At 35.0% G+C, this 47876-nt stretch carries 29 protein-coding genes and 3 pseudogenes; 29 read left to right on the top strand and 3 right to left on the bottom strand.

The window, feature by feature from the left end:
• Positions 1-342 precede the first annotated feature (342 nt).
• The 20 genes and pseudogenes from HMPREF9333_RS10730 to HMPREF9333_RS10645 all read left to right on the top strand — a co-directional run.
• Positions 343-1761 (top strand): annotated as a pseudogene (locus tag HMPREF9333_RS10730) (DNA topoisomerase); the annotation flags it as partial.
• Between the two features lie 50 nt (positions 1762-1811).
• On the top strand, positions 1812-3602 hold the full coding sequence (locus HMPREF9333_RS10725; RefSeq protein ID WP_005541987.1) for a recombinase family protein: 1791 nt from the start codon (positions 1812-1814) through the stop codon (positions 3600-3602).
• Positions 3603-3706: 104 nt separating this feature from the next.
• On the top strand, positions 3707-4687 hold the full coding sequence (locus HMPREF9333_RS10720) for a class I SAM-dependent methyltransferase (RefSeq protein WP_005541985.1): 981 nt from the start codon (positions 3707-3709) through the stop codon (positions 4685-4687).
• Positions 4684-5142 carry a MarR family winged helix-turn-helix transcriptional regulator gene (locus HMPREF9333_RS10715; protein WP_005541984.1) on the top strand — a complete coding sequence of 153 codons (459 nt, stop codon included), beginning with the start codon at positions 4684-4686 and terminating at the stop codon, positions 5140-5142. The genes HMPREF9333_RS10720 and HMPREF9333_RS10715 overlap by 4 nt, the downstream gene beginning before the upstream one ends.
• A gap of 16 nt (positions 5143-5158) precedes the next feature.
• The gene (locus HMPREF9333_RS10710; protein ID WP_005541980.1) at positions 5159-6259 is read left to right on the top strand and encodes an ABC transporter substrate-binding protein; all 1101 of its coding nucleotides are present in this window, start codon (positions 5159-5161) and stop codon (positions 6257-6259) included.
• Positions 6260-6261: 2 nt separating this feature from the next.
• Positions 6262-7284, top strand: a complete 1023-nt coding sequence (locus HMPREF9333_RS10705; RefSeq protein WP_005541979.1) for a FecCD family ABC transporter permease — start codon at positions 6262-6264, stop codon at positions 7282-7284.
• Positions 7277-8074: an ABC transporter ATP-binding protein gene (locus HMPREF9333_RS10700; protein WP_005541978.1), complete on the top strand. Its 798-nt coding sequence runs from the start codon at positions 7277-7279 to the stop codon at positions 8072-8074. Before HMPREF9333_RS10705 ends, HMPREF9333_RS10700 begins: the two co-directional genes overlap by 8 nt.
• Positions 8075-8278: 204 nt before the next feature.
• The gene (locus HMPREF9333_RS10695; RefSeq protein WP_005541977.1) at positions 8279-8695 is read left to right on the top strand and encodes a sigma factor-like helix-turn-helix DNA-binding protein; all 417 of its coding nucleotides are present in this window, start codon (positions 8279-8281) and stop codon (positions 8693-8695) included.
• An 86-nt stretch (positions 8696-8781) separates the two neighbouring features.
• Positions 8782-9156 carry a hypothetical protein gene (locus tag HMPREF9333_RS10690; protein WP_005541976.1) on the top strand — a complete coding sequence of 125 codons (375 nt, stop codon included), beginning with the start codon at positions 8782-8784 and terminating at the stop codon, positions 9154-9156.
• Between the two features lie 315 nt (positions 9157-9471).
• Positions 9472-11112, top strand: a complete 1641-nt coding sequence (gene mobQ, locus HMPREF9333_RS10685) for a MobQ family relaxase (protein WP_005541975.1) — start codon at positions 9472-9474, stop codon at positions 11110-11112.
• A gap of 233 nt (positions 11113-11345) precedes the next feature.
• Positions 11346-11903, top strand: a complete 558-nt coding sequence (locus HMPREF9333_RS10680) for a type III toxin-antitoxin system ToxN/AbiQ family toxin (RefSeq protein WP_005541974.1) — start codon at positions 11346-11348, stop codon at positions 11901-11903.
• Positions 11904-12166: 263 nt separating this feature from the next.
• The gene (locus HMPREF9333_RS10675) at positions 12167-12346 is read left to right on the top strand and encodes a transposon-encoded TnpW family protein (protein WP_005541972.1); all 180 of its coding nucleotides are present in this window, start codon (positions 12167-12169) and stop codon (positions 12344-12346) included.
• Positions 12347-12365: 19 nt separating this feature from the next.
• Positions 12366-12713: pseudogene (locus HMPREF9333_RS10670) on the top strand (DNA topoisomerase); the annotation flags it as partial.
• Between the two features lie 3 nt (positions 12714-12716).
• A complete protein-coding gene (locus HMPREF9333_RS10665; protein ID WP_005541969.1) occupies positions 12717-13268 on the top strand; it encodes a hypothetical protein in 552 nt (183 codons plus the stop codon).
• A gap of 13 nt (positions 13269-13281) precedes the next feature.
• Positions 13282-14067: a hypothetical protein gene (locus HMPREF9333_RS10660; protein ID WP_005541967.1), complete on the top strand. Its 786-nt coding sequence runs from the start codon at positions 13282-13284 to the stop codon at positions 14065-14067.
• A gap of 14 nt (positions 14068-14081) precedes the next feature.
• A pseudogene (locus HMPREF9333_RS13770) lies at positions 14082-14966 on the top strand (phage NrS-1 polymerase family protein); the annotation flags it as partial.
• 952 nt (positions 14967-15918) lie between these two features.
• Positions 15919-16377, top strand: coding sequence for a TnpV protein (locus HMPREF9333_RS13765; RefSeq protein WP_408611231.1), 459 nt, complete (start codon positions 15919-15921; stop codon positions 16375-16377).
• 128 nt (positions 16378-16505) lie between these two features.
• Positions 16506-25217, top strand: a complete 8712-nt coding sequence (locus tag HMPREF9333_RS10655) for a helicase-related protein (protein ID WP_408611230.1) — start codon at positions 16506-16508, stop codon at positions 25215-25217.
• Positions 25218-25352: 135 nt separating this feature from the next.
• A complete protein-coding gene (locus tag HMPREF9333_RS10650) occupies positions 25353-26312 on the top strand; it encodes a single-stranded DNA-binding protein (protein ID WP_005541964.1) in 960 nt (319 codons plus the stop codon).
• A gap of 183 nt (positions 26313-26495) precedes the next feature.
• The gene (locus HMPREF9333_RS10645; protein ID WP_005541962.1) at positions 26496-27014 is read left to right on the top strand and encodes a hypothetical protein; all 519 of its coding nucleotides are present in this window, start codon (positions 26496-26498) and stop codon (positions 27012-27014) included.
• Between the two features lie 77 nt (positions 27015-27091).
• On the opposite strand, the gene HMPREF9333_RS10640 is transcribed toward HMPREF9333_RS10645, so the two are convergent.
• Both HMPREF9333_RS10640 and HMPREF9333_RS10635 read right to left on the bottom strand, forming a co-directional pair.
• Entirely contained in the window at positions 27092-28465 is a 1374-nt protein-coding gene (locus tag HMPREF9333_RS10640; RefSeq protein WP_005541960.1) for a relaxase/mobilization nuclease domain-containing protein, read from the bottom strand.
• Positions 28465-28833 carry a plasmid mobilization protein gene (locus HMPREF9333_RS10635; RefSeq protein WP_005541958.1) on the bottom strand — a complete coding sequence of 123 codons (369 nt, stop codon included), beginning with the start codon at positions 28831-28833 and terminating at the stop codon, positions 28465-28467. The genes HMPREF9333_RS10640 and HMPREF9333_RS10635 overlap by 1 nt, the downstream gene beginning before the upstream one ends.
• Positions 28834-29523: 690 nt before the next feature.
• On the opposite strand from HMPREF9333_RS10635, the gene HMPREF9333_RS10630 reads away from it, so the two are divergent.
• The 9 genes from HMPREF9333_RS10630 (at position 29524) to HMPREF9333_RS10580 (ending at position 47527) form a co-directional block, all read left to right on the top strand.
• Positions 29524-30276, top strand: coding sequence for a LytR/AlgR family response regulator transcription factor (locus tag HMPREF9333_RS10630; protein ID WP_005541956.1), 753 nt, complete (start codon positions 29524-29526; stop codon positions 30274-30276).
• Positions 30273-31595, top strand: coding sequence for a sensor histidine kinase (locus HMPREF9333_RS10625; protein ID WP_005541955.1), 1323 nt, complete (start codon positions 30273-30275; stop codon positions 31593-31595). The genes HMPREF9333_RS10630 and HMPREF9333_RS10625 overlap by 4 nt, the downstream gene beginning before the upstream one ends.
• A 436-nt stretch (positions 31596-32031) precedes the next feature.
• Complete coding sequence (locus tag HMPREF9333_RS10615) at positions 32032-40290, top strand: S-layer homology domain-containing protein (protein WP_005541953.1); 8259 nt, start codon at positions 32032-32034, stop codon at positions 40288-40290.
• A 435-nt stretch (positions 40291-40725) separates the two neighbouring features.
• On the top strand, positions 40726-41127 hold the full coding sequence (locus HMPREF9333_RS10605; protein WP_005541950.1) for a sigma-70 family RNA polymerase sigma factor: 402 nt from the start codon (positions 40726-40728) through the stop codon (positions 41125-41127).
• 522 nt (positions 41128-41649) lie between these two features.
• Entirely contained in the window at positions 41650-41838 is a 189-nt protein-coding gene (locus tag HMPREF9333_RS10600; protein ID WP_005541949.1) for a hypothetical protein, read from the top strand.
• Between the two features lie 141 nt (positions 41839-41979).
• The gene (locus tag HMPREF9333_RS10595) at positions 41980-43647 is read left to right on the top strand and encodes a recombinase family protein (RefSeq protein ID WP_005541948.1); all 1668 of its coding nucleotides are present in this window, start codon (positions 41980-41982) and stop codon (positions 43645-43647) included.
• Positions 43640-45343, top strand: a complete 1704-nt coding sequence (locus HMPREF9333_RS10590; RefSeq protein WP_005541947.1) for a recombinase family protein — start codon at positions 43640-43642, stop codon at positions 45341-45343. The genes HMPREF9333_RS10595 and HMPREF9333_RS10590 overlap by 8 nt, the downstream gene beginning before the upstream one ends.
• Positions 45336-46856: a recombinase family protein gene (locus tag HMPREF9333_RS10585; protein ID WP_005541946.1), complete on the top strand. Its 1521-nt coding sequence runs from the start codon at positions 45336-45338 to the stop codon at positions 46854-46856. The genes HMPREF9333_RS10590 and HMPREF9333_RS10585 overlap by 8 nt, the downstream gene beginning before the upstream one ends.
• A 62-nt stretch (positions 46857-46918) precedes the next feature.
• Complete coding sequence (locus HMPREF9333_RS10580; protein WP_005541944.1) at positions 46919-47527, top strand: VapE domain-containing protein; 609 nt, start codon at positions 46919-46921, stop codon at positions 47525-47527.
• On the opposite strand, the gene HMPREF9333_RS13760 is transcribed toward HMPREF9333_RS10580, so the two are convergent.
• A complete protein-coding gene (locus HMPREF9333_RS13760; RefSeq protein WP_005541942.1) occupies positions 47498-47860 on the bottom strand; it encodes an integrase core domain-containing protein in 363 nt (120 codons plus the stop codon). The genes HMPREF9333_RS10580 and HMPREF9333_RS13760 overlap by 30 nt on opposite strands.
• Between the last annotated feature and the right edge of the window lie 16 nt (positions 47861-47876).

Genomic DNA, 47876 nt, shown 5'->3' with positions numbered 1-47876 from the left:
ACATTGTTTAAGGTCATTCAAAAGACAATAGCACTTACTTCAATCGGGTGTAAATCTCATATACATCAGAGATTTTCTAGGGCATGCTGATGTAAAAACAACACAGATTTATGCACGTGCTGATGTTACGCTTAAAAGGAAAGCTATTGAATCTGCAAGTTTAATTGATGTTAGCAAAAATATGAAATCATGGACAGAGGATGAAGATCTAATGACATGGCTTAATAGTTTAGGAAAACAAACTAATTAAAGTTTTTAAATGAATGGAATATGCTAAATCTGTAAAAAGCATATTCCATTTACATTTAAACATTTTTTATGTTAAGAAAGGATGATTAAAATATGATTAAAACAAACACTTTATCAAACAACTTTACATTTAATTCTACTCCGCATAAGTTAGTGATAGCAGAAAAACCGAGTGTTGCCCTTTCAATTTCAAAGATTATAGGAGCAAACGGCAAAAGAGACGGATATTATGAGGGAAACGGATACAGAGTTTCTTGGTGTGTAGGACACTTAATTCAGATGGCAAATCCCGATACTTACGATGAAAAGTATGCAAAATGGAATATAGAGGACTTACCTATTATCCCAAGCGAATATAAATATGAGGTGGCAAAGGCAACGAAGAAGCAGTTTACTGTACTTAAAAAGCTGATGAATGATAAGGATATTGATACTGTCATAAATGCTTGTGATGCAGGACGAGAGGGGGAAAGTATTTTTAGATTGGTATATCTTCAGGCAAATTGTAAAAAGAAGATGAAGAGACTTTGGATTTCTTCAATGGAAGACAGTGCCATTAAAGAGGGCTTTGATAATCTAAAAGACGGAAAGGACTATGATAATCTCTTTGAATCGGCACAGGCAAGAGCGATAGCAGATTGGCTTATAGGTATGAATATCAGCAGGCTTTATTCCCTGCTGTATCAACAAAATTATTCTGTTGGTAGAGTGCAGACACCGACTCTTGCCATGATTGTAAAAAGAGATGATGAGATAGCAAATTTTAAGAAAGAAAAATATTACACCGTAGAACTTTCTATAAATGATTTTACGCTTTTTACAGATAGAATTGATAATTTAGAGATAGCAGAGCAGCTTAAAAATTTAATCGGAGAAAAAATTGAAATCACCAATGTGATCACAAAAGAAAAAATCACTAAACCTGACTTGCCTTTTGACCTGACAACACTTCAAAGAGAGTGTAATAAGTATTTTGGATACTCAGCAAAACAGACTCTTGATTATGCTCAGAGTTTATACGAAAAGAAACTGATTACTTATCCGAGAACAGATAGCAGATACCTTACAACAGATATGATTACAAGCACAATAAACAATATATTGGGACAAAATGACTTTGATACACAGCGTATTAAGGTCATTTTTAATTCAAGCAAGGTAACCGATCATCATGCTATTATACCGACAGTAAGTTCAATGAGTGAAGATTTATCGAGTATTCCGGAGAGTGAAGCAAAAGTGTATCGACTGATTTTTAATAAGCTACACGCAAGTGTAGGTTATCCTTTAATCGAGAATACTACTAAGATTGTAGCAATTTTTGACGGCTTTGAATTTACAAGTTCAGGAAAAGTCATTATAGATGAAGGCTTTACAAAATATCTTAAAGAATACAAATCCAAGAAGAATGAGGATATGGAGCTTCCTGATGTAAACATTGGAGATGTTATTATCATTGAAAATAAAGAGATTAAAGAAAAACTTACCCAACCTCCGAAACACTTTACTGAGGTTATATTCTATGAAGTGTAGATTAGAAAATTAAAAAGGGGGAAAAGTCAATGGCTACAAACAAAAAAATAACTGCCCTCTACGAAAGACTTTCTCGTGATGATGAAATGGTAGGGGACAGTAATTCAATTATAAATCAAAAGAAAATGCTTGAAGATTATGCTGATAAGCATGGATATACCAATATTATGCACTTTACAGATGACGGATATTCAGGAGGTTCATTTGAAAGACCGGCTTGGAAGAAGCTTATTGAAGGAGTAGAAAACAACATCATAGATACTGTGATAGTAAAGGATATGAGTCGTGTTGGTCGTGATTATCTTCAAGTAGGTTTTTATACAGAAGTGATGTTTAGAGAAAAGGGAGTACACTTTATAGCTGTCGCAAATAGTGTTGATAGCAATAAAACAGAAAGTGCCGAATTTGCACCATTTCTAAATATTATGAATGAATGGTACATCAGAGATACCAGTAAAAAGATAAAGAGCGTATTAAAGTCAAGAGGATTGGAGGGAGGACATCATACATCAAACCATGCTATCTATGGCTATCGTAAAGATAAAGACAATCCAAGCAAATGGATTATTGATGAAGAAGCTGCTGAAGTAGTAAGACGCATATTTCAGATGAGTTTAGAGGGAAACGGTCCGTATCAAATAGCCAAGATTCTAACAGAAGAAAAAGTTGAAAGACCGTCATATTATCTTGCTCAAAGAGGAATGGGAAACCATATATCTAACTATAACTCAACAGAGCCATATCTTTGGAGAGGAACAACCATAAGCAATATTCTAAGTAGACCTGAGTATATGGGACATACTGTGAACTTTCGTACCTACAAAGAGTCCTATAAAAGCCATAGAAACAAGAAAACACCAAAAGAAGATTGGGTAATCTTTGAAAATACACAAGAAGCCATTATTGATGAAGAAACCTTTAATACAGTTCAAAAACTAAGAAAAACAATTAGAAGAACGGATAGCGTAGGCATAGCCAATCCATTAACAGGACTTGTGTATTGTGCAGACTGCGGAGCCAAAATGTATAACCATCGTGGAAAAGCAGGATTTAAGAGGGATTGGTTAGGAAGAAAAACAGATAAAAGGCGTCCTCTAAAAGATGAATATATTTGTTCAACCTATAACTTGGCAAGAGGAAATTTTGAAGAAAAATGTTCATCACACTATATCCGAAGTGAAGTTATCAATAAATTAGTTTTAGATACCATAAAGGAAGTAAGTGAATATGTAAAATTGAATGAAGAAGAATTTATTAAAAAAGTATATCGGGCATCAAAGGAGCAACAGGAAAAAACATCAAAGCTATTAAAGAAAAGATTAGCAAAAGAAGAAAAAAGAATATCTGAAATAAATAGTTTAATCCGAAAGCTATATGAAGATAATGTAAGCGGAAAACTATCAAACAAGCATTTTGATATGATGTTAAAAGATTTTGAAAAAGAACAGGCGGTATTAGAAAAATCAATAGAACAAGCAGAAGAAACCTTAAGAGATTTTGAGGAAGACAGTATCAGAGCCGACAAGTTTATCGCACTTGTAAAGAAATATACTGACTTTAGCGAACTCACAACCCAAATGATCAATGAATTTGTCGATAAGATAGTAGTTCACGAGGGGAAATGGGAGAATTGTGAGAGGATACAGGAAGTTGAAATATACCTAAATTTTATTGGTAAGTTTGAAATGCCGAAGAAAGAGCCTACAAAGGAAGAACTTGAGGAACTTGAAAAACTAAGGAAAAAGAGAGAAAAGAAGCGTGAGTATAATTATAGGTATATGAAAAAGGTAAAGGATAGAATGGAAGCAGAGGGAATATAAGGATAGGTATAAGACAAAGAGAATGGTTTAATTGTATGCTTGACATACAATTAAATTTATAGTATACTAGGCATACAAAATTTTTAAGAATAAGGAGTTTTAATATGGAGTTAAAACCAAATATTTACTATAAAACTATTTTGCAATATCGAGAAGCGGAACTTCTTTTTGAAGCTCTTAAATTAGATATTTTTTCTTATTTAGATGAACCAACAACACTAGAAGAATTCCTAAAATCGACAAACTATGACAAAGAAAATACAAAATATTTTTTATCAGCATTATTATCGTGCGGTTATATAGAAAAAAATAATTTAACATATTGCAATACAAAATGTAGCAAATTATACCTTTCAAAAAACAGCTCAAAGTATATAGGAAAAGCAATTTTATTTAGAGAAAAGTTGGGTTCAATATCAAATATAGGTGATAAGGTAAAAGATAATTCGTTAGGACAAAATGATAAATTAGATTTTTCAGAACTTGCTGAAATCGTTCATGATGAAATGTATGTTACCGGTCGAGTAGATGACTTTAATAGGGAAATTAAACAATTATTTTCTGACAAATATAGAAATTATAAGGTCTTAGATTTAGGAGGTGGTAGTGGAGTATTGTCTATTGAGTTTATTAGAAATTTTCCAAATAGTACAGCTTGTGTATTTGAAACATCTGAGGTTGCCTGCATAAGTAAAAAGATAATTGAGAAAAATGATATGCAAGACAAAATTTTTGTTTTAGAAGGTGATTTTAATGTAGATGCTATAGGTGATGGCTATGATTTAATTATTGCTTCAGGAATTTTCAATTTTGTTAATATGGATATTACGGAGTTTATTTGCAAACTATCTGATGCATTAGTATTAAATGGACATTTACTGATAATTGGTTCATTTTTTGAAAATGAAGAATATCATAAAGAGCATATATTAAATTGGCTTAAAGGATATATAAATGGGATGAAACCGGCACCAAAAAAATCTGAAATTGAGCAATCAATGCGAAAAGCGAATTTATCACTGGAAAAGCGAATAAAAGTTGGATTGTTTGCAGGTGAATTACGTAGAAAGGATGGTGAGATATGAAGTTGACATCTATACAAAATGAAGTTATAGACTCATTTATTAAACTTACAGAGAAAATTTCTAATGGAAAGACAAATATTTTAGATTTTGGAAGTAATGATATGGTTTTTTATAGAGGAGAAATTCATATTATAAAGATGATTGGCGATTATCCCGGAATATACAGTTCTGAAATCGCACGTAATTTTGGAATAACTAGAGCAGTAGTTCACAAAACTTTATTGAAGCTAGAAAAAAGGAATTTAGTTGAAAAAAAACAGGATTCAGAGGATAAAAAAAGGCAAAAATTATTTTTAACTCAAAAAGGGAAACTAGCTTACAAATATCATGAAGAATATCATGATGAACATGATAAGGCTTTATTTGATTTTATTAAAAATCTTTCAGAAGAAGAATTAAACACAATATTAAGATTTTTGAATTATGCAGACCAATTAGTTCAAAATCATTTTTAAATTGGAGGTTAGGATAATGAAAAAACAAATTATAATTTTGCTTGCAATTATAGTACTAGGATGTGTTTTTGTAGGTTGCAGTAAGCAATCTGTTGAAAATGATGTTAACAATAAAGAAGTTAAAGAAAGAGTGATACAGGATATAAGCGGGGAAGATGTTAAGATTCCGCCAGTAAAAGATATAAAGAGAGTGGTAATTGTCGCTCCTCCTATTACCTCAGTTGTCATTAAGTTAATACCTGATCAAAAGATGATAGTTGGACTTAATGAGAAAGCCTTTATTCAATCTGATGATGGTATTATGGAAAAAGTGTTTCCGAAATATAAAAATATTGACACTAAATTTGTTGGTGAAGATTTTTCTATTAATAAAGAATCGCTCTTAGCTCTTAAACCTGACATAATTTTATATTATGGAGAAGCACAAAAGAAAAATCTTGAGAACATAGGTGTCCCTATTATAAATTTTTTCTCTCCTAAATTAACAGACCCTAAAGATGTAACTATTGCATGGAATAACCTATTGTGTGAAATTTTTGATATAGAAAAGAAAAGTCTACTGTCTGATGAGTGGCAACATTCCGAGAAATTATCAAAAAAAATCCTACCACAATCAAATTTAGAAAAAGTAAAGGCGTTGTGGATATTTAGAAATGTTAAAGGAAAATTAATGGTTGCAGGAAAAAGTTCTTTTGATGCTTATGCTGAAAGTTATTTCGAAAAAGCTGGAATAATTAATGTTGCTAATGAAATTCAAGGTACAGCAGAAGTAAACATGGAACAAATTCAGGCATGGAATCCAGATATGATTTTTGTTTTTCAAGGAGTACCGGCTGGAGCATATTTGAAAAATAATATAGAAGGGCAAGATTGGTCTATGATAAAGGCGTTCCAAGAAAAGAAAATTTATGATATTCCAAAAACAACATATTCATGGGCAGCCCCTTGTATGGATTCACCACTTATGCCTTTATGGTTAGGATCGAAAGCATACCCTGAGAAATTCACTAATGAAGATTTTATTAAGGAATTTAAAGACTACTATACGAGAGTATATAGCATTTCATTGACCGATCAAGATATTAAGGCAATACTAGGTTTAAGCGGGAATAAATAGTTATGTTGAAGTCAGGAAAACATAGTGAGAAAAGTGTGATTTTAAGTTTGATAGGACTTCTGTTGTGTGTTTGTATATTTTCAATGATGTTGGGGAAATACTCTATTCAACTAGGAGATATCTTAACTGTATTTAAAAATAGAGTATTCAATAGCTATAATGAAGAACTAAAAGTTGTAGATCATATTATTATTAACATAAGATTACCAAGAGTTATACTTGCAGGAATTGTTGGAGCTGGATTATCTATTTCCGGCTCTTCCTTGCAAGGAACTTTTCAAAACTCTCTTGTAAGTCCGGATATCCTAGGAGTATGTTCAGGTGCTGGGCTCGGAGCGGCATTAGGAATTTTGTTTTTTGACAATAATATAGTTGTCATTACAGTGCTTCCATTCTTGTTTGGAATTTTAAGTATTATTTTAGTATTTTTTTTATCTGGTTCTAAAAAGAAAAGTGATAATATGACTTTGGTTTTATCTGGAATTATTGTTTCATCAATTTTTAATGCCTTAACTTCATTGGTGAAATATGTTGCAGATACTAAAGACAAGTTACCAACAATAACATTTTGGTTAATGGGAAGTTTTTCTAATACAACGTATAGAGAAATACTAATTTCTGCATTACCTATATTTATCGGGTTATTGGGTTTGCTTATGTTCAGATGGAAACTCAACTTGCTTTCTTTAGGCGATGAAGATGCTTATACATTGGGGGTAAATCCGAAACAAACTCGTTGGTTAATCATTTTATTTTCTACCCTAATAACAGCGGCTTGTGTAGCGGTATCAGGTATTGTTGGTTGGGTAGGACTAGTAATCCCTCATATTTGTAGAAAAATTATAGGAAATAATCATGATAAATTACTTTTTATTTCCTGTTTAGTAGGAGCAATTTTTATGATTGTGGTTGATACAATTGCAAGAAACATTGTAACTTCTGAAATTCCAATTGGCATTTTGACGGCACTTATAGGAGCTCCTTTCTTCGCAATAATATATAGAAGGTCTCGTGGAGGTGAGTAATATTATTTTAGAAATCAAAGATGGAAGTTTTTATTATAGCAAAGAAAAATTTATTTTTGACCATATTAATTTTGAACTTGGAGAGGGAGAAATTATGGCAGTTATGGGGAAAAATGGTATTGGAAAAACTACATTGCTAAAATGTATCATTGGATTGCTTCAATGGACGGACGGGTATTCTGCGATAAATGGTAAAATAATAGATTTTAAGTCTTTGAATCAAGTGGGGTATGTTCCACAAGCACATAAAACATCCTTTTCATATACAGTATTTGAAATGATTTTATTTGGAAAAATAGGACATAATTCTTATTTCGCTAATCCAAAAACTCAAGATTATGAAGAAGTAGAAAAAGTACTCGTTCGTATGGGAATAAGTGAATTAAGAAATAAACCATGTAACGAACTTAGTGGAGGACAATTACAACTCGTTTTTATAGCAAGAGCTTTAGTAAATTCTCCTAAACTTTTAATTTTAGATGAACCTGAATCACATTTAGATTTTCGCAATCAATTACGACTTATGAAAATTATTAAAGAATATGTAAGCGAATATAAAATATCTTGCATTATAAATACACATTATCCTAATTATGCAATTCTTTTTGCAGATAAGTGTTTACTTTTAGGAGATGATTATTATCAAGTGGGTGAAATTACTGAAATTCTAAATGAGAAAAGCATTTCAGAATATTTTTCGGTCATTTCAAAAAAAATTGTAGCTTCATACAAAGAAAAAGATTTTACTGCATTTGTGTTTATTGATGAAGTATCTGATTTAACTGTTTGATTATTGAGGGAAAAATATGATTAGAAAAGTAGAAATAATTTCAAAACATTCTAAGTGATGATAAACAACAATTAAATATATCTTATACGATAGATAGTTTTTTTATTTATGTATTCAGAGGACATTTTACGCCAAAGTGTAGAGGTCCTCCTTTTTTTATTCTCAAAAAGCAAAAACAGAGAGCAGAAAAAGGAGGATAGCACGATGGGTAAAAAAGAATATCACATCTATGTTAGAGGGAAAGCTGTACCTGTAAGTGAAGAAGTCTACAAAGCCTATTGGAAGATAACAGAGCATGAAAAATATCTTCAGAGAAAGGATTGGAAGTATGACGTGATTCCATTTTCAGCAATGGATTATGACGGACACTTTGTAGATAACATCATAGATGAAAGAGTAGACTTAGAAAAAATTGTAGAGGTCAAAATGCAGATTGAAGAATTAAACAAGGCATTAGCTACACTCACAAAAAAAGAAAGAGAACTGATAGAAGCCATTTTCTACAAAGAAGAAAGTCTAAGGTCTATCAGTAAAAAAGAAAAAGTAAGCTATCAAGCAATCGGAAAAAGGAGGGATAAGATTTTAGAAAAACTAAGAAAACTTTTAGAAGATAAATTCTAAAAAATGCTGAAAGGTTAAGTATCAAAGAAAGATGCTTAGCCTTTCTTTGTTTGGAACACAACAATATTGAAACGGAGGAATGAAAAATGAAAGAGTTAGAAAATGTAATGAGCCAGTTGGAAAAAGAAACTAAGAAAAAAGAACAGGCGGAAAACAAAATCAAGCAACTAAGACAAAAGAAATCACAGCTAAAAAGAAAGGCGGACACGAAACGAAAAGTAGAAAAAGGAGGCGTGTTTGAGAAATTTGAAAAACAGATAACCGGAGTAGAAGAAAATACAGATAATGATTTAATCTATGCCTTTTTAGATTATGTACTTTCCGATAATCGAAATAGAGAAAAGCTAAAAGAACTTACAGAAATTCATTTAAAAGAAAAAGAAATCTCCTTAGAAGAAAATCCAAATCTTAAAGAGGAAAATGCAAATGATGATTTTGAAGAACCGGCTGATGAAGAATAAGAAAAACAGAAAATGTATTAGGGATTGAGATGGAGCAAAGTGAGAAACATTTTAACACTTTGCTTTTTTGTGGATTTGAAAAATCTGCAAAAAGCAAAGTTCACAGGGGTCTAAGGGGGAGTAGCCCCCTTGAACAAATAAAAATGCTTTAGCGTTTTTGTTTACTTAGCGGAGCTAATAGCTTTCCGCAGGAACGCAAAGCACCGTAGTCAAACGGTGTATCTTTGCGCCCTTTGAAAAAGGGAGCGAAGATACCACCTGAACATTAGGATAGTAAAATCTCAAAATTGAAAGCAGATAAAGGAGAAAAAGACAATGGAAATCAAAAGTTTGCATACCCATGTAGATATTGTTACAAGGTCAAAGGGACATAGCGTGATTGCAAAAGCTGCATATAATGCAAGAGATAAATTACAAGATGAATACTATGGAAAAACACATGACTATTCTAAAAAAACAGACCTTGTATTCTCAAAAATATTTCTGCCGGAACATATCCCAAAAGAGTTTTCAAACAGAGAATACCTATGGAATAGTGTTGAAAAAATAGAGAAAAGTAAAAACTCACAACTTGCAAGAAATCTACTCTTTGAATTACCAAGAGAATTAAATGAACAGAACAGAATAAAGTTAATCAGCGAATTTATAGAAGAAAACTTTACTTCGAAAGGTATGATAGCAGACTGTAGTATTCATAATCCACCGGCAAGCGATCATGAAGAACAACCACACGCCCATATCTTACTTACCTTAAGAGAAATTGATAGTGAGGGAAAATGGAAACCGAAATGCAGAAAAGAATATATCCTTGATGAAAACGGAGAAAAGATAAAACTGAAAAGCGGAAACTATAAATCAAGAAAAGTAAATCTGAACGATTGGAACGAACCTGACAAAGCAAAAGAGTGGAGAGAAAACTTTTCAAAAAAAGCAAACGAATACTTGGCAAGGAACAACATAGATAAAAGAATTGATCCACGCACCTTTGAAGAACAAGGCAGAGAAGAACTCCCGCAAATCCATTTAGGCACAAGCAGTTATCAGATGGAGAAAAAAGGCATACAGACAGAAAGAGGAAACCAAAACAGAAAAATCATCGCCTTGAATTTAGAGTTTAGAAAATTAAAAGAGGAGCTATCCAAACTTACATCTTGGATAGGCTCATTACTTGGAAGTCTGCAAGTAAAATATGATGAATACAAGCAAGAGAAGAAAGAAGAATATGAGAATAAGGCGGAACTCTTTAATCTCTATGAGTACATCAGTATTTATTATGACTTACAGGGAGAAAAAGCAAGAAAGTTAAATCCCTATGCAAGCAACAAAAAGATAGGAGCAGACCTAAGACGATTTTCAAAAGCAAGGATATATTTATCAGATAACGGATTAAAGACCATAGCAGACCTACAAGAAAAGATAAGCACATTACAAGCAAAAAATAAGAAGATTAGTCAAGACATTAAGGCAAAAACCGCAAGGATAGAAAGCTTAAATAAATGCTTCACCTATGCGGACATCATCAAAGATAACAAACAAGTCTTTGAGGAATGGAACAGTAAATCCCTATTCAAAGATAGTTTTTACAATTCCCATAAAGACGAGATTGACAAGTACAAAAGAGCAAGGGCAATCCTTGAAAAAATAACAGGCTCATCGGCTATCAAGATAAAGGACTGGAAAAAGGAAATTCAAAGCCTTGAAAGTGAAATATCAAAACTCAACAGACAATCTCAAAAAATCAAAGAAGAATACGAAAGTATCAATCATATCAAGTATGCCGTAAAAACGGTCAATGAGGATTATGGCATAGACCTATCTATTGAGATTGACAAGGCAATTAAGAGAGGAGAAAAACCAAGTGTCATTGCACAGATTAAGAAGTATCAAGAGCAACAAGAAGCTTATGAAAAACGAAAAGAAAAGACAAAAGACTATTACAGGAATGAGGAAAGATAGTGATTTTTTGGAGAAATAGGGTATAATATAAATGACAAGAAAGTGGCGTTTAGGGAATTTACTAATTTGACATTTCTAAAAATATCTGTTATACTTTCAGTAAATAAAGAGGGTGTCCCACTACCATTAAAGGTGGAGCATTAAAGAAGGTGTCTCACTACCTATATCCCAAAGGTGAAGCATTAAAGTGAACAGAGAGGATGAAACCTCTCTGTTTTTTTTAGGAGAAGGCAATGGCAGAAGCGATTAAATATGGATTTTATACTGTAAATCCTGATTATCTTGAATATCTAAATCAAATAGATTCAGAAGTTTATTACAACCCATCGTATAGAAACAGTATTAAACCATTTGTTGGAATTATTGTTGGGATAGAAAACTATAATTATTTTATTCCAATATCTTCTGCAAAGGAAAAACACAAAAGATGGAAGAATGTTTCTGATGAGCATTTTTTGATTTATGAAGTAATTGATAATAACATTACTATAAATGGAGATATATACAAATATTACTCTGATGAAGAAAAAATGCACATATTATCTATATTGGATATTAAGAAAATGATACCTGTACCGAATGGTTGTTATGAAAGAATTGAGTTTGACGAGCTTGATGACATCAGATACAAAGACTTATTTGAAAAAGAATATGCTTTTTGCCTTAAGGTAAAAACAAAGGTTTTGAAAAAGGTGGAAAAATTATATCAGAAGCAAAAGGAAACAGGAACTATCAGAAGAGCAAATTGTAATTTTTCAGAGTTAGAAAAAGCCATGTTGGATTGGAAGTAAAATATAAATTACTTATGAATAATCAAGGAAGTGGAATAATATTCTGCTTCTCTTTTTTGCGAGGGAAAGTATTTATAAGTATGATACAAGACAACGGAGAGGTGTTTTTAGAGCATTGCAGCTAAAAGAGGCATTCAGAGTATGCCTAAGATAAAAGCAAGTCTTAAAACGCATTCCATCACTTAATACAACAAAACAGTTAGAGCGATTAGAAAAGTAAAAAATCTAATCGCTTTTTTTATTGCGATGAAAGGAGGAGGCAAATGACAGATGAAGAAAACAAAGTTGAAAACACATTTAGCAAAAAAATTGGAAAAACAAACTATAAAGTTACAGTGCATTTCAGCGAAACCAGTGATGAAACAATCACAGATAAAATAAATAGACTTATTCAGAAAGAATGTGAAGATGTGAGTTACAAAAAAGACGAAGAAATTTCTTAAATACCCTTGACAAAAGCTATCAGAGGATACGCTCTTAAAGGCGATGGAGATAGCCGGAAATGATAGTTTAGATAAGAATGTGGAAGTTGAGAGAAAAGGACTGGGAACTCCTGCAACAAGAGCAGGAATCATTGAACACTTAATTTTCAAAGGTTTTATTGAAAGAGATAAGAAAAACCTTATTGCTACACATAAGGGAATCAGTCTTGTAACGATTGTAGCTGATACCTTTAAATCAGCAGAAACAACTGCAAAGTGGGAAATGGAGTTAGCGAATATTTCACAGGGAAAATCTTCAAAAGAAGAATTTTTAAATACAATAGAACATGAGATAAGAAATGAACTAACTCATTACAAAAAGGAGTAGTCTATGTTTGATACTCTAATAAAATTCAGTAAAGACAGAGAGAAAATGGATTTTTATGCTACAGATAAAAGAGCAACCCATGAACTTTTGAAAAGAGAACAGTTTACATCTTTAGTCTACGAGCCTGCTTGCGGAATGGGACATATCGGAAAAATTTTAGAAGAATACGGTTATACGGTAAAAGCGACAGATATTTGTTATAGAGGCTATGGAGAAGAAAGAGAAGTTGATTTTTTTACAGTAACAGAAAATAAAATGGATATAGTAACGAATCCACCCTATTTTTGTGCAAATGAGTTTTTAAAGCATGCCCTTGAGATTTCAAAAGAAAAGGTAAAGATTGCGATGCTCTTTCGACTGGCATTTTTAGAAGGTCAAAAAAGATATGAGTTATTTAGAAAGTATCCACCAAAAAGAGTATATGTATTTTCCAAAAGATTAAATTGCGCTAAGAACGGAGAGTTTTGGAAATCCAAAAGTAGCGGGATTGCCTTTGCTTGGTTTCTATGGGAGGTGGGATATACCGGAAGTACGGAGCTAAGATGGATTAGGTAAAGGGAGGAATAAAATGATTGAAAAAACGAAGGAGGACAGTATGGATAAGAACGAAGTATTACAATCACAGGGAAACCAGACAAAAAATGTTATGCAGGAGATTAAAGAGGAATATACCAAAACAGCCGACTTTTTAGAAGAACATACAGGCATACAGCTTAATATAGCAGAGGAACTCAAAGATGAGATGAAAAATAAGGACTTTGATGCAAATATTGAAGAGTTAAAAGCACTCAAGGAAGAAATCACTGGATTAAAAGCCGAGATCAAACGATTAAATGAAATGGAAAATATAGGGTTAAGTTCACTGATTGTGCGAGATATTAAGACTGTAGGCAATACCCTCATTAATTTACAGGAAAAAGCCGTTGGAAGTATCAAACATTTGTATGACAATATGAAACATCAGCTTTCCTATAACCTTACGAAAGCACAGGAAAAATTTATGCAGATGAAAATAGGAATTGTAAAAGGATTGGTAAACTCCATGCAGGATTTTATCAAGGCTCAACAAAGAAAACTCGATACTTGCCTTGAAAAGCTTGATAATCTATCCGTGGAAATCCAAAAAGATGAAGAAAAACTGGAAAAAGACAGTGCAAATAAAGAGCAAACCCCGATAGAAAAAAAGGAGCAAAATACAAAAGAAAAAGAAAACCAAGAGGAAAATGTGGAGGAAAAGTCAGAGAAAAAACCGTCTGTACTTAAAAAATTAAAAGAAAATCAGCAAAAAATCAAGAAAGAAGAAAAAGTTAGGGATGTAAAAGCACATAAAAAAGATAAGGGAATGGAAATGTAGTAGAGGTAACAGCTATGAATGGCATCATAAAAAATTATGAAGATATTCCTGATGAACTAAAAAGAGAGAAACACTGGTGTTTGTATAAAATAATTCAAAGAGACGGGAGGAATACAAAACTACCCTTGATGCCAAACGGAAAACCTGCCAAGTCCAATGATAAAACGACATGGTTTTCATATGAAGCTTGTATAGCTGCACTTAACCGAAATATCGGAGATGGTCTTGGATTTATGCTTGGAGATGGATATATCGGTATAGATATCGATAAGGTAAGTGATGATATTATGGAATATAGTATGGATTATCATGCAAATTCTATGACAGCTGATTTTTTAAGAGAAATTTCCACCTATGCTGAAATATCTCCATCAAAAACAGGATTACATTTTATCGGAAAAGGTGAAGTTCCGGGAGAAAGGAAAAGATACAAAAATCTTGAAATTTATGACAAAGATAGATTTTTTACAGTTACCGGTAATGTTATAAAAGACAGAGACAGGAATAAAGTAATAAATATTGACAGTGAGTTAAAACCCTTATATGAAAAATATATGCCCAAGATAAATAAAATTAGTGCTGAAAATAAAACAAGTCCAACTCTTACTTTTTACAAAGGGGAGCAGGACATATTAGAAAAGCTATTTGACAGAGGATATTTTTCATATACCGGAGAAGATCTAAGAAGGGTATATTATGGGAATTATGAAAGCTATTTTAACAGTAGGTCAGAGGCTGATTTTTTTATGCTTCAAAGACTGCTTTATTATACCGCTGATGTAGAACAATCCATATCCTTCATGGAAAATAGCGGACTGAAAAGAGAAAAATGGTATAAAAGACGAGGCAATACCGACTATATCCACTATATTGCAGATAAGGCGATAGGCTCTATCAATCAATTTTACGATTGGGGAAAAGAGAAACCATTAAAGGATAAAGCAGAAGAAAAAAGACATGAAAATAAAAGAAAAAAGGAGGGAGATACAGTGCCAAGATATGAATTTGATGAAGTAAAACAAATTCTTGATTTTGCAAAAGAAGAATTTAGGGAGAATATAGACAGGTATGAAACCTATTTAAAAGTAATGGGAAATAACTATAAATATCCATATTTTAATCAGCTTAGCATATATGCGGTAAATGAAAAAGCAACCGCCTGTGCGGAATATGACTATTGGAAAAGCATCGGAAGAAATGTAAGCAGGGGAGAAAAAGGAATACCTGTTTTAGACATTGAAAGAGAAAAGATAAAATACATTTTTGATGTAAGTCAAACAGTGAGCTTAAATCATAATATTTCTGAGGTAAAGTTATGGAAGTATCATAATGAAAAGCATATAGCTGCCTTAGATACTCTGATTGATGCCTTTAAAGAAAAAAACAGTAACCTTATATTTTCTACAGAAGATAAGTTAAATACACTTGTTTTGCTATATACAAGGCAGATATTAAATAAAGCACTTGATTCTTTAAGTGATGAAACCTTAAAAGACAACAGTAAGGTCGATATACTCCATTTTTTAGAAGAATCCGCAAAGGTGTCGGTATATGAAAGAATGGGACTGCATTTTTTAGGGGATAGGGAAAAATTAGAAATGCTATCAAGAGTTTCAAGTACGCAAGATATTGACAGATTACTTGCCTATACTTCAAACAATGTGAAAAGAATACTTATGGATATAGGTAGAGAAATTTCAAAAGTGGAAGAAAGAGAAAAATTTTCAGAAATTCAAAAAAGGGAGCAGACAAAAAACTATAAGGAGCGTTATAATAATGTTGCAGATGAAATTAACAGAACTACTGAAATTATAGAAAATGAAAAAGAAATAAAAGAAGGAGGCTTAGAAGATGAAAGAAACGGTAGTATTGGCGAAAAAGGAATACATTCTGGAAAGCGAGATTTATACGCCAATCGTGAAAGAGAGTCCATTCGAGAGACAGGGAGGGACTTACAGATTGGAGAAGATGGAAGATGGATCGGAAGTGTTAATTCCGAATATGAAAATGCCGGAGAAATTGAACTTAAGCAAACTGAATCAATTTGGCAAAGCGAGACTGAAATATCTCAAAGAGGAAAGAGGGGAAGAGTATCAGATTATGCTGATGGAAGAAAGCCTAATGAATCATCTGTTGGATATTCAGGAACAGGTGGAGAATTTCTTGGATATAGAGGAACCGAGAATGAAAGAAGCTTGGGAAATGACAACCAAGATGCAGGATCAGGACTTTCTGAAGTACGCAGGACTGAAGAAGAATCTGGACATGACACTTACAAAAATGGCGATGGAACAGATCGTTTGGGCATAGATGAGTATCATGAAGAGAATATACAGAAAATAGAACAAGATCATATAAGAAATAAAGGGAAAGAAGTCGATAGGGCTTCTTTTTCTTTTGCTCAAAACGTAGGAATTCAGGGAAGATTTGAATTAGCAATGCAGCAAGAAGAAATTGATACTGTTTTGATTCATGGAGGAAATGAGGACAATTTACGCTTAAAGGTTTTAGCCGAATACTCTAAGGGGAAAAGTATGGAAGAATTGGCTGATTTTCTTCAAACTACTTTTAAAGGCGGAAATGGATATGAAGTAAGAGGAAATAATGTTTGTGCATGGTATGAAAATGACGGAATACATTTGTCTAATGATGTTTCCTCAAGCGAAAATCCTATGCAGATTTTTCAGTGGCAAGATGCAGCAAGACGTATCGGAGAATTGATTGATAAGGGAGAATATGCCACAAATGTGGAGGTGGCAGAAGCTTTTTCCTTTGAGAGAAAAGAACTTGCAGAAAAGTTATGGTTTTTAAAAGGCGATTTTGCAGATGAAGTAAGAAATAGCTACTTGCCAATTCTCAACGGAGATGAAAAAAAAGGATATCCGGATAAAACTGAAGAACTTGCAGAAAACTTAAAAAATCTCGAATTTAGAAATATGTTAAGAAAAGAATACGAAACCTTTTTACAAGATTATTATAAAAACCCAAGTATTTTACGATTCCATTATCATAAAACAAAAGAAATTCTACAAAGATTACAGGATTTAGAGATACCAAGAAAAGATTTTATTTCAAATATGATGAAAATTCCAGAGATTAAGGGGTTTATTACAGAAGATGAAATGGATGAGAACCTTAGAAGAGGGAGCGGTATTTCTGATGGTAAGAAAAGAATTTATAACTTTTTTAATGAAAACAACTCTCTTCAAGAGCGAGCGGAGTTTCTAAAAAAAGAATATGGAACAGGAGGGCATTCTCACGCTTTATCCGGTGCAAGAGGTAGTAGTGAGTGGCACGATGCCAAAGGAATGAAGCTTGAAAAAGAAAATTGTGGTGATATTTTTCTAAACTGGAATCAGGCAGCAAAAAGGATACAAACTCTTATTGAAAGTGGAAGATATATAGAAAAGGAAGAGCTTACAGAGCAGACAGAAAACAGGGAAGATATAAAAGAAAATATAGCAGATAGAAATGAGCCTTTCAAAGAAGAATCTGTTTCTGAAACAGAGAATGGTAGAGATTATTGGATTGTAGAATTTAATGAAGGCTTGGGTCTTATAGAAAAAAATTATGCCGGAGAACTTGTTACTAAAGAATTGCTTGATGAAATCAAAGAGCTTGACGAAAAAATCAGAGTTCATAACAAAACGGTAGGTGAAGACGAATATGGAGAAATGACTGACGAGTGGGTAGGTTATTCTAAATTCTATTTTGATCATATTGTAGACGGAGAAGTGGAAGAACACTTCAGAATAGATATTGGAGATGGAAATGAAGTAAACCAAAGAGATTTTCAGTATCTTTATGAACAGATGAATATAAGCAGAGAAACCGAAGAACACAATGCAGAAGATATAGATAATACCTTAAAGGATATTTTAGAAAAAGAGTCTATGACTGTGGTATCAAATGAGGAAGATTATAAGAAGTTATTCCCGTATTTTAAAAACTTTGCATATACGGATGGTTCAAAGTTTGAAGAATATAATCCTTTTGAGGAAGATAAAGAATTATCCGATTTAGCCCGTTTTACTTTTTTCAAAAATAATGATGGTGAATATAGAGTAGCATACAACAATACGGACAGCTTAATTTATTCCAGTAATGTTGACAGGTTCTTAGAAAGAATAAAGGCTTTAGAAACAGAGATAGAAGATGACATAGCAAAGACGGCTGCCGAAGATAAGATTGCAGTCAAAGTTGGTAATTACTATGCAGTTATGGATCAAGATAAAGTAAAAGATATTTCTCTGGATGAAACAGGAACTAAGGTATATCCAAGTAATGACAATTTTGAAGGTAAAGTCTATCCTCTATACAAAGGAATAACCTTTGAGGAAAGCAGCAAGATCGATGCACTTTTTGACGAGATTGCTACAAGTATGAAAGAAGTGAATCTAACAGATCTTAATGATGTATTTTATCTTGAGAATCAAGGGCTATATGAAATTTCATCGGATAAGGTAACAGAAGAAAAAGGCGGTTTTGATTTTGAGGTGGCAAGTTTTAATGAACAGTTTCCTGATTATTATAATGATATTTATGTGTATAACAGAAACTTAAAAATAGATGATGCCTATCAAAATATTGCCTATATCAACCGAGAAAATGAAATACATTTTAATATTAATTTACCAGAAGAAGAAAAAGCAAAGGTATTGGAGTTAAGAGATAAGAAAGAAATTTTATCTGCTCTGATTTTTAAAGAGGTAAAAGATGTAGGAGAATATCAATTTCATCCTCAAAGCGAAGAATTTATTTTGGATGAAAAAAATATATTGGAAGATCTTTTAAAAGCACCGGAGCATATAACAGATAACATTGATGAAAAAGAAGGTTATGAGGCAGAGCTTGTTTTGGATATGAAAAATAAGCAGTTAAAACAAAATTTAAGATATAACGGATATATGTTAAGTTCCAATCTCGCAATTCAATACGACAGCTATCATGAAATGCTTCAAAATCTTCCTTATCTGCTTGATGATAATCATAGAAATGTAATGCTTACCGGTTATATCAATCAGCAAATTGATAAAGCAAATGAGGAAAAGAAAGAGCAGATAAAGGTGCCAATCTATCAGGAAGGTATGCAGGTAAAATATCAGGGTAAAGAATATGTAATTTCAGAAATTCAGGATTATAAAACATATAAAACGATAAAATTAGATGATAATGAAGGCTATCTAAACGGCTTTATAACGAGCAGTGAGATTATTCCTTTCAGAAATGAAAGTGAACTTGATTTGGAGATCGTATCTACAACAGAGAAGCTACAAGAACAAAGTATCAATGATGAAGATCTAATTTTGTTAGATATTGAAGATTATAACAAACAAGGACTTTCCGTTCTCTTTCAAAATAAAGAATATGAAATTACCAGAAATAATTTTAATCCCGTTGGAATGAGCAGGCTACAACTTGTCTCAAATACAGAAAAACTGATGACGGAAGTGATATATACTCAGGAGAGACCAGTAGCAAATCTATATGCAAAAAGAGAATCTCTTGATCAGTTTAAGCCAAGTCTTAACTTAGGAGAAGATAAGTCGGAACTTTTACACCATAATTTAGATGTAATAAATGATACAGGAAGTATTCCTCCAATCAATTACAAAATAACAGGAGAAGATGAGATCTTGCCACCTTCAGAAAGACTAAAAAATAACATAGAAGCCATCAAAGTTTTAAAAGAAATCGAAGAACGACATAGTCATGCAACAAAGGAAGAACAGGACATATTAAGCAAGTATGTCGGATGGGGTGGACTTTCTGATGTGTTTGATGAAGAAAAACAGGGACAATGGAGTAAGGCAAGAGATTTTCTAAAAGAAAACTTATCACAATCTGAATATGATGCAGCAAGAGAAAGCACTCTTACCGCTTTTTATACACCAAAGGTTGTAATAGATAGTATCTATAAGGCTCTATCCAATATGGGATTTGAAAGCGGAAACATTTTAGAGCCAAGTATGGGAACCGGGAGATTTCTCGGAAATCTTCCGGAGAGTATGCAAAGTAGCAAATTTTATGGAGTGGAACTTGACAGTATTAGTGGTAGGATAGCAAGTAAATTGTATCCTAACGCTAACATACAGATAAAAGGCTTTGAAGAAACAACTTTTTCAAACAATTTATTCGATATAGCAATAGGAAATGTACCTTTTGGAGAATATAAAATATCGGATCGTGAGTATGAAAGAAACAACTTTCTTATCCACGATTATTTCTTTGCCAAAACCTTAGATAAAGTACGTTCCGGCGGAATAATAGCCTTTATAACCTCAAACGGAACATTGGATAAAAAAAGTGAAGATATCAGAAGATATATTAGTGAACGAGCAGAGTTTTTAGGAGCCATCAGGTTACCGAATAACACGTTTAAAGGCGAAGCTGGAACAGAGGTAACAAGTGATATAATCTTCCTTAAAAAAAGAGACAGATTACTAAAATTAGATGAGGATTGGGTAAAACTTGATACCGATGAAAAGGGATTAACATATAATAAATACTTTATAGATAATCCCGATATGGTGCTTGGAAATATGGAAGAAGTATCAAGCAAATTTGGAACAGCCTTAGCCTGTGTGGATGATGGAGGAATTTCTTTAGAAGAAAAATTAAATATAGCTATAAAAAATATAAGCGGCATATATGAAAAAGCACAATTAGGTGAAGAACTTGAAACAGAAACAATTCCTGCTGATGACAGTGTGAAAAACTATTCTTATGCAGTAATTGATGACAAGGTATATTTTAGAGAAAATTCCGTAATGCAAAAATTGAATTTAAATAAAGTTGATGAGGAGAAAGTAAAGTCATATCTTGAGATCGAAAAAATATTAAGACAGGTAATTTCCTATCAAAAAGAAGATTACTCCGATACAGAAATTAAAGAAAAACAAGAGGATCTAAATCGCCTTTATGATGAGTTTTCCAAAAAATACGGAATTTTAAATAGTAAGGCAAATAAAAAGTTGTTTCGTGAAGATGCGAACTATTCTCTACTTTCCACTTTGGAAAAGCTGGATAAGGAAGGCAACTTCATCGGGAAATCCGATATATTTACAAAAAGAACGATTAAGAAAGCCGTTGCGATCACTCATACAGATAATCTGACAGAAGCACTTATTCTATCTATTTCTCAAAAAGGGAAAGTCAATTTTGACTATATAGAAAAACTCACTGAAAAAACAAGAGGAGAAATTATTGAAGGATTAAAGGGAGAAATATTTTTAAATTTAGATGGATTTGATCCAAGTGATACGACTCCTTTTTCTTCAGCTGTAGATTTGGGAGATTTTTCAAGATCTTATGTAACTGCTGATGAATATTTATCCGGGAATATTAGAGAAAAGATAGAAGTAATAGATTCGTATATCAAGAATGTAGAACATGAACTTGAGCAAAATGAACAAGCTCAAAATACTGATACAGAACTATTGAAACAGGATAATATTACTCTAAAAAAAGAACTATTCAGTCTTAATTATCAAAAACAAAAACTATTGGAAGTAATGCCAAAAGAACTCGAGGCAAGTGAAATAACCGTTAGAATGGGAGCAACTTGGATACCTGAGAAAGATTATAAGAGCTTTATGTTTCATCTGTTAAAGACATCTGCTTCAAACAGATGGAATATTGATATCAAATATACCAACTTTACAGGGGAATATAGAGTAGAAGGTAAAAGTATAGATAAAGGAAATGACCTTGCTAATTTCACATACGGAACAAGCAGGGTAAGTGCATATAAACTGATTGAAGATACATTGAACCTTAGAGATACCAATGTATATGATCAAATTGTAGATGAAAACGGAAAGAAAAGTTCTGTCTTAAACAAAGAAGAAACAATGCTTGCAAGGAGTAAGCAGGAAATCATCAAAGAAGAGTTTAAAAACTGGATTTTCGATGATATAGACAGAAGAACAAGGCTTGTCAAAGAATACAACGAGAGGTTTAATTCAATAAGGCTTAGAGAATATGATGGAAGTAACCTTACATTTGATGGAATGAATCCTGAAATAGAACTTAGACCTCATCAAAGAGATGCGATTGCAAGAGGACTTTTCGGAGGGAACACCTTGCTTGCCCATGAAGTAGGAGCCGGCAAGACCTTTGAAATGATAGGGATTGCTATGGAAAGTAAACGACTTGGAATGAGCAACAAAGCCATGTTTGTTGTTCCAAATCATATTGTAGAACAGTTCGGTAGAGAGTTTAATGAACTGTATCCGGCAGCCAATATCCTTTGTGCAACGGAGAAGGATTTTACTCCGGATAAGAGAAAGAGATTTTGTTCAAGGATTGCTACAAGCGATTACGATGCGGTAATTATAGGGCATAGTCAATTCGAGAGAATTCCAATCTCTAAAGAACGACAAGAGTATGAACTACAAAGTCAAATTGATGAAATTGTGGAATTTATCAGTGAGTATAAAAGGGAAAGAGACCAGAAGTTTACGGTAAAACAATTGGAGAAAACCAAGAAAGGTTTGGAAGCAAAACTAAAGAAACTAAATGATGATTATAAAAAAGATGATGTTGTAACCTTTGAAGAATTAGGGATCGATAAGCTATTTGTAGATGAGGTACAGGCATTTAAAAATTTGTATCTATTTACAAAAATGCGAAATGTAGCAGGAATTACCACAACAGACTCTCAAAAATCAAGCGATATGTTAATGAAATGCAGATATATGGATGAGATTACAAATAATAAAGGGATTGTTTTTGCAACAGGAACTCCCGTAAGCAATAGCATGGCAGAGCTTTACACTATGCAAAGATATTTGCAATATGATGAATTAAAGAAAATGCACCTACAACATTTTGACTCTTGGGCATCTACATTTGGAGAAACTGTTACAGCAATTGAACTTAATCCTGAAGGTAACGGATACCAAAGTAAGACCAGATTTGCGAAATTCTATAACCTTCCGGAACTGATGAATATCGTAAAACAGTTTATGGATATAAAGACATCTGACGTATTAAATCTTCCTGTTCCAAATGCCCATTATGAGACTATAAAGACAAAGCCGACTGGGGAACAAAAGGAGATACTCAAGTCTTTTTCCAAAAGAGCGGATAAGGTTAGAGAAAAGCAGGTAGATTCAAGTGTTGACAATATGCTTCTTATCACAAATGACGGTAAGAAAATGGCACTTGACCAAAGGCTAATCAATCCCCTGCTTCCTGATGATAAAAATAGTAAAGTAAATGCCTGTGTAAGCAATGTATTTAGTATATGGGATAAATACAGGGATAAGAAGTCTACACAACTAATTTTTTGTGATATGTCTACACCATCAAGTGAATTTAATGTATATGATGATATAAAGGAAAAACTTATAAAAATGGGTATCCCCGAAGATGAAATAGAGTTTATTCATAGTGCAAAGAATAACAAGGAAAAAGATGTTATTTTTAATAAGGTGCGAAAAGGAGAAATCCGCATATTACTCGGTTCAACACAGAAAATGGGTGCAGGGACAAATGCACAAAATAAGCTAATTGCTATCCATGATCTCGATATACCATGGAGACCGGCTGATTTGGAGCAGCGAAGAGGAAGAATTGTAAGACAGGGCAATGAAAATAGAGAGGTTCATATCTTTCGGTATATAACGGAAAATACCTTTGATGCCTACCTTTTCCAAACGCTTGAAAACAAACAAAAATATATCTCTCAAATTATGACAAGTAAAACACCTGTAAGAGTTGCAGAAGATGTCGATGAGGCAACTTTGAATTATGCGGAAATCAAGGCACTTGCTACAGGAAATCCTCTTATTCGTGAGAAGATGGATCTTGATGTTGAGGTAAGTAAACTTAAAATGCTGGAGTCCAACTTCAAATCCAACTTGTATAAAATGGAGGATAAGGTTGTAAAGGTATATCCGAAAGAAATTGAAAGCCTGAAAGAAAAAATAGAAAATTTGAAAAAGGATATAGAAAAAGTAGAGCCATACGGAGATGAAAAGGCAGCAAAAATAGCAAAAACAGCAAAAACAGAAGAATACGCTCAGACTGCTTTGGAAAATATAGGTGAAAACAACAAAGAAACAGAGGGAATGGCAGATAAAGAAACATCATCAAAATTCACCTCTTTAACTTTAAGCGGGAGAAAGTATACTGATAAAAAGCAAGCGGGAGAATTTTTAATAAATAGGATAAAGGGAATAAAAAAATTGGATGATTTCCGCTTTGAAGAAGTGAAAATCGGAGAATATAGAAACTTTGATTTATTTGTATATTATGACAGTTTTTCAAATCAGTATAAATTCAATCTCAAAGGAGAAGAAAGCCACTACGGAGAGTTTGGAACTGATGAGATAGGAAATATAACAAGAATGGATAATGTCCTTGATAGAATGCCTGAGAGATTGGAGCAGACACTTGGAAAACTTAAAGATACCGAAAATCAATTTGAAACGGCAAAACTTGAAACCCAGAAGAAATTTCCACAGGCAGAGCTTTTAAAAGAAAAGACATTAAGACTTGCTGAGGTAAATAATTTGCTTGATATGGGACAAAAAGAAGATATAAAAGAAGAGAAAAATCCACTTTTAGAAGAAGTGAAGGAAGAACTGATTCATTTTCTAAACAAAGAATATGATGAAGCACATAGTATAGAAGATTTTGATACAATGTTTCCTGATTTGACAGATATAGGTTTGGCTTATACGACTACACCGGATGAAAAGCATGAGATACAGACAAGTCTTGATTTAATCAATTATAAAATGAATACTTATGTAGATAATACTTTAATTGATAGTTTTAGTTACACCTATAATCCGCTTGATGCAAGTGATACAAAGGAGCTTATACAAATAAAAACAGGTATTGCACTTTGGGATTTTAATGAATTGGTATATGTTGATGAAGAAAAGTTAAAAGCAGCACTTGGACTTGAAATTGATGACGACGGTAATTTCTATGATCCGCTCTCAAAGGATATGGATTTAGACGGAGTAATAGACAGGTATGATGCTGATTTTAGAGACAGCAATGTTCAAAATGTCGGTGATTTTGATAAAAAAGAGAAGAGTTCGGTAATGGGAAGATTAAACGGATATAAGGAGCAAATCAATCAAACGGAAAAAAGAGAAAATAAGGCGGAATGCTTTGAGGAGGTGAGATAAACCTTATTATAAAATAAATGAAAAATAAAAAATATGTGAGTATATCTGGGATAGAGTGTCTTTTATAGGTACTCTTTTTTCAATTTTAACGATGAAAAATACAAATACAAAGAAGATTGAATGGAGGAATAAATAATGAAATTAGAAAAAGGCGATATTGTAAAAACAGCATTAAGTGAAAATACAACAGTTTTAGATGTGAAGGACAATCAGGCAATATTGTTTTCAGGTACTCAGTTTGTACTTGTAACAGGGATTAAAGAAAACAAGGAAAGCGGAAAATTTGAATGGGATAACGGACGATATGCAAATGATTTAAAAAGCATTTCCGATATGCAAAACAATAACTTTGAAACGATGAAAGAGACCTTATCTTTTTTAGCAGAGTATAATCATAGCGATTTTGTAAAAGGAATTATATCTTTGGAAACAGGAATAGAAAACGAAGATACCCTTGATGTTGCCTATGATAATTATATGAATGATAAGATTATGGGCTTAGTTGATGAAAAATTTTATGATTATATAGATGAAAATGAGATGGAAGCACCTGATTTAGAAAGTGGAAGAGAGAATAAGAACAGTGCTTTATCCGGTGAGGAAATTGTAAAAGATGACACCAATGCTATGACTGACAAGGCAGGGGAAAATAAGGAAAAAGTAAATACTATAAATATCGATGGCAACATTGCTTCGGATATAGAAATTAAAAATTTGACCTCGAAAGACGGTAAAGATTTTACCGTTGCAAGTTTTGCGATTGCTGAAAATGACAAAGAAGGGAAGGTAAAATATACCAACTGCTTAGCATACAACGATAAGGTAAACAGTGTAGAAAATTTGAAAAAAGGAGATTTTGTCCATATATTCGGAAAAGAAAATCTAACACAAGGAAAGGATGGAAAGGAATATATGTCTCTTAAAGTTTATTCCGCAAAGCTGTTAAAAGCCAAAGAGCAGGTTAAAACAAATCAAACTACAAAGGAAACAAAGAAATCTTCGGCACTTGGTAAGTTAAAGGAGTATAAGGAAAAGACAGGCGAAAAATCAAAGGAACAGGGCGGTATCAAAAAAGAGAAAAGTGTAGAGAGATAAAATTGTAAAGAATAAAATTGTAAAGAATAAAATTAAAATAGTGGGTAAATAGCTGATAGAGCTGTTTATCCACCATTTTTTTTGTTTTTTAATCGAAGATATGGAAAATAAAGGTTTGATAAATTAGAACGGGAGCGTTATATTATAAGAAAAAGAAAATTATTCAGATAGGAGGAAAATAATATGATTGGTTTGGTTATCATTTTTATAGCCTTAATTATACTATACTTGGGCGTTATTCTGTTTGCAGGAGCAACATTTGTAAAAATCAGCCTGTTTGCACTTGATAAACTTGCAGTATTTATAGCAAGCTGGTACTATACTCACCACTATTTTTCAGTAAAATTCTCATCCGGATATGCCATATATTTTTGGGATGTACTGGCAGCAATATTGGCAGTAATAATCTATTCCGCTCTGTTCAAAATGATCCATCGAAAACTTGGATTAATAGGGAAAATCTTAAACTTCGCCATTTCTTTCTTGAGTTCCATGACAGTTTATTGTGTCTTGGTAAATGGCTTTATTACAAAGGAAACAGACTATTTTTTACCTCTGTTAAATCATGACATAGCAAATCAAGCAGTCAATTATATTATAATCACGATCATAGCTCTTGTGGTATGGAAAAGAAGAGAAGAATTCCTTGAAGAAAAGGAAGAATTCAAAGAATATTATATTGTAGAAAAATCCGATGAATGACGTCATTTAAATTGGAATCAAGTAGGGATAATCCGTTCTATTCAAAATTCAGATAGAACGGATTATCCCTTACTTTTTTATTTTTCCAAATGATTATCAAGATACAAATCTGTATTTTTCTTTGCTTGCCCAAGCTTGTGAATCATAGAGTTTTTAGAGGAATATTCTCCCATAAGTGTAGTTTTTTCTTGTTCTAAAAGCATATATTTATCAGATAAAACTTGAATATTTAATGTTTGATATTTGAAATTTTTGATCCCTTTCATAGCTGTTTCATAGGCAATGATTTGCGATTTATATTCTTCATAAAAGGCTTTGTTTTCCTTATCTTTCATATACATATCATAAATCAGTTGATTTTTAGATATCGTATTTTTATTTTCTATTATAGAATAAATGGACTTCATTTCTTTTTCTATGTGTTTTATCTTATCTAATAATTGTTGTCTGTCTGATGCCACTTTCTTTAATTTTAAATCTAATTCCTCGTAGGAGCTAATACCTGATTTTCTCATTTCATTAAGTGCAGTAGCCATAGTTTTCATATTATGCTTGCCTGCCCATACTTCATATCCCTTAGAGGATTGTACCTTTTCATTGTTTTTCATATCCACAACAGTATCCGGTTTCTTGTAGGAGCATTTTTCATAATGATATTTTTGATTAGCATAAATATAATGTTTACTCGGCTCTTCGATTCGTTCCTTGATTTTCTCTTTTGTGTAATCTTCTCCAAGCACATTTGCCTTTGCTCTTGTAAATCTTCCATTATCTCTTTTGTCTTTATGGCGAAAAGAAAGGTACTTTCCAATCTTAATTTCATAACCGAAATCTTCCATAGTCTTTAGAAATTCCTCGTAAGTTTTGGACTTTAAAACGGCTTTATCAATCGCAAGCTGTAGCTTATTCTTCCAAGAATTTCCCCTTTTAAACTCGGTATATTCCATATAGCTTTTTCCTTTGGTAGAATATCTGCTCTTAAACCTTTTATAGTTTTCATCAATAACGGACAAGCCGTTTTCTTTACATAAATCATCGCTGACAGTTCGGATTTGATGATAACTTCTCTTGTTGCTTTGGTAGGCTTTGCCTGTTTCAAAACTGATATTATTAAACAGAATATGATTGTGTAGATGCCCTTTGTCAATATGCGTAGTAAGTACATATTCATATTTCCCCTGCAAGACTCTCTGACATAACTCCATTCCGATTTGATGTGCCTGCCCAGGTGTAGTTTCTCCAGGAGCAAATGCTTGTATTAGATGTCTTGCCAAGATTTTTGCTTTGGAGTTACATTCTCTTTTTGTTTGTTCAAATTCAAGATGGGCTGTTTTAGGATTGCATGCAAAAGAAGATATAAGGACTTTTTCATCGGTTTTATCTTCGTTCATAATATAGTCTAAGGCTAAATAAAGTGTTTTTTCTATCGGATGAATTTTTGTAACTGCCATTAGATTTTCTCCGTATAGTTTGTACCTAAATTCCCTAATTCATACAACTTTTTACGAAGGAAGTAGATGTCTTTTCCTTGTTTTTCCAAGAGCTTTTTCAAGTCATTGATATCATCTTTGTAGATGATACTTGTTGAATTTACTCTCTTTGCAATCTGATTAATGCTGCCTGTAATCCTGCCGATATTTGCAGACATCTCCTTAAACACTTTCATATCCAGTACAAAAATATCTTTTTCCAGTATGCACTTCATAATAAACCGGCGAAGGGTTTTACAACCGGACAGTTCATATTTTTTGTTTAAGATTTCAAGCTCATCATCGGAAAGCATAAGATACATTCCATTGTTTCTTGTTCTGTTTGCCATAGTATAACCTCCAAATTTATATAGAAAAACAAAATTTTATAAAAGAAAAAACCTGTAAAATCAAGCACTAACTTGAGTTACAGGTTTCATTTATTTTTATATTTCTTTGTCAAGAAATCTCCTGTTAAGAGATAAAATTCTTATTTAAATTACAAAAATAGTATATCATTTTTTGAAGCAATATTCAATAGAGAGGCAATATACGGATAAATTTATGGGAAAAATTTTAGGCAACAATTACAAGTAAGATTGATTGCACAGGGGTTTGGGGATTTCCCCAACAAGCTAAAATTGACGAAAATAGTCCGATGCAATAGCAAGGGCTATGTCAATTTTTTCGTAAGTGCATATGCACTTACTGTGCTTGCTCAATTACCCGGAATTCCGGATAACAAATGTTATACCGACTTTAATATTATGCTGACTTTCAAATGAATTTCTTATATTAAAAGGATTTTCGTATAGTTGACAAAACTATAATAGTAAGATTCTGTAAAATAAGTTTCTTATAAATAAACGACAGTATAATAACTTTTAATCCAATAGATTATTTTTCTACTATATGATACAATATACCATATAGTATTATGCAAACTTGTTGAAAGAAAATAAGTATGATCGATCTTATTTACATAAAAATGTCGGTATCTTCCCCCAAAAACCTGACAATAGAAAAGAGAGTTGATAACTATGAACATTGCCATTGTAGATGACAGGAAAGAGGACAGAGAAAAGCTTGGCGGCATTCTTTTAAAGTATGCGAATGCCGGCAATGAAAAACTGAATATACAATATTTTGAAAGTGCAGAAGCTTTGCTTGACAACTATCAGCCTTTCCTCTATATGATTCTTTTTCTGGACATCTATATGGACGGGATGAGCGGAATGCAGGCGGCTGAAATTATTCGTAAAACAGATTCCGATGTTATTTTGGTTTTTCTGACGACAAGTGCGGAACACCATGTAGCAGCCTTGCACAATCATGCCTTTGATTATATCGAAAAACCGGCAAAGCAGGTGCAGGTTTTTCGAATTATGGACGATATTTTAAAGAGAAAGACAGATTTAACTCAAAGCCTTTCCTTTTCTGTAAACAGGACAGAGTATCACCTTGCATTTTTCGATATTGTGGCAGTAAGTGCCTCTGCTCACAATGTTGAAATTTATGATAAATACGGAAATACCTATACACCCCGTTTGACCTTTTCAAGCGTTTGTGATGAGATTTTTCAGGATAAAAGATTTCTCCTCATCCTACGGGGTGTGATAGTCAATATGGACTTTATACAGAGTTTTAAAAGCGGAGTCTGCTACCTTGAAAGCGGGGTTGAATTTCCCTGCAATCTCAGAAAAGAAAAGCAGTTTGTGTCCATTTGGCAAAATTATACCTTTCAGAAATTAAGAAAAGAAGCTATGGAAAGGAGGCACAAGGCAAAACAATGAATGAACAGTTTGCCCAAACCTTATTGGAATATTTTGTGCTGATACCGGCGGCTATCCTTTGTTATCTTCCGATGAGAAAGCAGATTAGATACCCGCTTCGCCGGCTTTTGATAATGGCAGTTCCTGCGTTCCTTGTCCTTTCCGTTTTAGGCTCTTTTGCGGAGATATATTTTCCTTCCGATGCCAATGTCATCCTGTTTCCTGTACTGATAGGGTGCTTTACTTTTTATGTCCACAGTATAAGAGCATCTATCAGCAAGGCAGCTGCAATATTTGTAAATGTGATGGCGGTGATGTCCATACTGGCAAATTTTGCCGCCTGTTTTGATGCGGCAAAACATCCGAATCTCGGTATCAATTCTGCGAGTATGGACTACACCTTTTTCCTCTTAGCGGCAAGTATGATATTGGCAATTCCTATAGGATTTTTCTTTGGGAAATATGGGAGTAAACTGGTGGAACGACTGCATATTGCAAAGGTTTATCTTATGACTCTACCCTTTTCAGGCTCTATCTTAATGATTAATCTTTTTATGCGTCCGTTAAAATACGAGACGTTTTATGTAAATAGAGTCGGAACGGTAGTACGGATTATCCTTTCGATTGTCTTTTTTATCTGGATGGTCATGAATGTCGTGTTTTATTTCATTGTAAGTATATTGCTGGATGCGGCAAAGTCCGAGCAGGAAAGAAAAATCCTGAAAATACAGGAAAAGCAATACGATACCCAGATGAAATATATTCATGACTCTGCAAGGGCAAGACATGATTTCAGACAGATATTGATAACCTTAAAAAATATGGCAGAATTGGGCAATACAGATGCCGTAAATACCTACCTTGCAGACTATATGAGAGAGCTTCCGACAAACGAAACGCTTATCTATACCAAAAACAATGCCGTAAACGCCGTTTTGAATTTTTATGCGGCACAGGCAAAAAACGAGGGGATAGATGTCAGTTTCAGCATTGACATTGATAAATGGCAGATACTTTCCGATGTTGAGCTGTGTACGATGATTGGCAACTTTTTAGAAAATGCGATAGATGCTGCGAAAAATGCTGACGACAAAGAGCGCTTTATTGAACTCACTATGACGACACACGGAGGCTGTTGGCTCTATATTGTGGAAACCAACGGCTTTGACGGAAATATAAAGAGGAAAAGCGGAGAATATTATTCCACAAAAAGAAACGGCAGAGGTCTTGGGATTGCCTCTATCAAATCCACAGTGGAGAAATACAACGGGCAAGTGGAGTTTTCCCATGACGAACAGGAATTTTATGTCAATATCGCCATTCCGCTTAATGAAGATTAATTTGTCATCTCGTGCCGTTTTGATTGCAACTCATGCCGCTTTTCTTGTATAATTTTCAATTTTATGTTTTAAATAGAATAGACAAATTATGTAGAAAAGGAGTTGACATCCATGGCAAGTAAGAATAGAATTTTCACAGCACAGCACAGCACAGCACAGCACAGCACAGCACAGCACAGCACAGCACAGCACAGCACAGCACAGCACAGCACAGGGGATAACTGCGCCTATTTTTACGCTACAATTTTATATAAATCAGGCTAAACGCTACATTTAAGTCTATGACTTGGGTGTGGCGTTTTTACGTGCAAAAAAACAGATTGGCTGAACTATATTTTGGTTTAGTTTGAATATTGTTGCAAGGATTGCGAGAAGCGTAAGCCGTAGCAATCCTGTATCAATTAGCTGTAATATTTAAGATAGGAGATGAAAAAATATGGAAAATAACAAAAGGCGAAGAATGTATCAAAACAGGAGAAGTTTGCCGACCCGTTTGCTTGCTTTTGTCCTGTGCATGGTATTGACTTTGACCTATTCGGGGGTGAATACTTTTGCCATGTCAGACGATGCAAGAGGGGATAGCGAAAAGGAAATTATCGCCTTTTCTTCCTTGCCTGACGGCGTGCGGGAACAGGAAATCCGGCAAGGTGAGGACTTATCGGCAGTAACATTTCCTGATACCTTGCAAATCTTAGTGGAAGAAACTGCCCTTGTAGATAAAAACAGTACGAGCAAGGATAAAGCACTTCCCAAAGCAATGCAAAGTGAACTTCCTTTAGTAGAAACAAAAGAGGAAAAAGCGGAAAACTCTGTAAAAGCAGATGTAGAGGAAACAGCAGAACCGGCAAAAGATAATACATCAGCAGAAGAATCGGTAGAAGCAGAAAAATCTGATACATCAGTAGAGCCGGCTCAAAGCTCCGATGAAAATGAACTGCTAAAAGAAACTACATTAAAAGATGTAACTCTCCAAAATGTAAGATGGGAGATAGACGAAGAAAATAGCAGTAAACCTGTCTTTTCATCCGAAAATATTGGAGATAGCTTTGTATTTGAGCCTGTTATACCGGAGCAGTACAGGATAGCGGAGGATGTGGAACTTCCTAAGATTCATGTAAGCATTAGGGATAAGGAAAGTGTCAAAACAGCCTTTGATCAGTCGGCAGTCGTAGACGGTGTTAAGATTTCTGTCAAAGCGGATGATGGCGTATTCCAAGACGCCAAGGCATTAAAGGTTAGAAAAGTCAGCAATTCAGAGGCAGAAAAGGTCGAAGAGGCCATCGAGGACAAAAGAGAAGGAGACAGAAAGGTCGCCGTCTCTTATACCTTTGATATTTCGGTATTAGACCATGAGGGCAATGAAGTGCAACCCGATACGACAAAGGGAGAGGTGTCTGTCAGCTTTCAGATGGAAGAGGCAAAAAACCAAAACCTAAGTGCAGACGTCTACCATGTGGATGAGGCCAGTCAAGCAGAAAAGCTAGAGACCGAGGTAAAAGGGGAAGAAGTCAGTGCCAAAACAGACGGCTTTTCTTTTTATACCGTCGAGTTCACTTATGGGAATATGCAGTATGTCCTTCTTGGAGATAGCACAATTGACCTATCCGAGATTTTGGCGAAAGTGGGTCTTAGTGGCGAGGTGACAGCAGTCTCTGTCAGCAATAGCGCCCTCTTTTCTGCCACAAAAAACGCTGATAATCAGTGGCTGATTACAGCACACCGGGCTTTTGACACCAAAGAGTGGATGAAAGTCACGATAAATGGTGTGGTACACGAGATTGTCGTCACAGATAGTCAGCACCCCCTAACCGTAACCGGCGGAACGGAAGGTGTAGACTATAAATGGGAAAATTACAGCTACAATGAAAATTTAGGTGATCACTCTGCTTATAAACAAGAAATTGGAAAGAAGTATATCCTTCATATTTTAACCTCGCAGGCGCTTGTGATTGAGGGCGATGCAACTCAGTTTAACGAAGGGGATGGCGGAGCCATTGTAATACCGGAGAGCGTAAAGGCAAATATCACCTTAAAAAATACGAAGATATTTCCTATGGTTGATATTCCTCCAATGGTTGTGATGAAAAATGCGGAATGTAAGCTTACCCTTGAGGGAGAGAACACCCTGACACCAAGACTGCTCCATGTAACCGCCGGTGCGGGAGCATTTGATAAAGTGCCTGCTATCTGGGTGCCGGAAGGGGCAAAGCTTACCGTTAGCGAAGCAAGCACCGGTACGCTGACAGCAGAATCCGCTTATCAGCATGCCGTTATCGGTGGCTGGCGGTATGGACATGCGGGCACTATTACGATAGATGGCGGAACCTTAAAACTGAATAATGATGGAGATATAAACAGCATAACCAATATATCCGGACCCTGTATCGGCGGACATGGGAAACTTGACGGTATTACCATCAACGGCGGCAAAATAGAGGCGACCTGTGTGCAAAGTGCCCCTATCGGAATGAGTTATGAGCCTATAGTCGACGTACAAGCAAAAGGAGAAGTTATTGTAAACGGTGGCACGATTGTGACAAGACATCAGACCCGTGATGGTGTTAATCCTTATTATGCAGATGGCATAGGAGATACACAGCATCATACAGCGGTAGACGTTAGAATAAACGGCGGCAATGTCGATACGGATTTTGACCAGACAAGACCAAAAAATGACACTCACTATGGTCTTGTCAATGGTGTCTATAGAGTAAAGATAACCCTGTTAGGTGCAGGGGAAGGACAGACGATTACAAGTTATACCCTGTTTAACGGTAAAACTGTCTATCTGCAAGATACCAAGACCCTGCCCAATGGAGAGCTGTATCTCTGGTTGCCTCCTGTTCAGAATCGGATAATAACAAGTGTTCACTGTGGTGGACAGGACTATACAGGTGTGGTAAAAGCGGTAGACAATGACACGGACGCTCAGGCAGTTTTTAAGATAGGCACTACAGGTACAGGCACATTGACAGCAAATCTTAAAGCGGAGCATGTTCAAGGCGTGAAGCTTAGCCAGACCACAGGTTTATCCGCAGGGGATACGGTCTATCTACATGTTGGGGGCATAGATAGCGGATACTTGCTTAAGGGGATGTGTCTATATACAGGGACGACCCTTCCTCCTGCACCGAGAGAGGTATCCTCGGATTTCACCAAGCTGACGGATGAGTTGTATAGTTTTAAAATGCCGGCAGAAAATGTTACGGTTTATCTGAATGTACAGAAGATTCATACCATCAGCGCAGGCGAAGAGGAGCATATACAAGCAGTGAGCTTTACCCCATCCTCCAACCTGGCAACCGGAGATATCGTAACGCTCCGCATTAAGCTAAAGGGCAGCTATCAGCTATCCGGTATGGCGCTGCGCAAGGCGACAGACCCTGCCGCCATACCACAGGACATCAGTAGCGACTTTACCAAGCTCTCTGAGAATACGTACCGTTTTGTCATGCCGGATTATGACGCCTGTGTTGATTTTAAATGTGAGCCGACTAACGAAGTGACCGCCGGTGATTTTGTCGTCAAAAATGCAAATTGCAATTTTAACTACGACGAACACTATCGCCATCTTGAACTCTCGGGCAACGGTCGGGCAACCATCACCATGAGGCCGGGCGTAACCTCCACTTCCGATCGTATCTGGGTAGAACCTGACGCCAACATCAATCTGACGATTAAAGACCTGACGATTTCCTCAAGCCGTGAATGTTTATATTTTAGTAGTATCGGTGAGTGTCGCCTGATTTTAGAAGGCAATAATCGCTTGACATCAAACGCAGCCAAAAAACCGGCGATATATAAAAATGACATAGGCAAGCTGACCATCACCGGCAGCGGCAAGCTGACTGCCACTGCCTTAGGCAATCAAAGCTGCGGCATAGGCGGTTTCGCGCAATGTAAAGGCTTATCTATTGCGGGCGGCACCATCTATGCCCAAGGGAACAATGCCATGGGAATCGGATATGCCGGTTCTGATACCCATCATGAAAGTGCTATATATTACCAAGGTGGTACTGTTAAAAGTGAATACATTGGCTTGCCGAATAACTCTTTTGGAGGCATAACAGGAGAAAAGGCCAATGTCGTTATCACCGGCGGCAGTATCCGCCCGGTCAATAGTACAGCGAGCGTTCAGTCACATAAGATACCGGAAAATGGACAGGGCACTAAGGTCTATCTGACAACCATCACCTTAGGCAATGGGGCGACCCTTGCTGCGCAGGCAAAGGTAAGGGCACTCACCGGCGCAGGCACTTACGGTATCAATGATATGTACGCCGATGAGGAGGGCAAGCTCTACCTCTGGCTACCTCTTGGCACAACCGTTACCAAAGTAGAGACAGAGCAAGGTAGCTATATCGGCTCGGTAACAGCGAATGACAATAACCATCTGGGAGACGCTGCCGCCGTATTTACTTTGGAAAAAAGACCGGGTCAAGGAAGTGTTGCGCTTTCCGGCTGGAGGTACGGAGAAACTGCTAAAACCCCTGTGCCGACCAGTGCTACTAACGGCACGAATCACGTCAGCTACACCTATTTTACCAATGAAGCTTGCACGACTAAGACTACAAGCGATAACAGCGGTGCAGACAGCGAGGGCGGCGTACCGAAAAATGTAGGCTCATACTGGGTACAGGCAACCTTTGCCGAAACCCCACGCTATAAAGCAGTGATAGCCAAAGCCGGTTTTGCAATCAAAAAGGCGACGGTCTCCTTTACCCCACCAACAGCAAAAACAGGCCTTGCCTATACAGGCGAGGAGCAGGAACTTATCAATGCCGGCACAGTGGACGCCAGCATAGGGAAACTAGCCTATAGCCTAAGTGAAACAGGCACTTATAGCGAAACCATACCAAGCGCACAAGATGCTGGCACCTATCGTGTGTACTACAAAGTTGTCGGCACCAATGCCAACTATGATTACACTAACGCCAAGGGCAACATAGAAGTATCGATTGGCAAAATAGCGGTACCATTTACCCCACCGACATCAAAAACGAATCTTTCCTATACAGGCGGAGAGCAGGAGCTTATCAATGCAGGCTCGGTAGACTCTGCCATAGGAAGAATGGAGTACAGTCTAAGCTCAACAGAGAATTATAGTGAAACGATACCAAAAAAAGAGAATGCAGGCTCCTATAGTGTGTATTACAAAGTAGTAGGGACAAATGCCAACTACGATTACAATAACGCAAAGGGCAGTGTCAATGTATCAATTGCCAAAGCAGAGGTACAATTCACCGCACCGACAGCGAAAACAGGTCTTGTCTATACAGGCGAGGAGCAGGCACTTATCAATGCAGGCTCGGTAGACTCTAATATAGGGGAAATGCAATACAGTCTAAAAGAAACAGAAGGTTATAGTAAAACAATACCGACAGCAAAGGACGCAGGTTCTCATAGAGTATATTACAAAGTAGTCGGAGCAAACAGCAACTATGATTACAGCAATGCAAAAGGTGATGTAGATATATTTATTGCTAAAGTATCCATCACTCCTACAGTGGCTATTTCAGGCTGGACTTATAAAGCAAGTCCAAATGCACCGACTGTTACAGGAAATAAAGGAAACGGAGCGGTAAGCTACGTCTACTTTACTGATGAAAATTGCACGACTGAAACCACAGCTGCTAACAGTGGTGCAGACAGTACAGGAGGAGTACCGAAAAACGCAGGCAAATACTGGGTTCAGGCAACGATAACAGAAACTGAAAATTATAAAGGTGCTACTGCTAAAGTAGGCTTTGAAATAAAAAAAGCGAATGTGCAATTTACTGCACCGACAGCAAAAATGAATCTTTCCTATACAGGCAATATGCAAGAGCTTATCAATGCAGGCTCAGTGGATTCTGTAATTGGAAAAATGGAATACAGTCTAAGCGAAACAGGAATTTATAGTGAAACGATACCGAAAAAAGAGAATGCAGGCTCTTATAGCGTGTATTACAAAGTAGCAGGGACAAATGCCAACTATGATTACAGCAAAGCAAAGGGTAAGGTAGATGTATCTATCGCTAAAGCAGAGGTATCATTCACTGCACCGACAGCGAAAACAGGTCTTGTCTATACAGGCAATATGCAGGAACTTATCAATGCAGGTTCGGTAGATTCTGCCATAGGAAGAATGGAGTACAGTTTAAGTGAAACAGGACCATATCATCAAAATATACCAAAAGCAAGTGCCGCAGGTTCTCATAGCGTATATTACAAAGTAGTAGGAACAAATGCCAACTATGATTACAGCAAAGCAAAGGGTAAGGTAGATGTATCTATTACCAAAGTACAGGGTACTCCTACGGTAGAGATTGCAGGCTGGACTTATGGAGCAAGCCCAAATGCACCGACTGTTACAGGAAATAAAGGAAACGGAGCAGTAACTTACGAGTACTTTACCGATGAAAATTGCATGACTAAGACCACAGCTGCTAACAGCGGTGCAGAAAGCACAGGCGGAGTGCCTAAAAACGCAGGTAAATACTGGGTTAAGGCAACCATAGCGGAAACGGCAAATTACACTGGGGCGACGGCTAAAGCTACCTTTGAAATAAGTAAAGCGGATGTGCCATTCACTGCACCGACACCAAAAGATAATCTTTCCGATACAGAAAAAATGCAGGAACTTATCAATGCAGGCTCTGTAGACTCTAATATAGGGGAAATGCAGTACAGTCTAAAAGAAACAGAAGGTTATAGTAAAACAATACCGACAGCAAAGGATGTAGGTTCTTATAGAGTATATTACAAAGTAGTAGGAACAAATGCCAACTACGATTATAGCAAAGCAAAAGGCAGCGTAGAGGTGTCTATTCATAAAACCTACAAAGTAACGGTAACGGACGGAACAGGCAGTGGCAAATACGCTGAGGGAGAGACCGTCAGTATTAAAGCCAATGACAAGAGCGGCTATACCTTTAGCGACTGGACAAGTGATGACGGAGTCATTTTTGTAAATTCAGCTGCAAAAGAAACAAGTTTTGTTATGCCTGCAAAAGAGGTTAAAGTAACAGCTAATTACAGTGAAAACAGCAGCGGCTCATCAGGAGATTCGGGTGGAAGTAATGATTCTAAAGATGACAGCGGTATAACCATAAAACCCGAAAAAGCACCTGATTTACCGACAACAGCGGAAATCGCCACTAAAGCAAAAACCGGAGATGACAAAACAGCAAAAGCTGAACTTTCCGAAAAAACGGCAGAAAAAGCCATCAGAAAAGCAAAAGAAGAAGCCAAGAAAAAAGGCAAGGAAGCCAACGGAATAGCACTTGAAATAAATATGACTATGCCGAAAGGTACAGATAAGGTACAAATGCACCTTTCCGAAAGCACCTTAGAAAAAATGGTAAGTGGCGAAGTAAAAAGCCTCACAGTCAACGGCTCTTTGGTAAAAGTGGTATTTGATAAAAATGCCATCTTTGAAATCAAAAAGCAAAGCAAAGGTGAAGTTTCACTAAATGTCATTCCTGTTAAAAAGCTTTCTGGGGAAGCCAAAAATCACATAGGAAAAAGACCTGTCTATGACATCAGCCTAAGAGGCGGACAAGGACAGAAAATAACCGATTTCGGAAACGGCAAAGCAACCGTCTTTCTTTCCTATAAGGCAGAAAAAAATGAAGCAATCGGCGGACTTTATGCAGTGTATGTAGACGAAAAAGAAAAAGCTTCCCGAATAGAGGTCTCCGCATATGATGTAAACAGCGGTTCAGTGATATTTACGACCAATCATTTATCTATCTACGGCGTAGGCTACACAGCACCTTCCGAAAAATATGACGACACCAAAAACCACTGGGCGAAAGATTATATCGACTATGTGGCAGGCAGAGGACTTATTACCGGAAGCATGGAAAATACATTTTCTCCGAATGAGAAAATGACCAGAGGAATGCTTGTAACGGCACTTGGCAGACTTGCCGGAGTAAATGGTAAAGATTACGATACAAACAGTTTTTCCGATGTGCAAAAGGACAGCACATACCGTCCGTATATCGAATGGGCGTACAGCAAGGGCATTGTTTATGGAATCGGAGACGGAACATTTGCACCGGATAAAAGCATAACGAGAGAAGAAATGGCGGTCATCTTTGAAAGATATGCAAAGGCGACAGGCTATAACATTCCCGCATCCCGTGAAGCAAGCACTTATGCAGATAAAGAAAACATCGGAAGCGAGTATAGGACGGCAGTGACAGCTATGCAGCAATCAGGAATTATGATGGGCATAGACGGAAATAAATTCAATCCGAAAGGAACTGCTACCCGTGCGGAAGTATCTGCAATGTTAAGCCGCTATATTAAGCTGACGATTACACCCGAAACGGCACAAGGATTTGCCATAGACGATGCCGGAAAATACCACTGCTACAAAGACGGCAAAGCTATGACAGGAAAACAGACAATTAACGGCATGGTATATTTCTTTGATGAAAGCGGAGTGCTTCAAACAGGCTGGGTCAAAGACGGAAACCGCTGGAGATACTATGACGGAGCTAAGGCACATAAAGGCTGGCTTCACTTAAAAACAGACGGAGAAGAAAAAATCTACTATCTGAATAAGGAAGGACTGCTCGAATCCGGCAAATGGGTAAAGATAGACGGAAAATGGTATTACTTCTATCCCGACGGCACACTTGCGGTAAATACCAAAATAGACGGATACGAGATCGACAGTAAAGGAGTGAGGAAAGAAAAATAGCGATAGTAAAAAAGGCGTTCTACGGGATTTATTCCTAACATAAATTAGCTAAACGCATTAGCGGCTGTTTTTGCACACAGGTGCAGGGATAGCCGCTATTTTTTATGTAATAGAGAATTTCTCTGAAATTCCCTATTACATAAAAAAATCACATTGCGGCAGAACCTAATAATTTTCTTATACGACCCGCCACAGGCGGAAAATCCGGCAAGATTGATTATTTGCTTCTTGAGCAAAACCGTAAACAAGTTGAGGTGCGCAATAAACTTTTGAATGTGATTGGAAAACTTTCGTCAATAACAGAATATAATAAAAATCAAAGAACTTTTCATTGTTTACATCAAAGAGGATTTCGCATGTCAAAATGCCGAGATCCTCCTTTTTTTGTTCAAAGCAGGAATTGTAAAGGTTTGAACAAAAAGGAGGATTTTGCAAATGACAGATGAGAACAAATACATTTATGTCAGAGGCAGGAAGATAAGGGTATCTGACGAGGTGTATAAGGCATATAAAAAAGAATTAAATCACGAAGCTCATTTAAATAGACAAAGCAGAAAGTATAAAGTCTACGGATTTGAGGACTATAAGCTTGATTTAAATTCCATTGCAGATGAACATGTAGATATCGAAAAAATCATTGAAGCAAAAATGAGAATCGAGGACTTGACGAAGGCAATTGGTAAGCTTAATAAGGAAGAACGAGAATTGATTTATGCAATCTACTTTGAAGAAAAAACACTCAAAGATATTGCAAATACACAGGATACCAATCCGATGAAAATTAGTCGTATTAGAGATAGAATTCTAAGAAAGCTAAGAGATATGCTGGATAGGTAGTTTTTGTGGAGAAGGCAAAGAGATGTATGCTCCTTGTCTTCTCTTTTTTTCTCAAAAATAATTTTTTCTAAAAAAGTGTTAAAAGCACTTCTGAAAGTAAGGTTTATATATAGAGGGAGAATTTTACCTTGGGAAAATTGAATATATTTTTATAGATATAAGAGCCTTGAACCTTGACAACTTCATAGACCGCAACAGGACTTTAACCATTTATGGAGCGTTCTACTTACAAACGCCAAAACCTTTCTGCTGAGAAAAAATATTAGGAAATATTTATGCTTAAAAAAATCTCGGTTTAAACGAATACTTGCAAACGCAAAGGATAGAAGAAAGAGAGCGACAAATTTGGAAGGTAGAACATAGGTGTGGCAGCCTATGTGCGAAGATATAAATGGTGATAATGATACTTCTTTCGTGAAAGCCGGCTCGTCGAGAACAGAGGCGGAGGTGAAATTCCTATGTTGTCAGCCAAGACACCTGTTAATGTCAAAAAACTTAAACTTAAGAAAGGAGCATTTTCTTATGAAAGAACATAAGAGAAACCCCACAAACAAGAAAGAAGATGTGGGATTAACATATAAAGATAAAAAAGAAGAACAGAAGATAAATCAGATAGAGGGATATACCGTAACAGTAAGATTTTCCGATACCGGACTTCGTTTGGAACATTTAATTGATGCCTATATTCAGGAAAAACTTTTTATAACATGATATCAAAGGAATGAAAGAAATATGACTTTATATTATTCAGGATCGATATTGCAATAAATTTTTAGGAGCGGTATAATAAGCGTGTGGAAGCCTAACCTTTGTTTGGTTTATTGTATAAATCAAATTGAAGGAGGCTTTTTTATGTTTAAAAATAAGGCGTGCATGTATTTAAGACTGTCAAAAGACGACGGCATGAGTAGTGAAAGCAACTCTATTACTAATCAAAGAGAATTGATATTAAGCTATGTAAAAAACAATGAAATGGAAATTGTTAAAGAATATGTAGATGACGGATATAGCGGGACAAACTATGACAGACCGGCATTAAAAAATCTGATGGAAGAAATCAGTAAGAAGAATCGGGCATTTGACATTATCATTGTAAAAGACCTTTCCAGATTTGGAAGAGATTATATCGGAGCCGGCACCTATATTCAAAAGATATTTCCACAGCTTCACATCAGGTTTATTTCCATCAATGATAACTATGACAGTAAAAATGCGGATATGAGCGATACGAATCTAATATTGCCTATCAGAAACTTTATCAATGACAGCTATGCCAGAGATATATCCAATAAGGTAAAAAGTTCACAGAAGATGAAAAGAGAGAAAGGGGAATATATCGGTTCCTTTGCACCATACGGCTACAAGAAATCAGAAGAAAATAAGAATAAACTGATTGTAGATGAAAATGTCAGTGATATTATCAAAAGTATCTTTGATATGAAACTACAAGGCTATTCTTCCAAAGCCATTGCAGAAGAATTAAACGATTTAGGGATAGACTCCCCTAAAATATATAAGGAAAATCAAGGACTAAATTATAAAGGCGGATTTAAAGTAAAAAAGGGAAGAAACTGGTCTGCCAAGGCAATCAATCGAATTATAGAAAATGAAGTATATGTCGGTACAATGCTGCAAGGCAAAAGTGCTACAATCAATTATAAAAATAAAAAACAAATCGAAAAGGACAAAAGAGACTGGGTTAAGGTAGAAGATACCCATGAAGGAATTATCAGTAAAGAAGTATTTTACATTGCAAATCGTATGTTAAAAAGAGATTTGTACAGTAGCAAAGAAAAAAAGACAGACCTTTTTAGTGGAATGTTATTTTGTAAAGACTGCAACAGTCCGCTTGTAAGAAGAGTGGTCAAATATAAAGAAAAAGAGCAAGTGTTCTATATCTGCTCAAAGTATAACAAGGAAAAATCTTGTACAAGGCATAGCATAAAAAAAGAAGATTTGGAAGAAATACTTGCAGGTATTTTTGATAAATATCTGATATTTCACGAAAATTTGTATCGAAAGATCCAAGAGATTGATATTACAAAAAATATTGTAGATACGCAGATAGGGATACTTCAAAGAGAAAAAGAAATGACTCAGGAACTTCTATCTTCCCTATATGTTGACTTGGAAGAAGATATTATTTCAAAAGAAGAATATCAAATGTTTCGAAAGAATTATTTGGAGCAAATCACAAAACTGAATGAAAATATTGAGCATAGAAGAAAGAAGCAGGAGGCAGCAAAAGAACGCATTAAAAATAATGAAAAATGGCTGATAGACATCAAAAAATATAAGGCACTCACAAAACCGGACAGGCTTTCTATTGTGATGCTGATTGATAAAATCCTTATAGGAGAGGATAAAGAAATTGAAGTGATTTTTAATCATCAGGAAGAAGTTGCTTTTTTAGAAGCTATGGCAAATACTGACGAAAAGAAACAAGACCATAAGCAACAAGCAGCATTACAGTTTGTAACAACTCAAAAAACTGTAGAAAGTGAGGTTTGCTATGGCTAGAACAAAAAAGAGGTATGAAACCTCTGTTACAGAGAAGAAAAATAAAGAGAACCTTACGATCTATCAGGCGGGAATTTATACAAGATTATCTCAGGAAAGAAAAGAGGAATATAGGGATAAAAGCAATTCTCTTGCTATGCAGGAAGAACTTTGTATCAAAGAAGCCAAAGAAAGGGGGATTCGTGTAGTTAAAGTTTATCAGGACTATGAATACTCCGGAACAAATTTTCAAAGACCTGCCTTTAATGAAATGATGACAGACATCAAGGAAAGAAAAATAAACTGTATCCTTGTCAAAGACCTGTCCCGATTTGGAAGAGAATATTTGGAAATTGGAAACTACATTGAAAAAGTATTTCCGTTCTTGGGTGTTCGTTTTATATCCGTAAACGATCATTTTGATACGGAGCATGAATCGGATGATAAAAAATCCCTTGAAATTACAATCAAAAATATCATCAATGACTTGTATGCGAAAGATATTTCCAAAAAGGTAAGCAGTACCAAACAGGCGAAAATGAAACAAGGGTATTTTATAGGAACCTTTGCACCTTACGGCTATAAAGCGGTGAGAAAAGATAAGGGAAAAGTTTTAATCGTAGATGAAAAGGTAAGAGAAGTCGTAGAACTTATTTTTAATTTAGCTTATAAAGGGGCATCTCAAGTAGAAATTGCAAGAGAATTGACGAAAACATATACAACCCCTTGGCAATATATGAAAACCGGAGAAGTTTTAAGAAGTACGGATAATAAAAAACAATGGAGTCCCAGTGCAATTAGGCAGTTTTTAAAAAATGAAGTCTATATTGGAAATATGGTACAGGGGATGCATGAGAAAAAAAGCGTACGAAAAGAAAAAGGAGCATATAAACCTTTAGATGAATGGGTTAAGGTGGAACATACTCACGAAGCTGTTATTGATGAAGAAAAATTCTTTGTTATTCAAAATCTTAGAAAAGAAAAAGGGGATATCGCAAGAGAAAAACATAATTTATATAACAAAACCAAAACAATTGATAATAAATATAAAGGACTTGTGATATGTAAAGAATGTGGACAATTATTAAAAACACGCCATATGAATACTTCCAATGATCATGCGGGAATAGAAAATAAGGAACAATATTATTTCTTTTGCAGAGGAGAAGATTATCTGTTTGAAAATGAAGTACATTGTAAAATATGGGAAAGTGAAATTGACAAAATTCTATTTCGTAGTGTAAAAGAGATAATAAATATTCTAAGCTCAAAATCAGACATAAAAAACAGATTACAATATTTTTATCAATCACAACGAAAGGATATGGAAATTAATCTTAAAACCTTGCAAGATAAGAGAGAGCATAAGTTATTAGAACTTCAAAAGAAATATGAGGAGTATGTGAGAGGGGAACTCTTATTAGATAATTATCAAAAAGAAAAAACTGCTATTCAAAGGCAAGTCCATTCTCTTGAAGAAGAAATCAAGATATATTTTGATAAGCAGAAGAAAGCAAAACAAAAAAGGAAAGAATTTGAATGCTTTATAAATTCTCTATTTGATATGAAATCCAAAGATGTGAATAGTATAGATGAGGAGTTTATCCATAAAATCATTGATTCTATTCAAATATCAAAGAATAGAGAAGTGATAATACACTTTAAGTTCGATATATCAAAAGAAATAGAAGTCTTAGGAGGTCTTAGTTATGAATAAATTAGCTATGTATTTGAGACTATCCATAGAGGATTATCAGAAAAAGGGAGAAAGTGAAAGTATTCATAACCAAAGAGAATATATCAAAGCTTATATTAAAGAGCATAAAGATCTGATGGAATATGAAATATCGGAATACGTAGATGACGGATTTTCAGGAACCAATTCCAATAGACCGGCATACCAAAGATTGCTTGAGGATTTAAAAAATAATCATATAGACAGTATTATTGTAAAGGATATGTCCAGATTCTCAAGAGATTATATTGAAATGGGAAACTATCTGGAAAATATCTTTCCTTTTATGGGGATTCGATTTATTTCCATAAATGATGGTTATGACAGCTTAAAAGAAGGAAGCAATGGAGTAGAAATTGATACTCAATTCAAAAGCTTATTATATGATTTTTATTCAAAAGAATTATCTCAGAAAATAAGAGGTATATCTCAAGAATTAAAATCGCAAGGGAAAAATACGAATGGATTAGCACCGTTTGGATACTTAAAAGACCCGAATGATAAACATCGTATTATTGTAGACGAAAAGACGGCATTTATTGTAAGAGAAGCATTTGAGCTTATCTTACAAGGATATTCTTGTAGAAAAATAGCAAGAATATTTAATGAAAAGGGATATATTACCCGTTCCGATAGAAAAGAAGAACTTGGACTTACAAGTTATAAGCATAACTTAAAAACCGGAACAGAAGTAAAAAAGAGAATGTGGCAAGGACCGACAATTGCTCAAATGACCAGTATGGAACTATATACTGGAGATTATGTGTATAATCAAATTAAAGAAACTCATATAGGCGGACGAAAATCGGAACGATTGCCGAAAGAAGAGTGGAAAAGAATAGAAAACACCCATGAACCCATTATATCCAAAGAAATTTTTCTAAAGGTGCAGGAGCTAAAAAAACAAAGCAGAGGGGAAAATTTTAATCATCGAAAAGAGGTTACAGATGAGTTTATCCCAATGTTTAAAAGAAAAGTATTCTGTAAGGAATGTGGAAATTTGCTGTACTATAGAGGTGAAAGCCATCAATTTAAAAAAGGTGTGTATCGGTATAAGAGCTATCATTGTCCATATTGCAAAGAAAATAAAACAAGTAATCATATAAAAGAACAGATATTGGAAGAAGCTCTTTTGGAACGGTTAAAGAATGCCCCTGCCTTCATGAGTACAGAAAACACTGTAATTGATATAAAAGCAAATCAAAATTATATTCAAGGGATTGAGGATATAAACAGCAGCCTGCAAAAAGAATATGAGAAATATAAAAAGAAAGAATTATCCAAAGAAGCATATTTACAAAAGAAGCAACATCTCTTGCTCAAGAAACAAAGGTTAGAGCAAGAGTTAGAAAAAGAGAACATTCTTAAACCTTCAAACGAGATTTCTGCTCTACCTGATAATAGTAAAATCACTAAAGAAATTGTAGAAACCATAGTGGAAAAGATTATAGTTTCAAGATATGGAAGTATAGAAATTGATTTAAAAGAAAGATAGCTGATATGAAATCGCTTTATAATTAACATTAAAAAAATTAGACTGTTTTTTATATCATATACTTGACATTAGAGGGAAAAACTTCATTTATTGAAAAACTGGCACTGTTTCCCGAATGGTATTGCTCGCTAAACAATATAAAAGGGAAAGATGCCGTCAGCAATTTGGTGGGGAAAGTCGTAGTAGAATTGGAGGAATTTGTAGCACTTAGAAACGCAAAGAGTGCCGATGAAGCTAAACTGTTTATATCTGCAAGAACAAGTACGGTAAGACTTCCATATGAACGATTTTCAACAGATATAAAACGAACCTGCATACTGATTGCGACTACAAATGATGCAACATTTTTAGGAGATTTTTCAGGAGAAAGAAGGTATTTACCCGTAAAGGTTAATGCTGAAAATATACAAATTCCGTTAATGTATGATCTTGAAAAATATCCGGTATTGGAAACTATCACAAGAAAAGAGCATGAGGAAATGGTAAGAAATGATTTCGAAGGAGCTATTGCAGAAGCTGTATATCTTTACGAAAACAAGTTGCACGATTTCTATTTACCGAAAGAATTGAGAAACGATCTTAACCTTGTCATTCAAACTGTACTGGTCAAGCTTTTTTGTAACACTTTGTTCGATAAATATCTATCTGTAGCGAGCCTCCATTGGTGTTAAATAATTGTTATACGAATGAGGTCTGATGTAGTTGTACCAATTGATATATTTTGTAGTAAGTTCATCCATTGCCTCTGCACTAGTGAAACTGGCTACATTATAAAAATTACTTTTAAAAGTATTATAGAATCTTTCCATAGCTGCATTGTCGTAAGGGCAGCCTGCTTTACTCATACTCTGAGTTACATTGTTGTCTTTGCAGAAATTTACAAACTCACAAGAAGTATACTGTACACCTTGATCTGAATGTAAAATAACAGAAGGATATTTTTCCTTCTCTAAAGCCTGAGTAAGTGTATCTATAGCTAATTGTGTGTTTATATACGCCGCCATTAACAGAAGCTATTGC

The organism is Johnsonella ignava ATCC 51276 (assembly GCF_000235445.1).
Lineage (GTDB): Bacteria > Bacillota > Clostridia > Lachnospirales > Lachnospiraceae > Johnsonella > Johnsonella ignava.
The sequence above is the reverse complement of the archived record's forward strand: the minus strand, read 5'-3'. Positions and strand labels throughout refer to the sequence as shown.

Coding starts and splice junctions, on each gene's coding strand:
- HMPREF9333_RS10725 (WP_005541987.1), top strand. CDS start 1,812: ATGGCTACAAACAAAAAAATAACTGCCCTCTACGAAAGACTTTCTCGT.
- HMPREF9333_RS10720 (WP_005541985.1), top strand. CDS start 3,707: ATGGAGTTAAAACCAAATATTTACTATAAAACTATTTTGCAATATCGA.
- HMPREF9333_RS10715 (WP_005541984.1), top strand. CDS start 4,684: ATGAAGTTGACATCTATACAAAATGAAGTTATAGACTCATTTATTAAA.
- HMPREF9333_RS10710 (WP_005541980.1), top strand. CDS start 5,159: ATGAAAAAACAAATTATAATTTTGCTTGCAATTATAGTACTAGGATGT.
- HMPREF9333_RS10705 (WP_005541979.1), top strand. CDS start 6,262: ATGTTGAAGTCAGGAAAACATAGTGAGAAAAGTGTGATTTTAAGTTTG.
- HMPREF9333_RS10695 (WP_005541977.1), top strand. CDS start 8,279: ATGGGTAAAAAAGAATATCACATCTATGTTAGAGGGAAAGCTGTACCT.
- HMPREF9333_RS10690 (WP_005541976.1), top strand. CDS start 8,782: ATGAAAGAGTTAGAAAATGTAATGAGCCAGTTGGAAAAAGAAACTAAG.
- mobQ (WP_005541975.1), top strand. CDS start 9,472: ATGGAAATCAAAAGTTTGCATACCCATGTAGATATTGTTACAAGGTCA.
- HMPREF9333_RS10680 (WP_005541974.1), top strand. CDS start 11,346: ATGGCAGAAGCGATTAAATATGGATTTTATACTGTAAATCCTGATTAT.
- HMPREF9333_RS10675 (WP_005541972.1), top strand. CDS start 12,167: ATGACAGATGAAGAAAACAAAGTTGAAAACACATTTAGCAAAAAAATT.
- HMPREF9333_RS10665 (WP_005541969.1), top strand. CDS start 12,717: ATGTTTGATACTCTAATAAAATTCAGTAAAGACAGAGAGAAAATGGAT.
- HMPREF9333_RS10660 (WP_005541967.1), top strand. CDS start 13,282: ATGATTGAAAAAACGAAGGAGGACAGTATGGATAAGAACGAAGTATTA.
- HMPREF9333_RS13765 (WP_408611231.1), top strand. CDS start 15,919: ATGAAAGAAACGGTAGTATTGGCGAAAAAGGAATACATTCTGGAAAGC.
- HMPREF9333_RS10655 (WP_408611230.1), top strand. CDS start 16,506: ATGCAGCAAGAAGAAATTGATACTGTTTTGATTCATGGAGGAAATGAG.
- HMPREF9333_RS10650 (WP_005541964.1), top strand. CDS start 25,353: ATGAAATTAGAAAAAGGCGATATTGTAAAAACAGCATTAAGTGAAAAT.
- HMPREF9333_RS10645 (WP_005541962.1), top strand. CDS start 26,496: ATGATTGGTTTGGTTATCATTTTTATAGCCTTAATTATACTATACTTG.
- HMPREF9333_RS10640 (WP_005541960.1), bottom strand. CDS start 28,465: ATGGCAGTTACAAAAATTCATCCGATAGAAAAAACACTTTATTTAGCC.
- HMPREF9333_RS10635 (WP_005541958.1), bottom strand. CDS start 28,833: ATGGCAAACAGAACAAGAAACAATGGAATGTATCTTATGCTTTCCGAT.
- HMPREF9333_RS10630 (WP_005541956.1), top strand. CDS start 29,524: ATGAACATTGCCATTGTAGATGACAGGAAAGAGGACAGAGAAAAGCTT.
- HMPREF9333_RS10625 (WP_005541955.1), top strand. CDS start 30,273: ATGAATGAACAGTTTGCCCAAACCTTATTGGAATATTTTGTGCTGATA.
- HMPREF9333_RS10615 (WP_005541953.1), top strand. CDS start 32,032: ATGGAAAATAACAAAAGGCGAAGAATGTATCAAAACAGGAGAAGTTTG.
- HMPREF9333_RS10605 (WP_005541950.1), top strand. CDS start 40,726: ATGACAGATGAGAACAAATACATTTATGTCAGAGGCAGGAAGATAAGG.
- HMPREF9333_RS10600 (WP_005541949.1), top strand. CDS start 41,650: ATGAAAGAACATAAGAGAAACCCCACAAACAAGAAAGAAGATGTGGGA.
- HMPREF9333_RS10595 (WP_005541948.1), top strand. CDS start 41,980: ATGTTTAAAAATAAGGCGTGCATGTATTTAAGACTGTCAAAAGACGAC.
- HMPREF9333_RS10590 (WP_005541947.1), top strand. CDS start 43,640: ATGGCTAGAACAAAAAAGAGGTATGAAACCTCTGTTACAGAGAAGAAA.
- HMPREF9333_RS10585 (WP_005541946.1), top strand. CDS start 45,336: ATGAATAAATTAGCTATGTATTTGAGACTATCCATAGAGGATTATCAG.
- HMPREF9333_RS13760 (WP_005541942.1), bottom strand. CDS start 47,860: ATGGCGGCGTATATAAACACACAATTAGCTATAGATACACTTACTCAG.